Below are 57,671 nucleotides of genomic sequence, written 5' to 3' on the forward strand. Positions count from 1 at the left end.
CCGTTTACGGGGGAGAGCCTGCCCCGTACTTGATACGGGGGCTGGGGTGGGGGCGGGCCAGCAGTACGAGCATGCGCTAAAGTGCCAACTGTTCGAACACAGGAGATTTCCGCATGCGTATCGCCATGATGCTGTTGCTGGCATTGTTGTTCAGCGGTTGCGCCAGCCTGTCCAATCGCGATCCGCTGAATGTCGATGTCGCCGGGGTCGAATCATTGCCTGGCGAAGGCATGGAAATGCGCTTCGCGGTCAAGCTGCGGGTGCAGAATCCCAATGACATTGCCATCGACTACGACGGCGCGGCCTTGCAGCTGGATCTCAACGGCCGCCAGGTCGCCACGGGCGTCAGCGACCAGACCGGCACGGTGCCGCGCTTTGGCGAGACCGTGGTGACAATTCCGGTCACCGTGTCGGGTCTGAACCTGTTCAAGCAATTCCTGGGCATGGCGCAGAAACCGCCGACCAGGCTGGACTACCGTGTCCGCGGAAAACTGTCAGGCGGCATGTTCGGCACCCGCCGTTTCAGTGGCGAAGGCAGCCTGGATCTGAGCGATCCGCAAGCCTTGTAACGACCGCTGCCGCTGCCGCGCTGCAGCGAGTTACTCACATTCGGGGTTTCTTTTCGTGACCGCTGCCCGGGTTCCACGCATTCGACTGCGCATCTGCTTTGCATTGCCACGGTCGCGCGTATAACCGGGACAACAGGGATCACCCGCCTGGCGAGATACCGATTGACGGCATCCGCGTTGCAGGCAGAAAGAAAAGGAGCAAGCTGATGATGCTGTGGTCACGACTGGGCATTGGTATTTCGTTGTCGCTGTTTGCCACCAGCAGCTGGGGGCAGGCGGCGCCGCTGCAGGCCAAGCAACTGGCGGGGCCGCCGCAGGAAATGGCCTCGATGCAAGCCGCCGATGCCAGTGCCGGCATGCAGTTTTCGCGCAGCGCATTGTTGCCGATTGAGTTTGATGCGGCTGGCAACTGGCAGGGTAGTCTTCCAGTCGAGAACGACCGGCTGCAATTCGTGCTGATCAGCCAGAAGGCATCGCGTGCGGCTTCGCTGGTTTCGCCGAGCGGGCAAACACTGGACTCCGCCACCCTGGCCGGCAATAGGCAGGCGGTGGCACTGGATGCCAGCATGCCCGGTGTCAGCGGCCAACGTTACCAGTTCAACCAGGCCGCGAGCGGCGATTGGCAGGTGCAGTTGCAAGGAGAGCCGGGCCAGCGCGGCTTTGTCCTGGTCGAAGGTGACGAAGCCATCGCCCTGGGCAGCTACCAGGCTCATCATGATCGTAAACTCGGCCAGTCGTTCGTGGTGCGCAGCCTGCTCGAAGACGCCAACAGTGACTACTCCAGCACGCGACTTGGCACGCGGATGGACCGCGCCATCCTGCGAGTGACCGACGAGGCTGGCACTGAAACCGAGTACCTCATGCATGACGACGGTCGCCACGACGACGGCGCCGCCAACGACGGCGTCTATGCCGCAGCGTTCCGTCCGGGCAGCGCTGGCGTGTACAGCGCCCAGGTCATTGCCCATGGGCGCGATGGCGAGGGCAATCCGTTGATTCGTACCACCGCGCATCTGATACCGGTGCTGGACTCGGCTCTTGCGCTGGCGAAAGGAACCGCCAGCATGCAGGCCACCAGCGACAACCGGCTGGCCCTGTCGCTGCCGCTGGCGGCGCGTGATCCCGGCAAGCACTATCGCGTGTTGGCGGAAGTGTGGGGTGCCAACGATGTGGCGGTTGCCTGGGTTGGCGGCATGGTCCTGCCGGAGGACGGGCGTCTCGACATCGGTTTCGATCCGCGCTGGATCAAGCGCAGTGGTGCACGTGCACCATTTGAACTACGCAATCTGCGGATCGAGGACCCCGACCATTTCGTGACCCTTGCGAGTGCCACGCGACTGCCGTTGACGATCAGCAAATCGGTCGCGCGCAGCACCGCAAGCCTCAAGCATGTGCAAAGCGGCGAGCTGGATGAGGCAATGTTGTATGGACCGCGACCGACCCAGCTACAACGACTCCAGAGCGATGTCGGCATCAATGCCACCGGCAGGGGTTTGATGCTGGTTCACGGCTACTGCTCCAGCGCGGTCTGGCCGACCGGCGATTTCACCGGCGAGATCGTGTTCAAGGATCATCAGAAGAATCGCAGCCACGACGCCTTTGCCCGTTTGATCCGCAGCCAGGGCGACGCGGCCCGCAATTCCTATGGCATCGTCGCCCATAGCCAGGGCGGTGCTGCTGCCTTGCATCTGGCCGCTTACTACTGGAGTGGCCTGGATCGTGCTTCCGGTGGCCGCTTGATCCAATCGGTCGGGACCCCTTACCAGGGCACGCCATTGGCTGGCAATCTGGCCGCCATCGGCAATGTGTTCGGGGTTGGCTGCGGAAAGAACACCAACCTGACCACCAGCGGTGCCGCCAGCTGGTTGGCTGGGATCAGCAATAGTCAGCGGGCCAAGGTTAATTACTACACCACCTCCGAAGCCGACAGAAGTATCTTCAACGACTACTGCCACTTGGCGACCGATGCGCTGTTGTCGAACCCGGAAGACGGCACCACCGAGAAATCACGCGGCCAGTTGCCCGGTGCGGTCAATCGAGGTCACAAGACCGGTTGGTGCCATACCACCGGCATGCGCGATACCGCGCAGTACCGCGACAGCAGTCGCAACGCGACGATGGACAGCAACGCCGCGCGCTGAGCGTGGCGCCACGTGGAGCGCAGCTTGCAGCGCTTCTGCCATGGCGCAAACAGCCGGGACGTGGCTATTGGCTGGGACAGCGGAGCAAGCTCCGCTCTACGGAAGATGTGGGCGCGACATCGTAGAGCGCAGCTTGCTGCGCTTCCGCCATGGCGCACGCGGCTGGGATGTGGCTATTGCCTGGGACAGCGGAGCAAGCTCCGCTCTACGAAAGATGTGGGCGCTACGTCGTAGAGCGCAGCTTGCTGCGCTTCCGCCATGGCGCACGCGGCTGGGAGGTGGCTATTGGCTGGGAAAGCGGAGCAAGCTCCGCTCTACGAAAGATGTGGGCGCAACCTCGTAGAGCGCAGCTTGCTGCGCTTCAGCCATGGTGCGCACAGCCCGGATGTGGCTATTGCCCTGGGGTAGCGGAGCAAGCTCCGCTCTACGGAGGACGTGGGCGCTACGTCGTAGAGCGCAGCTTGCTGCGCTTCCGCCATGGCGCGCACTGCCGGGATGTGGCTATTGTCTTGGGACAGCGGAGCCAGCTCCGCTCTACGCTGGGGGATGATCGCTCGGCAACGGCGGTGCCGCGGTCGGTTGCCCCAGCGGGTCCAGGGCAATCATCACGAAGTGGCCGCGGGTGCACAGCTTGCGTTCGCCGTTGAGCAGATCTTCGGTGATCACTTCCACGTCCACATGCATCGAACTGCGCCCGACCTTGACGATGCGGGCGACGATTTCGACCAGATCGCCCTTGTGGATCGGCTGGTTGAAGTCGACCTGTTCCGAGCGCGCGGTGACCACGGTGCTGCGCGCATAGCGCGAGGCCACGATGAAGGCGGCCATGTCCATCCATGCCAGAGCCTGGCCGCCGAACAGCGTGCCAAGGTGGTTGGTGTGATCGGGAAACACCATGTGCAGCAGCCGGACTTCGGTCAGGCGTGCCTGCGGCATGGCTTCGGGATGGGTGCTGGCTTCTGACATGGTCGACTCCTGGCAGTGGGGTGCCCTCCAGCGGCTAGTGAAACAGAAAAGCGCGGTTGCGTGCGTGCCGACCGCGACGGCTTGTCGAGCGTCACCGCTACTTGACGTTACCGGGGCCGGCGGGTAACTTGCGCATGCCGAAGGTTTCCATCTCTTCATGCAGATGAAGAGATGGGATTAAAAGGGAAGCCGGTGCGGACCATATGGTCCTATTCCGGCGCTGCCCCGCAGCGGTAATTGGAAACGACATCGCCACATGCACTGGTCCAGTGACCGGGAAGCGGCGACGTAGGCCACATGCACGCAGCATCCGCATGCCGTCCATAAGCCCGAAGACCTGCCCCGGCCGGGGGACCTGTACGTCCACCGTCGACCTGGAACTCCCGCGGGGGAGTGGCTGGAACCTGCCGATCATGCTGGCGCGTGGTCGTGCGCGTGACTGCCCCGACGCCGCGGTGTCCGGTTCGCCCGCGGGGGCGAAGGTCACTGCGGCATGGCGGGCTCTCGACAGCAGGCGCGCGTGTGCACGGCCCTTCGTTCCTCATCCGACACGCATGAGGATACGAGCATGACAATCAGCAACACCCGCAATGGCACCGTCGTCACCACCCTGGGATTTCCGCGCATCGGTGCACGCCGCGAACTGAAGCGCGCGCTGGAAGCCTATTGGCGCGACCAGCGCGATCCGGCCGCACTGCTGGCCAGCGCCAGGCAGCTGCGCCATCGGCACTGGCAGCTGCAACGCGACGCCGGCGCCAGCGTGGTACCCAGCAATGACTTCAGCCTGTATGACCACGTGCTGGACACCGCCTGCCTGTTCGATGCGATACCGCCGCGTTACCAGGCGCTGATGCAACAGGATCCGTTGGCAGGCTACTTCGCGATGGCGCGTGGCCACCAGCAGGACGGCGTCGACCTGCCTGCGCTGGAAATGACCAAGTGGTTCGATACCAACTACCACTATCTCGTGCCGGAGTTGACCGCGGACCAGACATTCCAGCTGCGGGGTGACAAGCCGGTCGCGGAGTTCCTTGAAGCCAAGGCGTTGGGGTTCCACTCGCGCCCGGTGTTACTGGGGCCGGTCAGCCTGCTCAAGTTGTCCAAGACCACCGATGGCAGCAATGCGCTGGACCTGCTGCCCCGGTTGTTGCCCGCCTATGCGCAACTTCTGCAGCAGTTGCAGCAGGCCGGTGCCGACTGGGTGCAACTGGATGAGCCCTGTCTGGTGCTGGACCTTGACGCGGCGAGCGCGGCTGCCTATCGCCTGGCCTATGCGCAGCTGGCCGCAGCGCCGCAGACAGCGCGGCCCCGGCTGTTGCTGGCCACGTATTTCGGCAAGCTCGACGACAACCTGCCATTGGCACTGTCGCTGCCGGTCGAGGGTATCCACCTCGATCTGGTACGTGGTCTGGAGCAGCTGGATGAAGCGCTGGCGCAATGGCCAGCAGGTCGCGTGCTGTCGGCGGGACTGATTGACGGCCGCAACGTCTGGCGCAGCCAGCTCGACCATGCGGTCACCGTGGCCCGCTATGCACGCGGCCATCTGCAACCGGCGCAGCTGTGGCTGGCGCCTTCCTGTTCGCTGTTGCACCTGCCGATCGATCTGGACCTGGAGCCGTCGTTGCCGGTGGACGTCCATTCCTGGCTGTCGTTCGCAAAGCAGAAGATCGAGGAACTGGCTGTCGTCGCGCAAGCCCTGGATCATCCTGCCGAGGCGGCAACGGCGCTGGCCGCTGCGCGTGACCGGATCGCATCACGCCGGCAATCGGCGCGGGTGCATCGTGCTGACGTGGCCCAACGGATGGCCGCATTGGACGCGGATGCCAGCCGTCGCGGTCTGCCCTATCCGCAACGCAAGCCACTGCAGCAGCAGCGCCTGCAGTTGCCGTTGTATCCCACCACCACCATCGGCTCGTTCCCGCAGACCCGCGACCTGCGGCAGGCCCGCGCCGCATACAGGGCAGGCAGGCTGGATGAGGCCGGTTACGAGGCCGTGCTGCTGGCGCTGACCGAATCCTGCGTGCGCCTGCAGGAGCAGATAGGCCTGGACGTACTGGTGCATGGGGAGTTCGAACGCAACGATATGGTCGAGTACTTCGGCGAGCAGCTGGACGGCTTCGCCTTCACCCGACTGGGTTGGGTACAAAGCTACGGATCGCGCTGCGTCAAACCGCCGATCATCTATGGTGACGTCGCACGCCCGGCGCCGATGACGGTACGCTGGGCGCGGCATGCGCAGTCGCTGACCGCAAAGCCGATGAAAGGAATGCTGACCGGGCCGCTGACGATGTTGCAGTGGTCGTTCGTGCGTGACGACCAGTCGCGCGCGGATACCTGCCGGCAGATTGCGTTGGCGCTGCGCGATGAGGTGCTGGATCTGGAACGCGCCGGCATTGAAATCATCCAGATTGACGAACCGGCGCTGCGCGAAGGGCTGCCGCTGCGACGCGTCGACTGGCAGGCCTATCTGGACTGGGCGGTGGACTGCTTCCGCATCAGTGCCGGCGGCGTCGCCGACAGCACCCAGATCCACACCCACATGTGCTATTCCGAGTTCAACGACATCATGCCCGCGGTGGCGGCGCTGGATGCCGACGTCATCTCGATCGAGACTTCGCGCTCGCGGATGGAGCTGCTTGATGCTTTCGTGCGTGACCGCTATCCCAACCAGATCGGCCCCGGGGTGTACGACATCCACTCGCCGCGCGTGCCGGAGGCCGGAGAAATGGCCGGCTTGTTGCGCAAAGCACGCCAGGTGCTGGGCGATGACCAGTTGTGGGTCAACCCCGACTGCGGTCTGAAAACCCGCGACTGGCCACAGGCCGAAGCGGCGCTACGCGCGCTGGTTCAAGCGGCACGAACGTTACGGGAGGAAGCACGCGCGGCGGCATGACGGCTGGCATTCACCGGCATCACGGCCAGGTGACGATGGTGAACCGGATGTGTGCGGCGGCGCTGGTCGTTCACCGCGCGCTGATCCGGCCATCGTCACCATGGCCACACATCCATCACCGGAGTCTCCCATGCATCGCATCTCCCTCAATCCCAGGTCAGGTCCGTTGCTGCTGGCAAGCGCATTGTCGCTGTCCCTGCTGGCGGCATCGTCATTCGCGCAGACAGCGGCCCCTGCCGACGCAATGAAGGAGCCGCAGGTGCGGCAGCTGCTGCAGGAAAAAGGCTATACCCGGATCGACGATCTGGATTTTGAAGACGGCATGTGGGAAACCGACGCCACCAGCGCCAACGGCAACCGGGTTGACCTGCATGTCAATCCGGCCGACGGCAGCATCACCGCTGATGATCTGGTTTCCAACCTGAGCGAGAACGACATCAAGGCCAGGCTGGCCACTGCTGGCTACTCAAAGGTCCATGATGTCGATTTCGACGACGGCATGTGGAAGGCCGAGGCCGAACGCGCCGATGGCAACGATGTCGAGATCCATCTGGACGCCAACAGCGGCGAGATCATCCATGTCGAGAACGATTGATCGGTGCCAGATCTGGTGATCGCCGGCAGGTCGCGACACCACGACCTGCCGCTTTCACAAGCGGGCAAGCGATACCGTCTGCTGCAGGACATGCTGCTGGCCAGGCGCCAGTGCCACCACGTCTTCGCCGGCGTTGGCCACTTCCACGCAGACGAAATCCCGCCACGACTCACCGGGCACGTCGACCATGGCCTGGGCCGCGTCGCGGCCCGGATTCCAGATCACCAGCGACTGGCTGCCCTCGCTGCGGATATCGACACGTCGACGCGCAACGGCATCGATCAGCTCGAAATGACTGCCGCTGGTCCGGTAGATGCGATCACTGCGTCCGGGATCACGCGGATCGTCCAGTTGCCAGGCACCGTGTTGCTGGTGGACCGCCTTGTCGTAATTGTCGGCGTAATCCAGATCTTCAACGCCCTGGATGCGCACGGTTTCGACGTCGGCGACACGGAAATAGCTGTGCAGCGCCTGGGTCAGCGCGAGCTCGGGCCGCTGGTCGTCACGGACGCCATCGCCGCCGGACGCAACCGCGCTGCTGCGGCTTTCATGGCTGGTGATCAGGCGCTGCCGCAGATGTCGGCCTACATGGATCTGCTGCTGCAAGCGCAGCGGCGTGCGGTGATCGGCGGGCAGTTCGATCTGCAGCATCACGCTGCCATCGGCGTCCTTGCTGATGCGGCTGAGCTGCCAGCGTTCGACCCGCGCATGACCGTGCTGCGGCGCATCCGCTGACTGGCCCTGGCGGGCGAAATATGGCCAGCAGATCGGTACGCCGCCGCGAATCGGCCTGGGTGCGCGCAGCGGCTGCGGCGACATCCACAAGACCTCTTCCTCGTCAGTCGGGTGCCACGACAGCAACTGGCCGCCAAACTGGCTGATGGCGGCAAATGCGTGCGCGGTCTGCACCTGCCAGACTGGAATGCCGGCGAACTCGGAGAATGAAATACCGCTGGGCAACTCGCTCATGGATTCGACTCGGGCTGGATGCTTGGCGTGCTGGTTGATGCCGGCGCTGATTGCAGTGCCTGCAATATGCTGAGTCCGGCGCGACCGTCGGCAGGCGTGATGCCAAGCCGTTGTTGTTCCTGCTGGATCGCACGGCGGGTGTTGCTGCCGACCATGCCATCGACTTCGCCGATGTCGTAGCCGCGTTCCAGCAACAGGGTCTGCAGCTGCCGCCGCTGTGCCCGCGACAGGCCGGGGTCATCGGTTGGCCAGGCGCTGATGATGCCGGGCTTGCCGCGCAACCGATCCGACAGCAGCGCGATCGCCAGTGCATAGCTCTCGGCGGCATTGTAGGAATAGATCGCGTCGTAATTGCGGGTCACCAGGAATGCCGGCCCCTGTACGCCGGTCGGCACCAGGATGGCGGCGTTGCCGTTGCCGGACAGGGCGCTGCCGTCGATGCCAGTAACGCCTTGCGCCGCCCACGCCGATATCGGTTTACGCGCCTTGCGCCCGGCCGCGGCGGCATTGAAACCCGCCGGCAACCTGACCTCGTAACCCCAGCTCTCACCGCTGCGCCAGCCGGCGCGCTTCAGGTAATTGGCGGTTGATGCCAGCGCGTCGGGAATGCTGGCAACCAGATCACGACGACCATCGCCATCCCCATCGACCGCGATGCGGGCATAGGTGGACGGCATGAACTGAGTGTGGCCGAAGGCGCCGGCCCAGGATCCGGTCAGGCCTTCGGCCTGGATATCGCCAGCCTGCAGCAGCTTGAGCGTGGCGATGAACTCGCCGCGGAAGAAATCCTGCCGGCGTCCGTTGCAGGACAGCGTCGACAGCGACACCAGCAACGGGCGCTTGCCGAAGATGCGGCCGTAGTTGCTTTCCACGCCCCAGACCGCGACCACGGTTGCGGCATCCACGCCGTAATCGCGCTCGACCTGATCCAGTACGTCGCGGTACTGCGCCAGCATCGCCTGGCCATCGGCCACGCGTTCGTCATCGACCAGAGCGGCCAGATAATCCCATAGCGGGGTGCTGAATTCCGGTTGCTTGTCCAGCAACTCCAGCACGCTCATGTCCGGCTGCAGATCGGCGGTGAAGCGGTTGAATGATTCGGCATTCACGCCCTGGGCGGCGGCCTGTGTCTGCAGCCGTGACAGGCACTGATCGAATGCCGGGTCGGCATGCGCGCCGGCCATGGCGGCCAGCGCCAGCAGCGGTGTCATCGAACGAAGCATCATGTCGTCTTCCATTGCGACCGGGGGGAGACGCTACTTTGCCGGGTTCGCCCGTTCAAGGCGAGTGAGCATCGGCAATGGGTCAGGCGGCGCTCAGTCGGGTGAGGTGGCTTGCATCAGCGCCAAACGAATGCACGTGGCATCAATAATGCTCGCCGTCGAGATAGAACCAGCGGCCATCGCGGCGCACGAAGTGGCTGAGTTCGTGTATGCGCACGGCGCGGCCGCCACCGATCCGGTAACGGGCGATGAATTCGACATCGGCACGGTCATCGCCGGTGACACGATGCTGCCTGATGGACAGGCCCAGCCAGGTGGTAGCGGGTGTGCTTGCGTCGAGATCGGCCGGGCAGGTGCCCGGATCCCAGGTCGCGCGCAGATAGTCGGTGTCAGCCAATACGTAGGCGCTGTAACGCGAACGCATCAGCTGTTCGGCATCGGCGGCGGCGCTGCCTGTGTGGCAAGGCCCGCAGCAATCGGCGTAGTGGCGACCACTGCCACACGGGCATGCCTTCGCTACCGCCACCGCCATCAGCGGCGGCTGCCGCCGGCTTCGATGAAGCGCAGGAACTCTGTGCGGGTACGCGCGTCCTCGCGGAACTCGCCCAGCATCTTCGAAGTCACCATGCTGACGCCACGCTTGTGCACGCCACGGGTGGTCATGCATTCGTGCGCACCCTCGACTACCACCGCGACGCCACGCGGCTGAAGCACGTCCTGGATGCACTGGGCGATCTGCGCGGTCATTTTTTCCTGCACCTGGAAGCGACGCGCATAGGCATCGACCACCCGCGCCAGCTTGCTGATGCCGACCACCTTGCCATCGGGCAGGTAGCCGACGTGGACCTTGCCGATGATCGGCGCCATGTGATGCTCGCAATGGCTTTCATATTCGATGTCGCGCAGCACGATCATCTCGTCGTAGCCGGCGACTTCCTCGAACGTGCGCTGCAGGTACTCGCGCGGATCGATCTGGTAGCCGCTGAACCAGTCGCGATACGCCTTGGCCACGCGCTTGGGGGTGTCCTGCAGGCCTTCGCGGGCGACATCCTCGCCGGCCCAGCGCAGCAGCACGCGCACGGCGTCTTCGGCCTGCTGCTGGGTGACGGCGGGGTCGACGGGAGATTTGCTGGAATCGGTCATGGGGGTGGGGCTTCCTTGACGGGTCGTTGATCGTAACCGATCACGCCTGCGCCACCGCCGGCCTTCAGTGCATGGCGTGGCCGAGTCCGGGCAGCAGGCCGCTGCCGGCCAGCCACATCCACACCGCCATCGCGATCATCATCAGGTTCTCGACCAGCGAGACGAAGCCCAACGGGACTTTGCTCGCGCCACCGACGCAGGCGCATTTGAGCTCGCGGCGGTCGATGTAGACCGCCTTGAACACCGATACCGCCCCGACCGTGCCGATGAACAACGCCAGCGGGATCGACAGCCAGTTGCCAACGCCGGCAATCATCAGGATGCCAGCGCTGCCTTCGGCAAGCGGGTACAGGTATGAATACGGCACCCAGCGCCGGGCCAGCAGATCGTAGTTGAGGAACATCGTCGCGAAGCGCTCGACATCCTGCAGCTTCAGCAGCGCCAGCACCGTCATGCTGAAACCGACAAACCAACCCAGCGCCTGCCATGTCCAGGGCGAACCGAAGGCGGCGTGGCTGGCCGCCAGCGCCATCAACGCGGCCATCGCGAACAGTGCGGCCACGGGGCGGTAGCTGCTGGCGTCGGGGTCGGCGACCGCTTTGCCGAGATGGCGGCGCAGATCGTCATGCCCGCCGATCCGGCGTCCGTCGATGAACACCTGTGGTGTGGTCGCAACGGCGTGCTCGCGCTTGAATGCGTCGGTGGCTTCGCGGGAGGTCAGCCAGCGATCGTCAACCACGAAGCCCTGGCTGCGCAGCAGATGCAGCGCTTTCAGTCCGTACGGGCAAACGTGTTTGTCCATGACCATGCGATAGAGGACCGCGGTCCGGGTCGGGCTGTCAGTGCTGCTGGCGGGTGCGGATCTGTGATTCATGTCGGTGCTCGCCTTGGCGGCTTGTGGCCGCAGGAAAGTCACAATAAGCTCCGTACCCCGGTACGGAGTCAAGCCATGGACCTCTCGATTGCCCGATTTGCCGAAGCCGGTGGCGTCGGCGTCGAAACCGTGCGTTTCTACCAGCGCAAAGGCTTGCTGCCCGTGCCGGCCAGAGCCGGCGGCATTCGTCGCTACGGCGAGTCGGACGTGCGCCAGCTGCGTTTCATCCGCATGGCCCAGCGGGCTGGCTTCAGCCTCGGCGAAATCGGCGAGCTGATTGCCCTGGACAGCGGCCAGGACCGGCGCCGGGTCCGTGAACTGGCGCAGGCGCGGCTGCTCAAGCTGGAGCAGCAGATCGCGGAGCTGCAGCAGGCCCGCGACAGCCTGCGCCAGCTGGCCGGGCAATGCGCCGATGGTGCGCCCGGGCCGTGCCCGATCCTGGCCGCGTTCGACGCCGGCGCGGCTTCGATGTGAGCCGGGGCATGCCTCCACGCTGCAACTGAACCTGCCTTGCCGTGCGAATTCCGACCGCCGGCTGGCAGCGCCCACTGATGTAAAATTGCCGCCCTTTGAGCGGTAGCGTGGCAAACGTGCAACAGCGGACACCGGTCGCCGGGCCGGCGTTCATTCGACAATTGGCTCAGCTGCTGCAGCTGGACGTACCCGGCTGCGCGCAGCCTTTGTCCGAGCGCCTGAGCCAGTGGTTTGACTGGAATCGGGCGGTAGCGCTGTCGCGCGCGCTGGACAATCCGGCCGTGGCCGCCGAGCCGGCGGCGACTACCAGTGGCTCGCCGGCCGATGAGTACCGCCGCCTGCGCGAAGGACTGGAGCGCTCGATCGCGCGCCTGGACGACCCCGCCAGCATTGTCATGCCACCTCCACGCAACCGCAGCGACGCGTCCGGCGGGAGAGCGGATTTCGAGCCCTTCCGCCAGCATTACCTGGGCCTGCAGCGCTCGATGCTGGCCGCCAGCGGTCGCCTGCGCGGCAGCCTGCGCGACCTGCTGGCCACCCGTGGCGCCGACAATGCCCGCCTGGCCGAACTGGACGCGGTCATGGAAATGACCATCAGCCCGCGTGAACAGACGTTGCTGGCCAGCGTGCCGATGCTGCTGGGCCAGCATTTCGCGCGCCTGCGGCAAGCCCATGTCGCGGCGTCGGTCAGCGACGCCGGCGAGCTGGCGGGCGTGGTGGCTGCGGTCGAGGCCGGCAGCGTGGCAAGCGACGGCGCGGAACCGCTGGCGCCCACCGCTCCGGTCACCGCTGACAGCGGGGCTGGTGCCGATGACGAGGTCTGGCTGGCCAGCTTCCGACGCCACATGCAGGACGTATTACGCGCCGAACTGGACGTTCGTTTCCAACCCATCGAAGGCCTGCTCGCAGCACTTCGTCATTCGCAGGCAATGCCGTCATGAACAAGAATCCCCTGATCCCCGCCCTGTTTTTCATCGGCCTGGTGCCGGCCTGCTGGATTGGTGCCGGTTACCTCGGCAACCACCCGCTGGGCGTACTGGTGGCCCTGCTGATCCTGGCCTGCTACCTGACCGGCGGCATCGAGCTGCATCGTTACCGCCAGGCCAGCGCGACCCTGGCGGTGGCGTTGGCCCAGCCGTATGCGGACGCCAGCCCGTTGGCATCTTGGCTGCAACCGCTGCATCCGGGCATCCGCAATGCGGTGCGGATGCGCATCGAGAACGAGCGCAGCGCGCTGCCGGCGCCGGCATTGACGCCGTATCTGGTCGGTCTGCTGGTGTTGCTGGGCATGCTCGGCACCCTGCTCGGCATGATGGCGACCCTGCGCGGCACCGGCCTGGCACTGGAAACGGCCACCGATCTGGAAGCCATCCGCGGTTCGCTGGCGGCGCCGGTGCAGGGGCTGGGCTTCACCTTCGGGACGTCGATCGCCGGTGTCGCCAGTTCGGCGATGCTCGGTCTGGTCTCGGCACTGTGCCGGCGCGAGCGGTTGCAGCTGGTGCAGCAGTTGGATACGGCGATTGCCGGACCGTTGCGGGCGCATTCGCTGTCGCACCAGCGCGAGCAGGCGTTTGAACTGCAGCAGCAACAGGCGGCCTTGCTGCCAGCACTGGTCGAACGGCTGGAAGCCATTGCCACCGGCATCGCCCGCCAGGGCGCGGACAACGGCGAGCAACTGGCCGCGCGCCAGCAGGAATTCCATCAGCGCACCGAGGCCGCGTACGTGAAGCTGGCCGAGGTCCTGCAGCAATCGTTGCAGGCCGGCGTCGAAAAAAGCGCGCGTGCGGTCGGCGATATCGTGCAGCCTGCAGTGCAGCAGACCCTGGATGGACTGGCCCGCGAAACCACCGCCATCCATGCCAGCGTCGGCGCAGCCGTGCAGCAGCAACTGGATGCCCTGTCGAACGGCTTCAGCCAGGCCAGCGAGGTCGCCGCCAGCAGCTGGCAAGCCGCATTGGCAGAGCAGCAGCGCAATCACCAGGCGCTGGCCGGTGAACTGCAACAGACCCTGCAGCAGTTCAGCACGGGCTTCAGCCAGCAATCGACCGAACTGCTGGCGGCGGTGTCGCAGCAGCTGGACAGCGGCGCACGCCAACTGGCCGAAGCTGGCGACACGTTGCTGGCGCAGCAGCGCCACGCCCATGCCGAACTGGCCGACGCGCATGCGCAGGCCCAGCAGGCGTCGGCGGCACGCTTCGGCGAATACGCGGCCAGCCTGGTCGAGGCCGTCGAACAGTCGCAGCTGCAGCTGCAGCAGGCACTGGCGGCGCAGGATGGACAACGGCTGGCAGCATGGTCGGATCAGCTGGCATCGACCAGCGCCACCCTGCGCGAAGACTGGCAGCAGGCCGGCAACCAGACCGCGCAACTGCAGCAGCAGATCTGCGATGCGCTGGCCAGCACCGCGCGCGACATCACCGCGCAGGCACAGCGCCATGCCAGCCAGACCATCGCCGAAATCTCGCAGCTGGTGCAAAGCGCTTCGGAAGCCCCGCGCGCGGCCGCCGAAGTGATCGCCGAGCTGCGCCAGCAGCTGTCGGACAGCATGGTCCGCGACACCGGCATGCTGGAAGAACGCAACCAGTTGATGGACACGCTGCAGACGTTGATGGGCGCGATCAACCACGCCTCGAGCGAACAGCGCACAGCCATCGATGCGCTGGTCGCCACTTCCGCGGATCTGCTGGAACGGGTCGGCAATCGATTCAGTGATCACATCGAAGGCGAGACCGGCAAGCTCGGCGAGATCGCCGCCCAGGTCGCGGTCGGCGCCAGCGAAGTCGCCAGCCTTGGCGAATCACTGGGCGCGTCGGTGCAGCTGTTCGGCCACAGCAACGAGCAGTTGTTGGCGCGCCTGCAGAGCATTGAAACCGCACTCGACAAATCGATGGCACGCAGTGACGAACAACTGGCCTATTACGTGGCCCAGGCGCGCGAAGTCATTGACCTCAACCTGCTGTCACAGCGCCAGATCATGGCCGATCTGCAGCAACTGGCAGGCCGCGATCCAGCGGCCGCCGACGCAGAAGCAGCATGAGTCTGGAGCACGAACTCGATGGCGCACTGGAACAGGACGGCGATGCCGGACTGGGCGCGCCGATCTGGGCCAGCTTCGCCGATCTGATGGCGGTATTGCTGGGTGCATTCGTGCTGATCCTGGTCGGCGTGATCGCGGTGCAGGCACAGCTCAGTAAACGCCTGGATCAGGAAATCCACCAGCGCAAGCTCGAACAACAACAACGAGAGTCGCTGCAACAGGCGCTGGCGGTGCCGCTGGCACAGGGCCGGGTGACCCTGGTCGATGGCCGCATCGGCATCAATGGCAGTGTGTTGTTCGCGCTCAACTCCGACCAGTTGCAGGACGAGGGCCGCGAGGTGATCAAAAGCCTGGCCGCGCCGTTGGCCGGCTACCTGCGATCGCGCCGGGAAATCCTGATGGTCAGCGGCTTCACCGACGACCGCCAGATTCGCCAGGGCAACCTGCAGTTCGATGACAACTGGGAACTGTCGGCACAACGCGCACTGACCGTTACCCGCACCCTGATTGCCGAAGGCGTGCCGGCTGACTCGGTGTTCGCCGCCGCGTTCGGTGCCCAGCAACCGGTCAGCTCCAACGCCGACGAAGCCGGCCGTGCCCGCAATCGCCGGGTCGAGATCGCGCCGATGCCACGGCCATCGAAATCCGTCGCCAGCGATGATGGACGGTAAACCGCGCGACAACGCGATGGAGTTGCGCAACACGCTGCAAGGCTGGTGCGTGCAGGGTGCCGGGCGCATGGACCCTGTGCGCTTCGGCCTGATCCAGGCGCTGGCCGGACGCATCGATCAACACCGCGGGCGGGCACGGCAACTGCTGCTGCAACGGCTGAGCGGTTTGATCGACACCTATGCCGCTGATCTGAAAGCCTGGCCGCGGAGCGATGCCACGACATCCGCAGCGATCACGGCGCTGCCCAGTCCGTTGCGCGAACTGCTCGACGAGCTGGCAGTCGCCGGCTCAGGGTCGTCAACGATGGCCGACGGGCAAGCTGCGTCGCCAGCGATCGCAGGTGAAGATCTGCCAGCCTTGCAGCAGGCGCGCCAGCAATGGACCCGGCTGCGCACCGACAGCCAGCTGCGCGCATCGCTGCAACCGCTGCCGAGCAACGCCGGACCGCTGAACTCGGCGGTGCTGGTCCATCGCGCGCTGAGCCTGATGCGCGATGTCTCGCCGGCCTACCTGCAGCACTTCATCCTGTATGCGGACACGCTGTCATCGCTGCAGCGCCTGCGTGATGAGTATCCAGCACTGGCCAGCGGCGCCCCGGCGGCGAGCGGCAAGATGACGGCCAGGCCGGCACGCAAGCGCAGTCGTAAACGCACCGGCTGAGTCGCAGCGGGCGGAACTGGCGTCCGCCAGCACTGCCGTCAGTTGAACGCCGGTCGCTGCCGCTTCAGTGCCCGCTGCCCAGGGTGGCACTGTCATCGCGATGGGTGCCGACGCGTTCGACCAGGGTTTCACTGGCGCTGTTGAGGCCGATCACTTCGACGCTGGCCCCGTGCGAGCGCAGCTTCAACACCACCCGGTCCAGTGCGCCGACGGCACTCAGATCCCAGAAGTGGGCATCGGTCAGATCGATGACAACCCTGGCCGGGGCGTGCAGGAAATCGAAGCTGTTGCCGAATTGCGTCGCCGAGGCGAAGAACACCTGCCCATGCACGCGGTAGACGCGGCTGCCATCGGCCAGATCTTCATCCTCGACCACCAGCATCGAGCTGACCCGGCGGGTGAACGACAGCGCCGTCAGCAGCACGCCGGTCAGCACGCCCTTGGCCAGATCGTGGGTGGCCACGGTCACCACCACCGTGCCGAGCATGATGATGCTGGCACTGGCCGGGTAACTCCTGAATTCGGCGAACGATTTCCAGTGGAACGTGCCGATGCTGACCATGATCATTACCGCCACCAGCGCTGCCATCGGAATCCGTCCCACCCATTCGGAGGCGTAGACCACCATCAGCAGCAACACCACGCCCGCGACCAGGCAGGACAGGCGACCGCGGCCGCCAGCGGTGACGTTGATCACCGACTGGCCGATCATCGCGCAACCGGCCATGCCGCCGAACAGGCCGGCGACGATGTTGGCGCTGCCCTGGCCGGCGCATTCGCGACGGCGATCAGTCGGTGTGTCGGTAGCGTCCTCGACAATCTGCGCGGTCATCAATGATTCCAGCAGCCCGACTACCGCCAGCGTCGCCGAGACCGGCAACAGGATGCGCAGGGTTTCCCAGGTCATGGGGATGTCGGGCAGCAGGAAATGCGGCAATTCGCTTGGCAGCTGGCCCATGTCGCTGACAGTGCGGATATCCAGCCCCAGCCAGATGCTGATCAGGGTCAGCACCACGATCGCGACCAGTGGCGACGGCACCGCGCGGGTCAGCAGCGGCAGCAGATAGATGATTGCCAGACCGGCGGCGCATACCGCATAGACCTGCCACGGCATGCCGGTCAGTTCCGGCAGCTGCGCCATGAAGATCAGGATCGCCAATGCGTTGACGAAGCCGGTCACCACCGAGCGCGAGACGAAGCGCATCAACATGTTCAACCGCAACGCACCGGCCACGATCTGCAGCACGCCTGCCAGGATGGTGGCGGCGAACAGGTACTGCAGGCCATGATCGCGGACCAGATCCACCATCACCAGCGCCATCGCTCCGGTGGCAGCCGAAATCATGCCCGGCCTGCCGCCGGCGATGGCGGTAACGACTGCGATGCAGAACGACGCGTACAGGCCGACCTTGGGATCGACACCGGCGATGATCGAAAACGCGATGGCTTCCGGGATCAGTGCCAGCGCGACCAGCACGCCGGACAGCAGATCACCACGGATATTGCCGAACCACTGCTCGCGCGCGGTATAGATGACGGACATGGAATGACTCCCGCGCGCCGTCGATGGCGCGCCAATGACAGGAAAAAACGGACGGACACACAGACCCTCCAGCCGCGACAGCGGCCGCTGGACAGCGGGTTGGGTCAGGGTGGAGTCATCAGCCGGAGGAGGGAAAACAGTGCGCGCATTCTATTGCGCTGTCGCAGCCGGTACAAGGCGCACGGCCGTTGCCATCCTGCAGATGCTCGCCAAGCTGCAGGCCGCTGATCAGCCGCAAGCCTGCAAGCGCCAGCCCAGCCCGGACAGACGACTGGCGTGGCGTGACAGCGCGGCTTCGAGTATTCCGGCGCTGGCGGCCAGATGCAGCTGCTGGCGGGCGCGGGTCAGGCCGGTGTAGATCAGCTCGCGCGAGAGCACGCGGTTGAAGCGCGCCGGCAATTGCAGCCAGACTTCGTCGAACTCCGAACCCTGCGACTTGTGCACGGTCATCGCGAACGCGCTTTCATGCGCTGGCAACGCCGCTGGATGGAAAGCGCGCGGTGCCGGTCCGGCGTCACCGGCAAACCAGGCCGCCAGCACGCCATCGGCATCGCGCAGGCAGATGCCGATATCGCCGTTGAACAGCCGATGCCGATAACTGTTTTCGGTGATCAGCAGCAGGCGGCCATGGAAATGCGCGTCGGTACCACTGCGTGGGTGGCCGGCGCTGCCGGATTGCAGCAGCTCCTCGATGCGTGCGTTGAGGCCACGCGCGCCCTGGGGCCCATCACGCACGGCGGTCAGCAGTCGCAATCGGTTGGCCTGGGCCAATGCCTGCGCCGGATCCCCGGCATCGGCCAGTGCCTGCCAGTGGGCCAGCAGCGACTCACGCCTGGCCAGCAGTGGATCGAGCACGTCTTCATGGAAATGGACGCCGGACAGGTCACCGCCACGCAACAACGACAACGCGTGCTCACAGTTGCCTTCGCGCACCGCGCCGGCCAATGCGGACAGCTGCAACGCCTGATGCTGACGGTAGCCTTTCTGCAGATGCACGTGGGCGCCGGCGAAACCACGGCCGACGTCCTCATCGCTGATCGCCGCCTTGCTGACCACTTGCCCGCCAAGCGCCTGCAGGTTGCCGGCATCGGTGCGGGACAGGTGACTGCCATCGCCGGCGGCGCGCAGGATGCCACTGAGCACGTCGCCGGCTTCCACCGATGGCAGCTGATCCGGATCGCCAAGCAGGATCAGGCGCGCACCGGTCGGCACCGCGTCGACCAGCTTGGCCATCATCGGCAGATCGATCATCGAGGCTTCGTCGACCACGACGATATCGAACGGCAGCGGATGATCGACGTCATGACGGAAGCGCGGCGAATCCGCCATCGTGCCCAGCAGCCGATGCAGGGTGGTACCGCTGGCCGGTAGCGCGGTAAACAGCGAGGGATCAACGCCCTTTGCCTGCAGGCCAGCCACCGCCGCACGCACGCTCTGGGCCATGCGCTCGGCGGCGCGGCCGGTCGGTGCGGCCAGTGCGATCCGCGGCGCTGGCTGCGCCTGCTGGCGTGCCTGCGCCAGCAACAGCACCAGCAGACGGGTGATGGTGGTGGTCTTGCCGGTGCCGGGGCCGCCGGTGATCAGCAGCAAATGCTGATTCAGCGCGGCGGCGGCGGCGCGCGCCTGGCGATTGGTTTCGAGGCTGCCGCCAGCGGCATCGCCGGGATCGGCGAACAACTGCGCGAACAGTGGCGCCAGCGCGGCCGCTTCGACATCGGCGCTGGCCTGTTGGCGGCCGATACGCTGCAGTTGCCGGGCCAGATCCCGCTCGTACTCACGGTAGCGGCGCAGGTATACCAGCGCGCCGGCCGATGAAGCCGGCTCCAGCACCAGCACCGCATCGGCGGCGGTTTCATCGTTGGCCTGATCCGGTCCGGGCGTCGCCACCCAGCGCGATGCCGCCAGTACCTGTGTCCATTCGTCAGCAGCGGGCCAGGGCAATGGTGCGTCGATCAATGCCTGCGGCCGCGCCGGATCGAAGCCGGCATGGCCCTGCGATACCGCCAGCGATGCCAGCGCCGCGGCCGCCAGCACCCAGTCGTGACTGTCCGGCTGCAGCCGCCGCAGGCTCTGCGCCAACGCATCGTCGAGCGTGCGCAACGCGCCGGCCTGGTTGAGTGCACGCAACAGGCTCATGCCGCCAGTCCTTCATCGGCCGCATGGCCAAACAATGTATCCAGCGCTTCCACCAGCTCCGGACTGAACCGCTGCGCATGGATACCGGGTGAGTCGTCGCGGCCGGCATCCAGGCCACGGCAGAATAGATAGCGGATGCCGCCGAAGTCGCGCGCGTAGTCATAGCCGGTGCCGAGCCGGAAACGCAGCCAGCGGTGCAGCGCCAGAGTGTAGATGAGTGCCTGCAGATCGTATTCGCTGTCGCTCATCGCCGCCGCCAGTGACGGATGGTCGTAGCGTGCCAGTCGATTGGATTTGTAATCGAGCACATACCAACGGTCGTCGACACGATAGGTCAAGTCGATCAGGCCGGTCATCAGTCCCTGCAGGCGGCGACGCAGGCCAAACCCGGAGCGCTGCAGGACCAGGCCGTGCCGGTGCAGCAACTGCAACAGCGCATCGACGCGGGTTGGCTGCAGGGCGAACTGGAATTCGATTTCGGCACGCCGGTCATCGGCCGCCACATCGCACAGGCGCACGCCTTCGGGCAGTGGCACGGTGAGGGTCTGGCCGACCAGTGCCGTGGTCAGCGCCACACCGTCTGTCAGTTCATCGACGGCGTAGCCTTCCTGGCGAAGCGCCTGCTCGATGAGCGCGGATTCGGCGGCGGGCGCGGAGTCTCCTGGCTGCCAGTCGCGCCAGGCGGAAAAGTCGGCGTCTTCCAGCGCCGCGTGCAGGGCCACGCCGAATCGGCTGCCGGAAAAACGCGGATCGAATACCGCTTCCACCGGGTCGATGTCGTCGCCGTGACTGGCGGGGCCTGGCTCGTCACCGCCACCGGGAGGCGGCACCGTCGCCGCACTGGACGGATCGCTCCCGGCCTCGGCATTGGCCAGTTGGGTAAAGCTGTAGACCCACCAGTCGCTGGACGACAGCCGGGTCGCGCGCCGCGCCGGTGGCACGCGCGCAGCGGACTCGGCGGGCAGGCGCGGCAAGCCATCGTCTGGCAATTGCCGATCCAGATATATCTCCGGTCTGGCAGCCAACGCGTAGACATTGCCGAGCAATGGCTGCAGTGGGCTGCCGTGCTGGTTGTAAAACGAGCCGTGGGCCAGCCAAAGTGCGTGTTCGGCGCGGGTCAGGCCGACATACAACAGGCGTGCATCTTCGGCCTGCTGTTCCTGCCTCCAGATGCGCTCGGCGTCGGACCAGCCGGCCTCCGGCAGATCCAGCTTCCAGTGCAGGCGCCGACCATCGTCGTGGTCGTGGGCCACACAGTGGCGGCCGGGGGAGCCAGGCTTGCGGCCAATACCGACGAAGGGCAGGAACACCAGCGGATACTCCAGGCCCTTGCTCTTGTGCAGGGTGATGATCTGGACCCGCTGCGCATCCGATTCCAGACGCAGCAACTGGGTCTCGTCATTGCGGTCGGCGCTGGCGATGCGCCGGCCGAGCCAATCGACCAGCCCCTGTAGTCCCAACGCCCGCGCCTGCGCGTGTTGCAGCAATTCAGCCAGTTGCAGGAAGTTGCTGATCCGGCGTTCGCCATCGGCCAGCGCCAGCAGCCGCGGAGCCTGCGCCGCGCACAGCTCGTTGACCAACGCCAGTGGCCCGCCGCGTTGCAGCCGTTCGCGCCAGCCCATCGCCTGTTGCTGCCAATGGCGATGGCGTGCGCTGCTGTCGGCGTCGGCAGCGCTCACGTCGCTGTCGCGATCCAGCGCGGCCACGGCGGCCGCATCTTCGCCGACCAGCACGGTCGCCAGTGCCGCCCGCAAGCGGCCGTCGTCGGCGCCGTGCAACAGCGACAGCAGCAGTGTGTGCAGCTCGCGCGCCTCGCTGGTTTCGAACAGGCTCTGCTTGCCGGCGGCGACCGCGGCAATGCCGACCTCGGCCAGCGCGCGCTGGATGCGGGTCGCTTCGTTGTGGCTGCGCACCAGCACGGCGATATCGCCAGGTCGCAGTGGCCGGCCGTTGATCAAGGCACGGCCGGCGCGGCCATCGCTGATCGCACGATGGATCGCGGCCACACAGGCGGCAGTGGCGAGCTCACGCGATCGATCGGCATTCCATGGTTTCGGGTTGCCCCTGGCATCAAGATCGGTGGGCACCGGCGCCTGCCACAGGGTCAGTGCCGGCGCGATCTGGCCGTCGCGCTGGTAATCGCCATCGACGCGTTTGTCACCGGCCTGGATAGGCTGGAAGTGGATGCGGTCATCGACGAAGGCGGCGTTGCCGGCCTGCTCATACAGTGCTGCGATGGCGGCCAGCAGCGACGGCCGTGAACGGAAGTTGTGGCTCAGCGCGGGTGTCGGCATGGCGCTGGCACGCGCGGCCAGATAGGTGTGCACGTCACCGCCACGGAAGCCGTAGATCGCCTGCTTCGGATCGCCAATCAGGAACAGAGCCGGCTCATCACTGGCAGGGCCGAACACCTGTTCGAATATCCGCCACTGCCGCAGGTCGGTGTCCTGGAATTCATCGACCAGCGCAATCCGGTACTGTTCGCGCAGGCGCCGTGCCAGCAACTGGCCTTGTTCGCCTTGCAGCGCATCGGACACCTCATCGATCAGATCATCGTAGGTCTGCACCCGGCGGCGGCGCTTGGTCCTCAGCAATTGCGTGCGGGCTTCATCGCGCAAACGGTGCAGCAGGCGTGCACGGCGGCGGGCACGGTAATCCTGCATGGCATCGTCAGCCGCGCACCAGTCGGCCAACGCATCGAACAGTGGCGAACGCGGAACCTTGTCCTGCATGTCTTCCTTGCAGAATCCGAGCAGACGCTCCGGCAGCAGTTTTTCCAGGTGCAGTTTTTTATCATCGCGCGGCCAGTAACGCGCAGCCCGGCCCGCGCGCAGTTCGGCGAAGGCTTTTTCGAAGCTGGGGCGTCTGGCTCGCCGGCCATCGAAGATCTTCTGCTGGAAAGCTTCTTCAATCAGCGCCATGGCGTCATCGCTGTGCTGCTCGATCGCCAGCAGCAGGGCGTCGGCGGCCATGGCCAGCTGAGGGGTGGGATCAGCCGGCAATGGTGCGGCCGGCGGCAGCAACACCGGCTCGCGCACCAGCGAGGACAGGTCAGCCGCCAGTTCCTGCGGGCCCTGTTTCCACAGCGCCAGCAGATCATCGACCGTATCCGGGTCACGGGCATGCGCACGCCACAGGTCGGTGGCGACTTCATCGCGCAGTTCGCGGTCATGGGCCAGCAACTCGGGCGGGTCGAAGGTCTGCCCGCTTTCCAGCGCGTGTTCGCGCAGCACCCGGGCGCAGAAGCCATGGATGGTGAAGATCGCGGCCAGATCGCTCTCGTCGACCGCCCGTCGCAGGCGATGCCGCAATGCCTCGCTGCTTTCGCCGGAGCTGGCCAGATGATTGGCCAGCAGTGCACGGGTCAGCGCGACTTCGGGCGAATCATCGCCAGCGACCTCGTTGGCGACCAAGTCCAGTGCCAGCTGCAGGCGTGCGCGGATCCGTTTGCGTAGTTCCTGGGTCGCGGCCTCGGTGAAGGTCACGGTCAGGATCTGCGCCAGTCGCAGATCACGTTCGACCACCAGCCGGGTGACCAGGGTGGCCAGGGTGAAGGTCTTGCCGGTGCCGGCCGAGGCCTCGACCAGATGCACGCCGGCCAGCGGCAAGCTCAGCCACGGATCGCGGGTCTGGCCGTCGATGTCGACCATGCTCATGCGGCGTCCTCGTTCGCGTCGTCATCGCCGGGCAACTGCAGTCCGGCAGGGTCGGATTGTTGCCAATGGCCGGTGGTCAGGGTGCTGAAGATCCCGTGCGACAGCCGGACGAACTCGCGCAGTGCCTCGAGCTCGGTAAATGGATCGCGGCCACGCAGGGCCAGCTGCGGGGCGGCGCCGGTGCCTTCACCCCATTGCTGATCACTGCCACGCCAGCGGGTCGCGGCGTCCTTGATCCCGCGCGCCGGATCAGCGGCACTGAAATAGGCCCAGCTGCTGTAGGGCATGAAGGGCAACGGCTGTTGCAGACCGTGCTCGCGCACCCGCAACAGCTCGCGCAAGGCTTCGCGTGCAGCGTCACGCGACAGCACCGGGCGCGTGTGCGGGCCGGGACCGGCATCGCCGCCGTCATGGAATTCGATCAGCGGCAAGTCGATACCGGCGGCTACGGCCAGCAACCAGTCAAGACCGTTGCGGATGCTGGAAGCACCGTTCGGCGCATCGAAGCGCAAACGCGCCAGTCCCTGCGGCCAGGCATCGGCCAACCGTCCGTGCAGACGCATGCCATCGATGTCGACCTCTACCGGCAACGACTGCGCGATCGCATCGCCACGCCACTGGCTGACCGCACGGGCGTAGGGCTGGATCTGTTCCAGCACGTCGGCCAGCGCGCGCCGGCCCAGTGGGCCGGAAGGCAGCCAGCCACGTGCGCGCAGCAGCGGGTACATCGCGTCGCGGTCGTGGCCTTCCAGCAAGCCATCGAATACCGCGCGTTGCAATTGCAGGCGCTCCAGTCCACGGCTGGGCAGCTGCAAGGGTTCGACATCGATGCCGGCATCTTCCACCTCGGCCAGGCGCATCCCCAGTCGTTGCTGCAGGAACTCGGCGCTAGGCGCCAGCAGGAACCGCCGCAGTGCATCGACCGGCAAGGTGCCGGCGTCATCGGCGGTCGATGCCAGTCGCGCACCGGCAGGCATCCACGCCGGCAGCCGCGTGCGCGCACCTGACAGGCTGTCCGCGGCTGCCTGCCAATCGCCGCGATAACTGAAGCGGCGTGGATCGCTGTCGCCGTCCTGGTCACCGAACGCCAGTGATGCGAACGGCTGCAACGGATGGCGCAGGATCAACGACTCGACCACCTCGGCACGTTGCCGTTGCCGGGCCGCGTCGTCATCGCCCAGGTGATAGGCGGCCGCGGCGTCCAGCAGCTCGCTGACCAGTGCCGATGGCTCACGCTCGCTGCCATCACGCGGGTCGGCGCCCAGCCAGCTGAGATAGAACACCTCCTGCGCCGATGAAAACAGCTGCAGGAACAGATAACGATCATCCTCGCGGGTCGAACGATCGCCATGGCGGCGCTGATCGCTGCCCAGTTCGGCGGTCAGGCGATTGAGACCGGCGGCCGGGTCCCGGCGCGGGAAATCGCCATCGTTCATTCCCAGCAGGCAGATGACCCGGAACGGCAGCAGCCGCATCGGCACCATCCGGGCAAAACTGACGCCGCCGGTGAGCAACGGCGCCCGGGTATCGGAGGCCGACAACAGATGGCCGAAATGCGCGCGCACGACCTCGGCCGGCACCGCCAGTCCGACCTCGGCGGCATCGGCCTGGCGGGCGAAGTCATCGATCAGCCGCCGCAGCCGATCCAGCGCTCGTTGCGCGGCAGCGGCTGCCGGTGGCCGTGGCAGCAGTGCATCGAGCAGCGCCAGCAGCCGTTCGCGCCACTGCGCCGGAGTCATTGCTTCGGCCAGCAGGCGTTCGTGCCGGGCCAGCACCCGCAGCAGGCGCAGCAGCCGATCCAGTGCATCGAGGGCCGCGCCTTCCAGCTCCGGCCACGGCGCCAGCGTCTGTCCAGCCGCGCTGGTGATCGCCACGTCGCTGCCGGTGGCATGGCCCAGCAGCAACCGATCGAGCGCGAACTGCCAGGTGTAGGCGTCATCCTCGGGCGCACCCTGGCGTGCGCGATGACTGGCATCCAGGCCCCAGCGCGCACCAGCGGCATGCAGCCAGCCATGCAGGCGCTCGAATGCCGCCGCGTCGAGGCCGGCGGCCTGGGCCAACGGCGGGCTGGCCAGCAGGTCAAGGATTTCCTCCAGCCCGAAGCGGGTGACCGGCAATTCCAGCAGGCGCAGGAACACTTCCGCCAACGGTTCACCGGTCAACGGGCTGGCATCGGCCATCGCATAGGGGATGGGACCACCGGAGCTGGCATCGTCCTGCCCGTGGCCGCCGAACACGGCCGGCAGATAGGCGGCATAGGGATCGATATCCGGCGCCAGCACGGCGATTTCACGCGGCTGCAGCGGTGGATCGAAACGGCGCCCTTCCGGCGATTCCGGATCCAGCAGTGCGCGCAGGCGGTCATGCAGGACCTGCAGTTCGCGCAGGCGGGTATGGCAGGCGTGTGCCTGCAGGCTGGGATCATCTCGATTGACCGCCGCCAGGCGTGGCCCGGAGGGGCGGGCGCGGCGATGGAACAGATCCGCCTGCAGACGATGCAGCAGGCTGTCACCGAGGCCACCTTCGGCCAGGGTCGGCGAGGTATCCAGTTCCGGATCGACGTAGGCGGCGATCTCGCCGGAGGGATGCACCACTTCGTAGCTGCCGAGCAAGGCCATGAAATCGCGACCGGCTCCGCCCCAGGCACGCAGCAGCGGGTTTTCATCGCCGGCGCTGGCAAACGGATCGTCGTCGCCGGCACGCAAGCGCGCGCCGAGGCGCTGCAGATCACCCCAGTACGACCGGGTCGGGGTCGGCAGATAGAAGTGCAGGGTGCCGACCCGGGCCTGGCTGGCCATGATCCGCAGCACGTCCGGCGACACGTTGAGGGTGGCAAAGGCGAACAGCCGTGGCGGCAAGCCCGCCGGCAGCGCGTCGCCGTCACTGAAGCGGGCCAGGTAATCCTGGATCCGGCGCGCACGATGGCTGCGGCCGCCGGCCACCGCCCGCCACAGGATCGCCTGCGGGTCGTGACGGTCGGCGCCCGCCTCCCAGCGCAGCAGCCAGTCACGGCGCCAGGCCTGGTACTTCTCGAACACCGCCGCCAGCTCGCCGGCCAGCGCCCATGGCTTCAGCGGATCCTCGCCGCGCAGGTGCTGGTGCAGGGCCGCCAGCGGCGGTTGCGCCAGCAGGACATCATCGGTCAGTGCCGCGTACAGGCGCCAATGCAGCGCCATCGCGTCCAGTTCGCCGTCGCCGGGGCCGAGGTTGGCGTCCAGCGCCATGCGCACGAACTCGCCCGGGGTCAGGAACTGCAGATTGGCGGCGACCCCGTAACGATGCGCCAGCGTGGCCTGCAGCCAGCGCCGCATCGCGACCTGCGGAATCAGCACCGTGTCCGGTACCAGCAGCGACTGGCCGGGCGCCGGCAGCCGCAGCTCGCGGGCCAGCAGTTCCGCCAACATGTCCAGCGCATTGGAATGATAGAGACGGAAGTCAGGGAAGGCGGACGGCATCCGGGCATGATGCAGCAACGCCGTCTCGTTTGCCGAGACTGCAATGGCGGGGCGGGTACCGGATCGGCAACGTCGTGGTCATCGATGCAAGCCAATAATCAAACTGTGTAGTACGGTTATGTTCAGCGACGGGTGGTGAAGCTAGCCCGTTGTATTTCCGTTAATCAGGGGTTTGCCCAGCATGTCGGTGTCGGACACAAACGCGGTAACGCTGGACGGCCTGCGATTGGATCGCGGCGGCCGCAGCATCCTGCGCGACATCCATCTGCAGGTACCGACCGGCAGCATCACCGCCGTGCTCGGACCCAGCGGCAGTGGCAAGTCGACCCTGTTGGCCGCGCTGACCGGCGAACTGCCGGCGAGCGCGGGCAGCGTGCGGGTGCTGGGACAGGCGGTGCCACGTCGCAGCCGGGCCCTGCTGGAGATGCGCAAGAGCATCGGCGTGCTGCTGCAGGGCAACGGCCTGCTGACCGATCTCAGCGTCGCCGACAATGTCGCCTTGCCGTTGCGCACCCATACCCGCCTGCCCGAGATCCTGGTGCGCCGGCTGGTCGATTTCAAATTGAATGCGGTCGGCCTGCGCGCGGTCGCCGATGCCTATCCGCGCGAGCTGTCCGGTGGCATGGCCAGGCGTGTGGCGCTGGCGCGCGCGCTGGCGCTGGATCCGCCGCTGATGATCTACGACGAGCCATTGACCGGACTGGATCCGATTGCCAGCGGCGTGATCATGAGCTTGATCCAGCGCCTCAACGACACCCTCGGCCTGACCAGCGTCATCGTCAGCCACCACGTGCATGAAACCCTGCCGATCTGCGATCAGGCGGTGGTGATTGCCAACGGCGGACTGGTGTTTGCCGGTACCCCGCAGCAGTTGCAGGCCAGTGACGATCCGCTGGTCCGGCAATTCCTGGGTGGCGAGCCGGATGGCCCGATCGGGTTTGATGCGCAGGCACGGACGGAGGCGGCCTGATGGCATTCGTCGAAGCTACCCGATCACTGGGCCGGGCCGGCCTGTTCACCCTGTCGGTGCTGCGCTCGTCGCTGCCGACCCGTGACTTCTTTGCCGAGCTGGTGCGCGAGATCTACAAGATCGGCGCGCGCTCGCTGCCGATCATCGCCGTTGGCGGCGCCTTCGTTGGCCTGGTGCTGACCCTGCAGGGCTACCGCACCCTGACCACCTTTGGTGCCACCGATGCGCTGTCGACGCTGCTCGGCCTGTCGCTGTACCGCGAACTGGCGCCGGTGCTGACTGCCCTGCTGTTCATCGGCCGCGCCGGCAGTTCGATCGCCGCCGAACTGGGGCTGATGCGCGCCACCGACCAGATCAAGGCGCTGGAACTGATGGCCATCGACCCGATCGCCAAGGCGGTCGCGCCGCGCTTCTGGGCGGCGGTGCTGACGGTGCCGTTGCTGACCGGGATTTTCTGCAGCCTGGCGATCAGCGCCAGCTATTTCGAGGCCGTGCACGTACTGGGCCTGGACAATGGCGTGTTCTGGTCGGCGCTGTCGGGCAGCGTCGATTTTGCCGACGACTTCCTGGTCGCGTTCCTGAAATCGGCGGTATTCGGCGGCACCTGCGCGCTGGTCGCCGCCTACGTCGGTTTTCATGCCGAGCCGACCATCGAGGGCACCTCCGTGGCCACCACCCGCGCGGTGGTGAATGCCTCGTTGCTGGTGCTGATGTTCAATTTCGTGCTTTCCGCACTGCTGTTCCAATGAGTAACTGATATGGCTATCCGTGGACCTAGACTCGAATTCGCCGTCGGTGCATTTCTGCTGCTGGCGCTGGCCTCGCTGATGGTGCTGGCATTTGCCTCCACCAACCGCAAGTTCGGCTTTGGCAGCGACAGTTATGAGCTGAAGGCGCGTTTCACCAACCTCGGCCAGCTGCGCAAGCAGGCGCCGGTCAAGATTGGCGGCGTGGTGATCGGCCAGGTGGGCGACATTCAGCTGGATCCGGTGAAGTTCGACTCCGTGGTCACCCTCGACATCAATGACAGCTACAAGGATCTGCCGGCCGATACCTCGGCGGGCATCTTCACCAGCGGTCTGCTGGGCGAGAACTATGTCGGCCTGTCGCCCGGCGGTGACCCGGAAGTGCTCAAGGACGGCGACGAGATCGCCTTCACCCAGCCGGCGGTGGATCTGCTGCAGCTGGTCGGCAAGTACGTCTTCAGTGGTGGCGGCAAACCGGCCGATGCGCCGCCGCCCCCTTCCGCTCCCGTAGAGGAAACCCCGAACCCATGAAACGCAAACTGATTACCGTGTTGTTGCGCTCGGCGATGCTGGCGGCCGCTCCGGCCGTGCTGGTCTCCGGACTGCTGGTTGCCGATGCACAGGCGCAGGCCGCCGCCTCGTCGGCCAGCCAGGTGGTGTTGAGCAGCAGCACCCGCGTGCTGACCACGCTTGAACAGCGCCGGCCCGAGTTCAAGAGCAACCCGGACGCGCTGCACCAGTACGTCGCCAGCGAGTTCAACACCATCTTCGACCGCGACTACGCGGCGCGCCTGGTGCTGGGCATCCATGGCCGCGGCGCTTCCGACGCCGACGTCAAACTGTTCGCCGACGCGCTGGCCGAGAGCCTGATGAGCCGTTACGGCTCGGCGCTGCTGGACTTCGACACCAAACTCAAGGTCCGGGTCAAGTCGGAAACCGCGCTGCCCGGCGGCCGCGGCGTGCGGGTCGGCAGCGAACTGATCCGCAGCACCGGTGACCCGGTGCCGGTCGATTACCTGATGCGCCAGGTCGGCGGCCAGTGGAAACTGTTCGACGTCATGGTCGAAGGGGTGTCGTTCGTGCAGACCTTCCGCACCCAGTTCGATGCGCCGCTGCGGCAGAAGTCGATTGCCCAGGTGGCCGCGGACCTGCGTAGCGGCAAGATGCAGGTGGGCGGTGGCCAGTAACACGCCGGCCCCGGCGACGCTGGCCCGCGATGGCGATGCGCTGGTGTTTACCGGCGCGCTGGACCGGCAGGCCGCGACCCGGCTGTGGGCGCAGCTGCTCGACGCGGCCGGCGGCGCCAGCGTGCAACGCATTGTCCTGAGCCAGGTGACTACCGTCGACAGCGCCGGGCTGGCATTGTTGGCGGAGCTGCTCGCGCGTCTGCGCGCTGCCGGGGTGTCGCCGCAACTGCAGGGCGAACCCCCGGGACTGGCAGAATTGCGCAGCGCCTATCGTTTGACTCCGGAATTGGAATTTCCCGCGTGATCCCCCCCTGCATGGCCAAGGAAGCGGTATGACGTTGTTGCGGATGGTCGCCCTGTTGTTGTCGGCGGCCCTGCTGGGCGCGTGCGCCAGCACCCCGGCGCCGGCTGGCATGGCCACCGCGTCGGAAGCGGAAATCGTCGAAGGCAACGCCACGACCGGCGCTGCCGCGCCAGCTATCGATGTCGCGCCCGCAGCCGCCGAAGCACCGGCGGCGACGGCCACCGGGACAGCGCCGGCTGAAGATGCCTCGGTGATGGCCAGCCAGGTCACCACCGCTGCCGACGCCGACGCCGACGCCGGCGCCGTGGCCGCGACCGACGCCTCACCGGCGGTCAGCGCCGAAGAAGATTTCGCCGCGATCTACGGCGACGCCAGCTACAACCCGGTCGCCGACCCGTCGCTGCCGGAGCCGGTGCGCAGCCCGGCAACCTACGATCCGTGGGAAAAGTACAACCGCAAGATCCACACCTTCAACAACGCCATCGATCACGCGGTCGCGCGACCGCTGGCGCGTGCCTATGTCGCCGTGGTGCCGCGGCCGGTGCGGCTGGGTGTCACCAACTTCTTCGACAACCTCGGCCAGCCGGTGGCGATGCTCAACTACCTGCTGCAAGGCCAGCCGAAACTGGCCAGCCAGGCGTTGGCCAGGTTCCTGCTGAACTCCACGCTGGGCATCGGCGGCCTGTTTGACCCAGCGAGCGACGCCAAGCTGCCGCGTGGTCATGAAGACTTCGGCCAGACCCTGGGCGTGTGGGGCTGGAAGAACTCGCGCTACGTCGAATTGCCGCTGTTCGGCCCGCGCACGGTGCGCGACGTGCTTGGTTTCGTCGGCGACGCGCCGGTCGGCATTGTCCGCCAGATCGAGAACGACAAGGTCCGCATCTTCACCCAGGGCCTGAACCTGGTCGACACCCGTTCGCAACTGCTGTCGCTGGACAGCCTGCGCGATGGCGCGGTCGATGACTACCAGCTGGTCCGCGATTCCTGGCTGCAGCGCCGCGCCTACCAGATCGAGAGCGCCCGTCGCCGTGGCCAGGAAGAAGACAGCGGGCTGCCGGATTATCTGCTCGACGACGTCAACAACCCGACCGTGCCGGTCGATGCGATGCCGATGCCGGACATTTCCGGCGGCGGTTGAGGCGGTTGAGGCGATCGCAGGCGAGCCGCCTGCGCCGTGACCAACAAACCCGGCGACAGGCCTGATCAGTCCTGCGTCGGCGCAATCGGCGGCAGGTGCGGCGGGACTTTGTTCCTGAGCAGGCGGATCAGATCCGGATCCATGAACCCGAACTCATCCGGTATGTGCAGGCAGACCAGCTTCGCCTTGCCCAGATGGGGTCTGAATTTCGACGACAGTCTGGATCGATGGACCGGTTCCATCACGAAGATGACATGCGCCCACCGCAGCAGCTCGGGCGTGACTGGATTCTCGGCGTTGTGGTTGAGGCCGGCCGATGAAGCCTCCACGCCCGGCCATTCGGCGAACAGCTGTTCGGCGGTCGGGCTGCGCAGCCGGTTCTGGCTGCAGATGAAGAGCACATGGCGCATGTCCGCTTGGATGCGCGGGTTACTGGCTGGCCGCGGTGTCGTCGCTGTCCAGCAGTCCCGCTACCGGCTCGCTGGGCAGTGACTCGACCTCGCGCAGGCTGCGTTCGATTGCGCGGGTACGCACGCCGGTGCTTTCGATCTGCTTGCTGGCCTGGTCCAGCTTGCCTTTCACCGACTCCAGCACATCGCCGAACTTGCCGAATTCGGTCTTGGCCTTGCCCAGCACCCGCCACACTTCGGCCGAGCGGCGCTCGATGGCGACCGTGCGGAAACCCACCTGCAGGCTGGTCAGCAGCGCCAGCAAGGTAGTCGGCCCGGCGATGGTGATGCGCTGGTCGCGCTGCAACGACTCGAACAGGCCGGGCCGCCGCAGCACTTCCGCATACAGGCCTTCGGTGGGCAGGAACATCACCGCGAACTCGGTGGTATGCGGTGCCGAGACGTACTTCTGGATTTCCCGTGCCTGCGCCCGCACCACCCGTTCCAGTGCGTCGCTGGCCAGCCGCGCGGCATCGGCGTCGGCGCGTTCCTGCGCATCCAGCAGCCGCTCGTAATCCTCGCGCGGAAACTTGGCGTCAATCGGCAGCCAGATGACGTTGCCGTCGCTGGAGCCGGGGAACCTGACCGCGAATTCGACCCGCCGGTTGCTGCCGGGCACGGTCTCGACGTTGCTGGCGTACTGGTCCGGCGCGAACACCTGCTCGAGCAGGCCGGCCAGCTGCACTTCGCCAAACACGCCGCGCGACTTGACGTTGTTGAGCACCCGCTGCAGACCGCCGACATCGGCGGCCAGCTTGTTCATGTCGCCCAGGCCCTGGTGCACCTGGGCCAGCATCTGGGTGACGTTGCCGAAGCTCTCGGTCAGGCGGGTTTCCAGGGTCGCATGCAGTTTTTCGTCGACGGTCTGGCGCATCTGTTCGAGCTTGGCGCTGTTGTCGGCCTGCAGTTCCTTCAGCCGTGCCTCGAGCGTGCTGCGCATTTCGCCGATGCGCTGCTCGTTGCGCTGGATCAGCTCGTTCAGGCGCTGGCCCAGGCCTTCGGCAAACCGCGTCTGCGATTCGGCGCTTTCGCTGCGGCCCTTGCGGGCATCTTCGGTCAATGCCTCGCGCAACAGGTCCAGGCGCTGGTCGGTGCGGGTGCCGAGGTCGGCCAGGTTGCGGCCAAAGCCCTCGATGCGCAGTTCCTGCTGGCTGGACAGGCTGTCCAGCTGCTGGCGCAACTCGCCACGGCCCTCGCGCTGTTGCTCGCGCAAGGCCTGCTCAAGCTGGCCGCGCAAGGCCTCCAGCCCGGCCTGCGGCCGGCGCGACAGCAGGATCAGCAGCAACACCACGGCCACCACCAGCAACAGCAGCACCAGGCCCAACAGGAATGGAAGATAGGTCATCGGCCTAGTTTAACCACCGCGATCTCAGTGACGGCGACCGGCCGCGGAAACGACGGATGAAATGTGAATGTCCGCTTTGTGCCGGTTTTGTCGAATGTCCTTGAGCCCACGTTTTTTTCGAGAAAAGCCGAGATGCACTATCCTCGATCACCTGCTTCACCGCGACCACTCCGGCGCCGGCCTGCGCCGGGCTGAGCCGGCGCCTCCAGCCCCCGGGCAGGGGCTCAGGGAACTGCCAGCCGGCGCGGCGTGAAGCCACTGCTCCACGTGCCACTGTTTTGCCACACAACGATCAAGGAAGAAGACCATGAACCAGCTCCCCGGCCCGGGTGCACGCCCATGATCCAGTTCAGCGATATGGAAACCTACGTCGCCGTGGTCGAGTCGACCAGCTTCACGATTGCGGCCAAACGCCTGGCGACGACCAAATCTGTGGTCAGCCGCCGGATCAGCGACATGGAGCGGCAACTCGGCGCGCAGCTGCTGGACCGCTCATCGCGCAGCGTGCGCGCGACCGACGTCGGTGCCGCCTACTACGGCAAGTGCGTGCGGATACTGGAGGAAGTCGAGGCCGCCAATGACTTTGTCAGCTGTTTCAACGACCAGATCGTCGGCCGCCTGCGCATTGCCATTCCGGAGATGTTCGGCAACGAGCTGGTGTATCCGCTGCTGACCCGGTTTTCGGCGGCGTTCCCCGACGTGGTGCCGGACATCCATGTCGACGACGAATCGGTCAATCTGACCGAGACCCACTTCGACGTCGCCATCCGCATCGGCAAGCTGGCCGACTCCAACCTGATTGCCAAGCACCTGATGCATTTCCGTCGCTTCCTGTGTGCCAGCCCGGGCTACCTGGCCGAGCATGGCAAACCGACGAGCGCCGACGAGCTGTCGCAGCACGATGGCTTGATCGACGGCATGTCCGGGCGCCAAGACTGGATGCTGACCATTGACGGCCATCCACACCCGTGTCCGGTCCGCGAGCGCCTGCGCAGCAACAGCACCGCGCAGTTGCTGGAAGCAGCCTGCGCCGGGCTGGGCATCTGGCTGGCGCCGAGCATCAGCGCATCGCAGGCGATCGCCAATGGCCGCCTGCAGGTCCTGCTGCCGCAACTGGCACCGGAACCGACGCCGATGTTCGCGGTGTATCCGAAAGGCCGGCGCAGCTCGCGCAAGGTCCAGGCGTTCCTGTCGTTCCTCAGCGCCAACCTCGCGCGCTTTACCGCCGAGGCCAACGAAGCATTCGTCCACAGCGCATGAGCGTGGTCGCGGGCTGGATGCGACTGCGGATGCGCGGCGGCGGCGTCGCGCGGACTGCCGCTGGTTAATCCGTTCACGCAATCCTGAAGGTGAATTGAGTTACGGTAACCACTCCGATGGACGGCTGACGGCCCGTCCGCGCCATAGGCCAGCCCGCCGGGCCATCCGCCCGGCCAGCCAACCAAGGAGTCGAGCACGTGGTCAGAGACAGCCTGTTCACCCTTTCCCGACGCGATCTGCTGAAGACCGGCGCCGCTTCGGCCACCCTGATGAGCGTGCCGCTGGCGGCCAGCGCGCAGGACACCGCGACCACGCCGGCGCCGGTGATGGCCGAGGTCAGCCTGGAGGTCAACGGCAAACAGCAGCACCTGACCCTGGATACCCGCACCAGCCTGCTCGATGCGCTGCGCGAGCACCTGCACCTGACCGGGACCAAGAAGGGCTGCGACCACGGCCAGTGCGGCGCCTGCACGATCCTGCTCGACGGCCGTCGCATCAATGCCTGCCTGACCCTGGCGGTGATGCACCAGGGGGCGCGCATCACCACCATCGAAGGGCTGGGCACGCCCGACAAGCTGCATCCGATGCAGGCGGCGTTCGTCAAGCATGATGGCTACCAGTGCGGTTACTGCACCCCGGGCCAGATCTGCTCGGCGGTGGCGATGCTGGAAGAAGTGAAGGACGGCATCCCCAGTCTGGTCAGCGAGGATCTGCAGGCGCGGCCGAGCCTGGACAATGACGAAATCCGCGAGCGCATGAGCGGCAACATCTGCCGGTGCGGTGCCTATTCCAACATCGTCGATGCCATCACCGACGTGGCCGGGAGCCGCGCATGAAGGCCTTCAGCTACGAACGCGCGGACAGCCCGGCTGAGGCCGCCGCCGCCGCCGCGCGCACGCCCGGCGCCAGATTCATTGCCGGCGGCACCAACCTGCTGGACCTGATGAAGCTGGAAATCGAAACCCCGGCGCATCTGATCGACGTCAATGGCCTGGGCCTGGACAGCATCGACAAGACCGACGACGGTGGCCTGCGCATCGGTGCGCTGGTACGCAATACCGACCTGGCTGCCGACAAACGCGTGCGTCGCGACTATGCGGTGCTGAGCCGGGCACTGCTGGCGGGCGCCTCGGGCCAGCTGCGCAACAAGGCCACCACCGCCGGCAACCTGCTGCAACGGACCCGTTGCCCGTATTTCTACGACACCGACCAGCCCTGCAACAAACGCCTGCCGGGCAGCGGCTGTGGCGCGCTGCAGGGATTCAGCCGGCAGCTGGCGGTGATCGGCGGCAGCCAGGCCTGCATCGCCACCCACCCCAGTGACATGGCGGTGGCGATGCGCGCGCTGGACGCCAGCGTCGAAACCGTAGGCGCCGATGGCCGGCAGCGGCGTATCGCGCTGGCTGATTTCTATCGCGAACCCGGCACCACCCCGCATCTGGAAACCGTTCTGGAAAAAGGCGAACTGATTACCGCGGTGACCCTGCCGGAACCGCTCGGCGGTACCCATGTCTACCGCAAGGTGCGTGATCGCGCCTCGTATGCGTTCGCACTTGTCTCGGTCGCCGCGGTGATCCAGCGCGACGGCAGTGGCCGGCTGGCGATGGGCGGGGTGGCGCACAAGCCGTGGCGGCTGCAGGCGGCGGACCTGGCGTTGCCGCAAGGCGCCAAAGCGGCGACGGATGCATTGCTGGCCGGCGCCACGCCGACAGATGACAACGCTTTCAAACTACCGCTGGCGCAACGCAACGTGAGTGCGGTGCTGGCCCAGGCCAAGGGGTGATGCGATGAAATTCGACACGCCAGCGCAGCAGAACCCGATTGACCAGCTCAAGGTCATCGGCAAGCCGACCGACCGCATCGATGGCCCGCGCAAGACCACCGGCACCGCGACCTACGCCTACGAACACCACCAGCAACTGGCAGACGCGGCCTACGGCCATGTAGTCGGGGCCGGCATCGCCAAGGGCAGGATCATCGCCATGGACACCGACGCCGCACGTCGCGCGCCCGGGGTACTGGCGGTGGTCACCGCCGCCAATGCCGGCAAACTGACCAAGGGTGATTTCAACACCGCGCAGCTGCTGGGCGGACCGCAGATCCAGCACTACCACCAGGCCATCGCGCTGGTGGTGGCCGAGTCCTTCGAACAGGCGCGCGCGGCGGCCGGCCTGATCAAGGTGCAGTACCAGCGTGAGCATGGCGCCTATGACCTGGCCCAGGCCAGGGCGGGCGCCAGCGTACCCAAGGACGGCGAACCGGACACCGCGGTCGGTGATTTCGCCGCCGCCTTCGCCGCCGCGCCGGTACAACTGGATGCCACCTACCACACCCCGGACCAGTCGCACGCGATGATGGAGCCGCATGCATCGATCGCCCGCTGGGACGGCGACCAGCTGACCCTGTACACCTCCAACCAGATGATCAACTGGGGCCGCGGCGATGTCGCCAAGACCCTGGGCATCGCCAGGGAAAACGTGCGCCTGCTGTCACCGTTCATTGGCGGTGGCTTCGGTGGCAAATTGTTCGTCCGCGCCGACGCGATACTGGCGGCGCTGGGCGCGCGCGCGGCTGGCCGGCCGGTCAAGGTGGCGCTGCAGCGCCCGCTGATCGCCAACAACACCACCCATCGTCCAGCCACCCTGCAGCGCGTCCGTATCGGCACCGGCAAGGATGGCCGCATCACCGCCATTGGCCATGAGTCGTGGTCCGGTGATCTGCCTGGTGGTGGACCGGAGGTGGCGGTGCAGCAGACCCGCCTGCTGTATGCCGGTGCCAATCGCATGACCCGCATGCGGCTGGCGGTGCTGGATCTGCCCGAAGGCAACGCGATGCGGGCCCCGGGCGAGGCGCCGGGGATGATGGCGCTGGAGATCGCGATGGACGAACTTGCCGAGAAGCTCGGCATGGATCCGGTCGAGCTGCGCATCCTCAACGACACCCAGGTCGATCCGGAACACCCGCAGCGGCCCTTCAGCCAGCGCCAGTTCGTGCAATGCCTGCGCGAAGGCGCCAAGCGTTTCGGCTGGGATGCGCGCAGCTCGCAGCCGGCACAGGTGCGCGACGGCCGCTGGCTGGTCGGCATGGGCATGGCCTCGGGCTTCCGCAACAACCTGACCATGAAGTCCGCCGCCCGCGTGCGCCTGGACCGCCAAGGCAAGCTCATCGTCGAAACCGACATGACCGATATCGGCACCGGCAGCTACACCATCATTGCCCAGACCGCGGCCGAGATGCTGGGCGTGCCGCTGCAGGACGTGGACGTACGGCTAGGTGATTCGGCGTTCCCGGTCTCGGCCGGCTCGGGCGGCCAGTGGGGCGCCAACAGTTCCACTGCCGGGGTCTATGCCGCCTGCGTCAAACTGCGCGAGCAGGTGGCGGAAAAAGCCGGCATCGCGGTCAGCGACGCGCAATTCAGCGATGGCCACGTGCATGCCGGCGATCGCCGGGTCGCGCTCGGCGAACTCGCCGCCGACGGCGAACTGGTCGCGGAGGACGCGATTGAATTCGGCGATCTGGGCAAGAAAGCCCAGCAGTCGACGTTCGCCGGCCACTTCGTCGAAGTCGGCGTCGATGCCTATACCGGCGAAACCCGGGTCCGGCGGATGCTGGCGGTGTGCGCGGCCGGGCGCATCCTCAATCCCAAATCGGCCCGCAGCCAGGTCATCGGCGCGATGACGATGGCGGTCGGCGCAGCGCTGTCCGAGGAACTGGTGATCGACAAGCGGCTGGGTTTTTTCGTCAATCACGACCTGGCCGGTTACGAGGTGCCGGTGCATGCCGACATCCCGCACCAGGAGGTGGTGTTCCTGGATGAAACCGACCCGCAGTCCTCGCCGATGAAGGCCAAGGGAGTCGGCGAACTCGGTATCTGCGGGGTCGCCGCCGCGGTTGCCAACGCCATCTACAACGCCAGCGGCGTGCGCGTGCGCGATTACCCGATCACGCTGGACAAGCTGCTGGACGGGTTGCCGCAGGTGGTGTGAAGCCCGGGCGTGGCCTCGCACACGCAGCCACGCCACGGTAGCCCGGCCGGCGGCTGAGCCCCCGCAAGCGGCTGTTTGCACTCACATTCCGCGTTGCAGCACGCTTTTTGCACGGGGGCTGGGTAAAGTGCGGGTTCTCGCACAACCGGATCGCCCAGCCCGTGCCAGTCGCCCGTTCACTCCGTCGCCATTTTTTTTGCCGGCAAAATGGTAGCGCTAACTTTTTTTCCGGCTTGAGGCTTCAACGATGACGCTGGTGGCTGGCATCGATGCCGGGACGCAGAGCGTCAAGGTTGTCGTCTACGACGCGCAGTCATGCCAGCTGCGGGCCACCGCCAGCGCGGCGCTGGAACTGATCAGTGGTGACGACGGCAGCCGCGAGCAGCATCCGCAAGCATGGATGGACGCGGTCGAGCAGTGCTTCGCCCGGATCGATCCGCAACTGCGGCAGGGCATCGCCGCGCTGGCGGTTTCCGGCCAGCAGCATGGGCTGGTGGCGCTGGATGCCGACGGCAACGTGCTGGCCCCGGCCAAACTGTGGTGCGACACCAGCAGCAGCGCCGAGTGCGAGGAAATCATGCAGGCGCTGGGTGGTGCGCAGGGCTGTATCGAGGCCGCTGGCAATCCAATCCTGGCCGGCTATACCGCCTCCAAGATCCGCTGGACCCGCAAGCATCGGCCCCAAGCCTATGCGGCGCTGGCGACCATCCTGCTGCCACACGACTACCTCAACTTCCGTCTCACCGGCGAACGCTTCATGGAGTACGGCGACGCCTCCGGCACCGGCTGGCTGGACGTGCGTAGCCGGCAATGGTCGGCACCATTGCTGAAGGCGATTGATCCGGATCGGGATCTGAGCCAGTGCCTGCCGCCGCTGGTGTCAAACGACAGCAGTTTCGCGATCCTGCCGGCGATGGCCGACCGCCTCGGCCTGTCGCATGCGGTGCGCATCGCGGTCGGTGGTGGCGACAACATGATGGCCGCGATCGGCACCGGCGCAGTCGTGCCGGGACGGCTGGCGATGAGTCTGGGCACCTCGGGCACGCTGTTCGCCTACGCCGACCAACCGGTGGTCGACGAGCACGGTGCCTGGGCCGCGTTCTGTTCCTCGTCCGGCGGCTGGTTGCCGCTGATCTGTACGATGAACTGCACCGTGGCCACCGAGACCGTCGCCAGCACGCTGGGTTTCAGCAGTCGCGATGGCGATCCGATGATCACCTCGACCACGCCCGGTGCCGATGGCCTGACCATGCTGCCGTTCTTCAATGGCGAGCGCACGCCTGACCTGCCCGAGGCGAAGGCGTCGCTGCATGGCATGGACATGCGCAACATGAGTCCCGCGCACCTGTACCGGGCGGCGATGGAAGGCGCGACCTTCAGCCTCAGGTTCGGCTATGACGCCTTCGTTGCCGCCGGCATGCAGTTCGATCGCATCCTGCTGACCGGTGGTGGCGCCAACAGCCCGGCCTGGCGGCAGATGGTGGCCGATGTGTTCGGCCTGCCGGTGCAGGTACCGCAGCAGACCGAGGGTGCCGCGTTTGGCGCCGCGCTTCAGGCGCTGTGGTCGCTGCAGGCGACCGCGGCCGGCGCCGACAGTCTGGTCGAGGTGGTCAACCGCCACGTCCACCACGATCCGGCGCAGGCACACCTGCCCGATGCCAGCCGCAGGACCGCCTACCAGCAATCCTACAAGCGCTATCTGAAACATCTGCATGACACCCACGGGGTCGGCGGCGACCGCTGAGCCATCCATCCAACTCCCCCACGATATTGAACAGAGGAACCCCATGAGCAAGCACTATTTCGTCGGCGCCAAGGAATATTTTCCCGGCATCGGCCAGATCAAATTCGAAGGCCGCGAGTCCGACAATCCGCTGGCGTTCAAGGTCTATGACGCCGACAAGCTGATTGGCGGCAAGAGCATGCGCGAGCATCTGCGTTTCGCGGTTTGCTACTGGCACACCTTCTGCAACGCCGGCCACGACCCGTTCGGGCCGGGCACGCGCCAGTTCCCGTGGCAGGGCGACACCGCCATGGCCGGTGCCGAAGCCAAGCTGGATGCGGCGTTTGAATTGTTCAGCAAACTCGGCGTGCCGTACTGGTGCTTCCACGACATCGACCTGGCCCCGGATGCCGATGACATCGGCGAATACCAGAGCAACCTCAGCCACATGGTCGCGCTGGCCAAGCAGCGCCAGGCCGACACCGGCATGAAACTACTGTGGGGTACCGCCAACCTGTTCACCCATCCGCGTTACATGAATGGTGCATCGACCAACCCCGACTTCAACGTCGTCGCGCGCGCGGCGGTGCAGGTCAAGGCGGCGCTGGATGCGACCGTCGAGCTGGGGGGTGAGCATTACGTGTTCTGGGGTGGCCGCGAAGGCTACGCCAGCCTGCACAACACCGACATGAAGCGCGAGCTGGAGCATTTCGCCCGCTTCCTGACCATGGCCCGCGACTACGGTCGCAGCATCGGCCTGAAGGGCAACTTCCTGATCGAGCCCAAGCCGATGGAGCCGATGAAGCACCAGTACGATTTCGACAGCGCCACGGTCGCCGGCTTCCTGCGCCAGCACGGCCTGGAAAAAGACTTCAAGCTCAACATCGAAGCCAACCACGCGACCCTGTCCGGACACACCTTCGAACATGATCTGCAGGTGGCCTCCGACCACGGCCTGCTCGGCAGCATCGACGCCAACCGCGGCAACGCGCAGAACGGCTGGGATACCGATCAGTTCCCGACCGACCTGTACGACACCGTCGGCGCGATGATGGTGGTGCTGCGCCAGGGCGGGCTGGAAGGCGGCCTCAATTTCGATGCCAAGGTGCGTCGCGAATCCACCGATCTGGAAGATCTGTTCATTGCCCACATCGGCGGCATGGACGCGTTCGCGCGCGGACTGGAAGTCGCCCATTCGCTGTTGAACGACTCGCCGTGGGAGCGGTGGCGCAAGCAGCGCTATGCCAGCTTCGACAGCGGCGCCGGCCGCGATTTCGAAGCCGGCAAGCTGAGCCTGGAAGATCTGCAGGCCATCGCTGGCAAACAGGGTGAGCCGACCCAGACCAGCGGCAAGCAGGAGCGCTACGAAAACCTGCTCAACCAGTACCTGCTGCGTTGAGCCGATGACGCCCGGACGGTCTTGCAAGCTGATTGATTGCATGCCGTCCGGGCGCATGCCATGCAGAAGTGGCCGCAGGCCCCGGCCGTTGCCGCGGGCTGCCGGGTTACTTGCGCCGCGGCGGTGGTGCCACCGAATCGCGGGCGATCAGCCGGTGTGGCATCACATGGTCGGACAACACCCGGGTGTTGGCGTCCTTGCGCCGGATCCCGCGCAGCAGGATGTCGATGGCGGCGTTGGCCATCGACGCGATCGGCTGGTGGATGGTGGTCAGTTCCGGCCACACCGTGGTCGCCGCCGAAGTGTCATCGAAGCCGACCACCGACAGATCCCGTGGCACGTCCAGGCCCTGGCGATGGGCCACCGAAATCGCCGCTGCGGCCATGTCGTCGTTGCTGGCGAAAATCGCACTGGGCGGATGCCGCAAACCCAGCAACTTGCTGGCTGCCTCGAGGCCACCGCGATAGGTGTAGTCACCCTGTTGCACCAGGGTTGGATCGAGGGCGATGCCGGCATCGTCGAGCGCGGCCAGGAATCCTTCGAAACGACGCGCGCTGGCACTGAGGTCGGTGCGGCCCTTGATGCAGCCGATGCGGGTATGGCCCTGGGCGATCAGGTGTTCGGCGATTTCCTTGCCGGCACGGAAATCGTCGATGCGCACGCAGGAGATGTCGTCACGGAAATGGCCGGAGGCGATCGCCACCACCGGCACCCCGGCGCGGACCAGCTCGTTGACCGCGGTGCGCGACTCGCACAGCGGCGGCGGCAGGATCACACCGTCTACGCGCTTGGCCAGCGCCCGCGCGCTCTTGCGCTCGTTGTCGGCATCCAGATCGTCCCAGTAATCGACGACCAGCTGGACCGCGGTACGCGATGCCACCCGCAACAGGCCTACCAGCAGTTCACGCAGGTAGGCACCGCTGGGGTTGGTGTAGATCAGGGCGATGCGGGTGTGCTGCGCCGCCGCCAGCGAGCTGGCCGCCAGGTTGGGCGTGTAGTTGAGCTCGCGGACCGCTTCCAGCACCCGCTCGCGGGTACTGTCACGGACTTTGCCCTGGCCATTCATGACCCGCGACACGGTCATCGGCGAGACCCCGGCGTGGGCGGCGACTTCGTCGATGGTAACGCCACTGCTCTTGCGTCTGACGGCTTTGCGGGGCTTGTTCAAAACCGGCTTTTCCAAGACATGTTCCTTCAATCGGTGGCGGGCATCCGGCGCGGGCAGGGAATCCCCGGCGGCTGCGGCGAACGGCCGCACTGTCAGCAACGGCCGGGCCGTGCATATGGATGAGCCGATGTTACCGGTAACTTTCCGGCGCCGCGATAGCCGCCCCGGCCGCGGTCAACGCTGGCTGGCAAGCGGCCTGCTGATGCTGTCGCTGCTGCTGGGGGTATTGCCGGTGGCGCTGGCCGAGGACGGCTACGAGCTGTGGCTGCGCTATCGACCGTTGCCGGCGGCCCAGGCCGATGCGCTGCGCCAGCAGTCCCGGCAGCTGGTGGTGGCCGATGCCTCGACCACCGGCCAGCACACCCGTGATGAACTGCTGCGCGCATTGCAGGCGATGACCGGTAGTGCGCCAGCGCTGGCCAGCCGTGCCAGCCAGGCCGGGGCGTTACTGGTCGGCACCCCGGCGACGCTGCCGCAGCTGCGCGCGTTGCAGCCGCAGCTTGGCGGACTGGGTGAGGAGGGTTATCTGATCCGGCGCCAGCCCATCGATGGGCGCGCTGCCACCGTGATCGCGGCCAACAGCGATATCGGCGCGCTGTACGGCGCCTTCCACCTGCTGCGCTTGCTGCAGACCGGGCAAGCGCTGCCGGCGGACGGCATCCGTGAAGCACCGCGGGTCAAGCTGCGGATGCTGGATCACTGGGACAATCTGGACGGCTATGTCGAACGCGGCTACGCCGGGGCTTCGATCTGGGACTGGCACAAGCTGCCCGATTACGTCGACCCGCGGATCAGCGATTACGCCCGCGCCAACGCCTCGATCGGCATCAATGGCAGCGTCCTCAACAACGTCAATTCCAACGCCGTCAGCCTGACCGCGCCTTATCTGGCCAAGGCCGCGGCGCTGGCCGACGTGCTGCGGCCGTGGGGCATCCGCGTCTACCTGAGCGCCCGTTTCAGTGCGCCGGTGGAAATCGGCGGGCTGAGCACCGCCGACCCGCTGGATGCCGGGGTGCAGCGCTGGTGGCGCGACAAGGCCGACGAGATCTATCGGCTGATTCCCGACTTCGGTGGCTTCCTGGTCAAGGCCAACTCCGAAGGCCAGCCCGGTCCACAGGACTACGGTCGCAGCCACGCCGACGGCGCCAACCTGCTGGCCGATGCGTTGCAGCCACACGCCGGCGTGGTGATGTGGCGGGCGTTCGTGTATTCGCATGAGCAGCCCGACGATCGCGCCAGGCAGGCCTACGATGAGTTCGTGCCGCTGGATGGCCGTTTCCGTGACAACGTGTTGCTGCAGGTCAAGAACGGCGCCATCGACTTCCAGCCACGCGAGCCGTTCCATCCGCTGTTCGGCGCGATGCCGAAGACACCGCTGATGATGGAGTTCCAGATCACCAAGGAATACCTGGGTTTCGCCACCCACTTGGTGTATCTGGGACCGCTGTACCAGGAGACCCTGCAAAGCGACACCTTGGCCCACGGCCCGGGCTCGACCGTGGCCAGCATCGTCGAAGGCCGGCTCGACAATCACGCGCTCAGCGGCATCGCCGGGGTCGCCAACATCGGCGCCGATCGCAACTGGACTGGCTCGCAGTTCGATCAGGCCAACTGGTATGTGTTCGGACGCATGGCCTGGAATCCGCGGCTGGACGCGGCCGACATCGCCCGCGACTGGGTGCGGATGACGTTCACCCCGGATCCGGCCTTCGTCGCGCCGGTGGTCCAGATGATGATGGGTTCGCGCGAAGCGGCGGTCGACTACATGACCCCGCTCGGCCTGCATCACCTGATGGGCCGTGGCCATCACTACGGGCCGGCGCCGTGGGTAGAGGGCGGCTCGCGCGCTGACTGGACCTCGGTCTATTACCACCGCGCCGACGCCGACGGCATCGGCTTTGATCGCAGCGCCAGCGGCAGCAACGCGGTAGCCCAGTACGCGCCGCCACTGGCGGCCGAATTTGCCGATCCGCGGCGGGTGCCCGAACAGTACCTGCTGTGGTTCCACCACGTGCGCTGGGATCGGCCGATGGCCTCGGGACGCACGTTATGGGACGAACTGGTACATCACTACAGCCGTGGCGTGGAGTACGTGCGCGACATGCGCCGGACCTGGGCCGGGCTGGACGGCCACATCGATGCCGAGCGCCAGCAGCAGGTCGCGGCGTTCCTGGCGATACAGGAGAAGGAAGCGCAATGGTGGCGCGATGCCAGCATCGCCTATTTCCAGACGTTTTCCGGCCTGCCATTGGCCGCTGGCGAGGCCGCGCCAGCCCATCCGCTGCAGTACTACCAGCAACTGTCTTTTCCCTACGCTCCCGGAGATGGTAAATGAGCACAGCCTGTCATCGGCATTGGCCGCAGCGCGCGGCACTGGCCACGGTATTGTCGATGCTGGCATTACCGGTGCTGGCGCAGTCGCACCAGCCGGACGCCGGCAACCGCGTGCTGGATGCGCTGTTCCAGGACCATGCGGTGCTGCAGCGTGATGCGCCGATTCCGATCTGGGGCCGGGCCACGCCAGGCGACAGCGTGGTGATCGAATTCGATGGCCGCCGCAGTCGCAGTCGTGCCGATGCCAGTGGCCATTGGCAGGCCGAACTGCAGGCCCATCGTGCCGGTGGTCCGTACCAGCTCAGCGCCAGCACCGGCAGCGGCCAGCAACAGACCGTGCGTGATCTGCTGGTTGGCGATGTCTGGCTGTGCTCGGGCCAGTCCAATATGGAACTGCAGGTGCAGCGCACGCTCGATTCGCGTTCGGAAATCGCCGGCGCCAGCGACGATGGCATCCGCCTGCTGACCGTGCCACAGGTCGGCGCCGCCAGTCCGCAGGCCGGCTTCGGCAAAGCGGTGGCATGGCAGACGCTGTCGCCGGACAGCGTGCGCGACTTTTCCGCCGCCTGTTATTACTTCGCCCGCGAGCTGCGCAAGACGGTGCCGGTGCCGATGGGATTGATCAATGCCGCCTGGGGCGGATCGCGGATCCAGGCCTGGATGAGCGAAGCCGCGCTGCGCCAATCCGCCAGCTACGACCGCGAGCTGGACGTACTCGATACGTACGCCCGCGATCCGGCCCTGGCGGTGCGCCAGTGGGGCACGCTGTGGCAGGACTGGTGGTCGCAGCAATCGACGACCACGCCGTGGGCCGCGACCGGCAACGGCAAGTGGACCGCCGCGCCACGACAACTGACCGCCTGGGAAAGCTGGGGGGTGCCGGCGCTGGCCGACTTCAACGGCATGCTCTGGTATCGCACCCGGGTCAGGCTGACCGCGCCGCAGGCCGCGCAACCGGCACGTCTGCTGCTGGGCAATGTCGACGAGGTCGACCAGAGCTGGGTCAACGGACAATCGGTCGGTAGCAGCTATGGCGCCGACGAGCCGCGCAGCTATGCGTTGCCAGCCGGGTTGCTGCAGGCCGGAGACAACCTGATCGTGGTCAACGCGCTGGACACATACCGGGATGGCGGCATGGTCGGCCCGGCCGAAAGCCGCGCGCTGCTGTTCGCCGACGGCAGCCGGGTGGCACTGGACGAGGCTGGCTGGCAGTACCAGATCGTGCCGCCTGCCTATGGCACACCGCCACGTGCGCCGTGGCAGACCGCCGCCGGCTTGTCGACCCTGTACAACGGCATGATCGCGCCACTGGGCCGCTACGGTCTGCGCGGCATGCTCTGGTACCAGGGCGAATCCAATACCGCCGAAGCACAGCGCTACGCGCAGCTGCTGCCATTGCTGCGGGATGACTGGCGGCGGCAGTTCGGTGGCGAGCGTGCCTGGCTGATCGTGCAGCTGGCCAACTTCGGCAACGTGCCGACCACGCCAGTGGAAAGCGAATGGTCGCAATTGCGCGAAGTGCAACGGCAGGTCGCCAACGCCGACCCGCACAGCGCGCTGGCGGTGGCCATCGACATTGGCGAGAGCAGCGATATCCATCCGGCCAACAAGCAGGAGCTCGGCCGCCGGCTGGCCCGTGCCGCGCGCCATGTGGCGTACGACGAAGCGTTGCCGGCATCCGGTCCGGTACCGGTCAGCGCGCAGCGCCAGGACGATGCGGTGGTGGTGACATTCAGCGACATCACCGGCGCGCTGGTCGCGCGCGGTGCCGATCAGCCGATTGGTTTCCAACTGTGCGGCGAGGCTGCCGGCAGTTGCCACTACGCCGACGCCCGCATCGATGGCCGCCAGGTGCAACTGCGAGCCAGCGGCTCCGCGCAGGCGACGCCGACACGGGTCCGTTACTGCTGGGGCGACAGCCCGGTCTGCACGTTGTACGACGGTGCGCCGTTGCCGGCCGGACCGTTCGAACTGCCCATCAGCCATTGACGACTTCGAGAGCCGCCCGCATGAGCCACGTCGAGAGCGAAGCTGGAACCCCGGACCGATGGCACGCGCAGGCGTCCACGCGGGACCGCGAGATCGTCGCCGCCAGCGTCATCGTCAGCTGCCCGGGGCGCAATTTCGTGACCCTGAAAATCCAGACCCGCGGCGGTGTGCATGGGCTCGGTGATGCGACCCTCAACGGCCGCGAACTGGCGGTGGCGGCCTATCTGCGCGAACACGTGGCGCCGAACCTGATTGGCCGCGACGCCGGCCGCATCGAGGACATCTGGCAGTTCCTGTATCGCGGTGCCTACTGGCGGCGCGGACCGGTGACGATGACCGCGATTGCGGCGGTCGATGTCGCCCTCTGGGACATCCTCGGCAAGCTGGCCGGCATGCCGTTGTACCAGTTGCTCGGTGGCCGCTCACGCGACGGCGCGCTGGTCTACGCACATGCCAATGGCCGCGACATCAGCGAAGCCAGCGACGAGGTCGGCAAGTACATCGAACAGGGATTCCTTGCGGTCCGCGCCCAGTGCGGGGTGCCGGGGATCAACAAAGCCTATGGCATCTCCACCGCCGGCAAACCCTACGAACCAGCCGAAAGCGAACTGCCGGCGGAAACGGTCTGGAACACCCCGCGCTATCTGGAAACCGCGCCGAAGCTGTTCGAACGGGTGCGCGCCGATCACGGCAACCAGGTCGAGCTGCTGCATGACGTGCACCACCGGCTGACCCCGATAGAAGCGGCCAGGCTGGCGCGCGATCTGGAACCGTACCGGTTGTTCTGGCTGGAAGACGCGACCCCGGCCGACAACCAGAAGTGCTTTGAACTGATCCGCCAGCATTCAGTCACCCCGTTGGCGGTGGGCGAGGTGTTCAATTCGATCTGGGACTGCAAACACCTGATCGAACAGCAGCTGATCGATTACATCCGCACCACCATCGTCCATGGCGGTGGCATCAGCCACATCCGCCGGCTGGCCGATTTCGCCGCGCTGTACCAGGTCCGCACCGGTTTCCACGGCGCCACCGACCTGTCACCGGTATGCATGGGTGCGGCGCTGCATTTCGATACCTGGGTGCCCAATTTCGGCATCCAGGAATACATGTTCCACAGCGAGCTGGCCAACGAAGTGTTTCCGCATGACTACCACTTCCGCGACGGCCGCCTGCACGTGGGCGACACGCCCGGCCACGGCGTGGACATCGACGAACAACTGGCCGCGCGCTTTCCGTACCTGCCCCGGCAGTTGCCGGTGGCGAGGCTGGAAGACGGCGCGATGTGGGATTGGTAGGACGACAACAAGGGGAAGGGGACGACAATGAAGACGATCAAGAACATCGGTAGCCGATTGACGATGCTGGCCGCGTTGCTGGCGCCCTGGCCGCTGCTGGCCGCCGAGCCGGTATTGTTCGATTGGTTCCAGTACCACGGCGACGACGCGGTGTTCGCAACGCCGCTGCCGGACGGCAGTTATCGCAATCCGGTGCTGGCCGGCTTCCATCCGGATCCCAGCATCACCCGTGCCGGCGACCGCTTCTATCTGGTCAATTCCAGCTTCGCCTATTTTCCCGGCATCCCGGTATTCGAGAGCCAGGATCTGGTCCACTGGAAGCAGATCGGCAACGTCATCGACCGCCCTTCGCAACTGGATTTCGATGGACTGGGGCTGTCGCGCGGCGTGTTCGCGCCGGCCATCGAATACCACGACGGGGTGTTCTACGTGGTCAACACGGCGGTCGACAGCGGCGGCAACTTCCTGGCCACCGCCAGCAACCCGGCTGGACCGTGGTCGGATCCGATCTGGCTGCCGACCATCGACGGCATCGACCCGTCGCTGTTCTTCGATGATGATGGCCGCGTCTATCTGCTGAACAACGATCTGCCCGAGGAAAAGCCGCGCTACGACGGCCACCGCGCGATCTGGCTGCAGGCCTTCGACCTGGAGAAGAAGCAGCCGTTCGGCCCGCGCAAGGTACTGATCGACGGCGGTGTCGATCCGTCAACCAACCCGATCTGGATCGAAGGCCCGCACCTGCTCAAGCGTGATGGCTGGTATTACCTCAACTGTGCCGAAGGCGGCACCGGACCGCAGCACTCGCAGGTCATCCTGCGCAGTCGCGATGTCTGGGGGCCGTACACGCCCTCGCCGCACAATCCGATCCTGACCCAGCGCGATCTGCCCGACGATCGGCCGCAGCCGATCACCAACGCTGGTCATGCGGATCTGGTGCAAGGACTGGATGGCCAGTGGTGGGCGACGTTCCTGGCCAGCCGCAACTACGGCGGCGTGCATTACAACACCGGTCGCGAAACCTTCCTGCTGCCGGTCGAGTGGAAAGACGGGTGGCCGATGATCCTGCCGCCGCAGACCGCCATCCCCTACGTCGCCAAGGCACCGACGTTCATGCATGGCAAGGCGGCGCAGGCGCCGCTGAGCGGCAACTTCAGCTGGCGCGACGAGTTTGATGGACCCACGCTCGGCCCTGAGTGGATGTACGTGCGGGTGCCGAAGCAGGCGTGGGTGGATCTCGACTCGCATCGCGGCCAGCTGGCGATCCGGCCGTTGGCGGAAAACCTCGACAGCCTGCGCAATCCATCGCTGCTGGTACGCCGGCAACAGCACATGCGCTTCGAGGCCAGCACCGCGATGCAGGTGCCGACCGAGGCCGGCACTGAAGCCGGCATCGTCGCTTTCCAGAACGAAGACCACTGGCTGTTCATGGGCGTGCGTCGCCACGACGGACAGCTGCAACTGTTCCTGCGTCGCCGTGACGGCGGCGGCGAACGCGAAGTGGCATCGCGGATCCTGCCGGCCATCGGCCAACTGCAGTTGAAGATCACCGGCGATCAGGGCGACTACGGTTTTGCCTACGACGCCGGCGCCGGCTGGCAATGGCTGCAGCAACACGAAGACGGCAGCATCCTCAGCACCGACGTGGCCGGCGGTTTCGTCGGCGCGGTGCTGGGCCCCTACGCACGTATCGCACCGCAGGAATAATGGAGAGTCAATCGATGAAACAGACCCACTACCGCCGTCCGCTGCACACGGCCCTGCTTTCCTGCCTGCTGGCGTGCGCGACCGCTGCCAGCCTGGCGGCCGAACCGGCATTGCCCTACCAGGACACGCGGCTGGATTTCGAAACCCGTGCCGCGGATCTGGTGTCGCGGATGACCTTGGACGAGAAAGGCGCGCAGATGCAGAACGACGCGCCGGCGATTCCGCGCCTGGACGTACCCGCCTATGACTGGTGGAACGAAGCACTGCACGGGGTGGCGCGTGCCGGCGGGGCGACGGTGTTCCCGCAGGCGATTGGCATGGCCGCTTCGTTCGACGTGCCGCTGATGGGCGAGGTCGCCAACGCGATCAGCGACGAAGCACGCGCCAAGCATGAAATCTTCGCCGCCCGTGGCGAACGCGGGCGCTACCAGGGCCTGACGTTCTGGTCGCCGAACATCAACATCTTCCGTGATCCGCGCTGGGGCCGCGGCCAGGAAACCTATGGCGAGGACCCCTACCTGACCGGTCGCATGGGGGTGGCGTTCGTACGCGGCCTGCAAGGCGATGATCCCAGGTACCGCAAGCTCGATGCGACCGCCAAGCATTTCGCGGTGCACAGCGGACCGGAAGCCGATCGCCACCACTTCGATGCCCGACCGAGCGCACGCGACTTTCACGAAACCTATCTGCCGGCGTTCGAGACGCTGGTACGCGAGGGCCAGGTCGCGGCGGTGATGGGTGCCTATAACCGCGTCTATGGGGAATCGGCCAGTGCCAGCCAGTTGCTGTTGAAGGACATCCTGCGCCGCGACTGGGGCTTCAAGGGTTACGTGATGTCCGACTGCTGGGCCGTCCGTGACATCTGGGAAAATCACAAGCTGGTGGCCACCCCGGAAGAAGCCGCCGCGCTGGCGGTCAAGAACGGCACCGAGCTCAACTGCGGCAGCACCTACGCCCAGTACGTACCGGTGGCGGTACGCAAGGGCCTGCTGTCCGAGGCCGAAGTCGACGATGCTTTGACCCGCTTGTTCACCGCACGGATGCGCCTGGGCATGTTCGATCCGCCGGCGCAGGTGCATTGGACCCGAATTCCCGCCAGCGTCGTGCAGTCGGCCGAACACGATGCGCTGGCGCGACGGATGGCGCAGGAATCGATCGTGCTGCTGAAGAACGACGGCCTGTTGCCGCTGTCCCGGCAGACCGGCACGATCGCGGTGATTGGCCCGACCGCTGACGATCCGATGGCGCTGCTCGGCAACTACTACGGTACGCCAGCCGCGCCGGTGACCATCGTCCAGGGCATCCGCGAGGCCGTGCCGCAGGCACGCGTCCTGTATGCACGCGGCACCGATCTGGTGCCCGGCCGTGACGATCCCGATGCGACGCCGCTGATTGAACCGCGTTACCTGCAGACTTCGGCAAAGGATGGCGAACGCGGCCTGCGCGGCGAGTACTTCGCCAATCGCGATCTGTCCGGCAAGCCGGTGCTGGTGCGCACCGATGCCCAGGTTGGTTTCCGCTGGGATCGCAATTCGCCGACCGACAACCTGATGATGCGCGGCGAAGCCGGACCGGGCGAGGGCGTGCCGGCCGACGGTTTCAGCATCCGCTGGAGCGGACAGCTGCTGCCGCCGGTGACTGGCGAGTACCAGCTGGAGGCCGCCGCCGACGATGGCATGCGCGTCTACCTTGACGGCAAGCTGATCATCGATGCCTGGGAAAACGTCGACCGGATGCGTGCCGAGCATGCCAGCGTGCAGCTGGAAGCCGGTCGTGCCTACGACATCAGGCTCGAGTACTACGACAACGAACGCGATGCCGGCGTGCGCCTGGCCTGGCGCATGCCCGGTGCCAAATCGACCTTGCAGGAAGCCATGGACGCGGCGGCACAAGCCGACGTGGTGGTGTTTGTCGGCGGCCTGACCGGCGATGTCGAAGGCGAGGAGATGAAGGTCGATTATCCCGGCTTTGCCGGCGGTGATCGCACCGATATCCGGCTGCCGCAGACCCAGCGCGACCTGCTGCAGAAACTGCAGGCCACCGGCAAGCCGGTGGTGATGGTGCTGACCACCGGCTCGGCGCTGGCAGTGGACTGGGCCAAGCAGCATCTGCCGGCGATCCTGGTCGCCTGGTATCCCGGCCAGCGTGGTGGCAGCGCGGTCGCCGACGTGTTGTTCGGCGATGCCAACCCGGCCGGACGGCTGCCGGTGACGTTCTACAAGGAAGACGAAAAGCTGCCGGCGTTCGATGACTACTCGATGCAGGGCCGCACCTATCGCTACTTCGAAGGCCAGCCGCTGTATCCGTTCGGCCACGGCCTGTCCTACACCAGGTTTGGCTACGACGGGCTGGCCCTGCAGCGTGCTGGCAACAGCGCCGCCGATCCGATCACGGTCAGCATGACCCTGAGCAACCAGGGCCAGCGTGCCGGTGATGAAGTAGTGCAGCTGTACCTGCGTCCGGTCAGTGCCAGGCACGCGCGCGATCGCAAGACCCTGCGCGGCTTCCAGCGCATCCATCTGCAACCGGGGCAGTCACAGGAGGTCAGCTTCAAATTCACCCCGGCCAGGGATCTGACCTGGTACGACGAGCAGAAACAGGCGTATGCGGTGGACCCGGGCCAGTACGAAGTACAGGTCGGTGCCTCCAGCGAGGACATCCGCCTGCGCCAGATCTTCAGCATGGATGCCGACTGAGTGCGCAAGCCGGGATGAGTGAGGACCACGCGCCGTTGCCACGGCTTGACCACAGCCGGCTGCCGACCCTGGCCGCCGGCATCGGCCGGCCGGGCTACGATCCAGCCGCGGTGCGCGTCGGCATCGTGCACATCGGTGTGGGCGCTTTCCATCGCGCCCATCAGGCTGTCTACATCGATGATGTGCTGGCCATCGATCCACGCTGGGGCATCTGCGGTGTATCGCTGCACAGCGGCGCGGTACGCGACGCGCTGGCAGCGCAGGATGGCTTGTACACGCTGGCGTTGCTGCAGCACCCGCCGGCGCTGCGGGTGATTGGCGCCGTGCGTGAACTGTTGTGCGCCCGCGATCAGGGCGATCAGGTGCTGCAGCGGATGGCCGACCCCGCGATCCGCATCGTCAGCCTGACCATCACCGAGAAGGGCTATTGCCTGGCCGGCGAGGAGCTGGACACGACGCATCCAGACATCGTCCACGATCAGGCCTCGCCGATGCGGCCGCGCAGTGCCATCGGCCTGCTGGTGGCGGCACTGGCCCTGCGCCGCCAGCGTGGCGTGGCCGCATTCACCGCGCTGAGCTGCGACAACCTGGCCGACAACGGTGGCAAGCTGCGGCGTGCGGTGCTGCAGTTCGCCGGGCTTGTCGACCCGGCCCTCGCGGACTGGATCCGGGTGCAGGCCAGCTTTCCATGCAGCATGGTCGACAGCATCACCCCGGCCACCGATGAAGCGACCCGGGAACGGGTGGCCGCTGCGCTGGGCTGCATCGATGCCTGGCCGGTGCAGCGCGAGCCATACACGCAATGGGTGGTTGAAGACGACTTCCGTCATGGTCGCCCGGCGCTGGAACAGGTAGGGGTGACGATGAGTGCCGACATCGCCGCCCATGACCAGGCCAAGTTGCGTCTGCTCAATGGCGCCCATTCCAGCCTGGCTTATATCGGTCTGTTGCGCGGCCACCAGACCGTGGCCGGGGCGATGGACGACCCGGCGCTGGCCGCGTTCGTCGAACGGCTGATGCGCCGGCACATCGCGCCGACGCTGCGGATGCCGCCAGCCTTCGACAGCGACGGCTACATCAGCGCGATCCTGCAACGCTTCGCCAACCCGGCGATCCAGCACCAGCTGTCGCAGATTGCCTGGGATGGATCACAGAAGCTGCCGGTGCGCCTGCTGGGCACGCTGGCCGATCGCCTGGCTGACGCTCACGACATCGACGCGTTGAGCCTGCCGATCGTGGCGTGGATGCGCTTCGTCCAGCGCCAGGCCAACAACGGCGTGGCGTTGGTCGATCCGATCAGCGACGCGCTGACCGCCATCGGCCTGCGCTGCAACGGCGAGCCGGCCCATGATCTGGGCCTGTTCCTGGGTCTGGATGCGATGTTTGCCGGACTGGCGACGGAGCCGTGTTTCGCCGCCGCCCTGCTGCGCGCCGATGCGCGGCTGCAACGCGGTGATTTTCCGGACTGACCGCGCCGGGTCCACGGCCGCGTATCAGGGCGCTGGAAACCCGAGCGCCCGGGGGGTGACCCGGATCCGCGCCAGCAGGCTCTTCGAAGTCAGGTACAACATCCGGCCGTCGTTGCCGAAGGCGCAGTTGGAAATCGGCCCGCCGGTTTCGATGCGACCCAGCCGCTGGCCGTCTGCATCCATCACCAGCACTCCGCCGGGGGCGCTGGCAAACAGCAGGCCATTGGGCGCGACTTTCATTCCGTCCGGCAAGCCGGGTGCGCCCTGTGCGACCAGATCCGCGGCGTTTGCGAATTCACGCCTGGCCAGCACGCTGCCGTCGGCCGCCAGCGTGTAGGCCATCCATACCGGCCGCTGCGGGTCGGAGTTGGACACGTACAACGTGTTCTGGTCCGGTGACAGCGCGATACCGTTCGGGAAAAGCAGCTCATCTTCCAGCAGGTGCACGCTGCCGTCGCGATCCAGCCGGTAGACGCCGCTGTAGGCCAGCTCCCTGGCCGGCGAATCGTTGATGCCTTTCAGCCCATAGGCGGGATCGGTGAAGAAGATGCTGTCGCCGCGGACCACCAGATCATTGGGACTGTTGAAGCGCTTGCCCTGGTAGTCGCTGACCAGCAGCGTGCGTTTGCCGCTGGCCGGATCCACCCGCACGATCGCCCGGCTGCCGGAATCGGCGATCAGCCACTGGCCATCGGCCTGCAGCCAGATACCGTTGGCGCCGGCTTCGCGCAGCGTCGAAAAGTCATTGCCCTGGTAGCCGGACGGTTTCATCAACACCGCCACGGTGTTGTCGGCGGACCAGCGATACAGCGTGTTTTCGGGAACATCGGTAAACAACAGCTGCTGATTGCCGGCATCCCAGGCGGGCCCTTCCGCCCAGTTGAAACCCTGCGCCAACTGCTCGACCACCGCATCGGCCGGGACTATCTGCTCGAAGCGGGCGTCCCAGCGGCGGGTGCCACCGATAACGCGGTGGTCGCTGGATGCGGTCACTGCCGGCGCCGGTGGCACGCTGGCCGGCGGCGAGGCCGAGCAGGCCGCCAGCATGCTGGCCAGGGTTGCCAGCAGCAGCCGGCCAGCGATGAGGTTTGATTTCGGGTGAGGCAATGGCGCGGCAGTCATGAAGTACTCGTGCAGGAGTGGCGAGGAGGGCAATCGATGGTGCCGCGGCGGTCGTACGGCTACAGCCGATAGGCCTGTTTCGGCAGCCGGTAGGCAAGATCCACGGCCAGTTCGTAGGCTTCGTCTTCGTCCAGCCGATGCTCGGCAACCAGCTTGGCCAGGAACGCGCAGTCGATGCGGCGGGCGACGTCATGGCGGGCGGGGATCGACAGGAACGCGCGGGTATCGTCATTGAAGCCGACGGTATTGTAGAAGCCGGCGCTGGCCAGGGTCTGTTCGCGGAAGCGCCACATTCCCTCCGGACTGTCGTGGAACCACCACGCCGGCCCCAGCCGCAGGCACGGATAATGCCCGGCCAGTGGCGCCAGCTCGCGGGCGTAAGTGCTCTCGTCCAGGGTGAACAGGACCAGGCTGAAGTCCGGTTCGTTGCCAAACCGATCCAGCAATGGCTTGAGCGCCTGCACGTAGCCGGTGCGCAGCGGGATGTCGGCACCCTTGTCGCGACCGAAACGATGGAACAGCTGGCGGTTGTGGTTGCGCAGGCAGCCGGGATGGATCTGCATCACCAGGCCGTCATCCAGGCTCATCGCCGCCATTTCGGTCAGCATCTGGGCGCGGAACAGCTCGGCATCGCCAGCGTCGAAATTACCGCTGACGATGCGGGCGAACAGCGCCCGCGCCCGCTCGCGGCCGAGGTCGGCGGTGGCCGCGCTGGGGTGGCCGTGATCGCTGGAGGTGGCGCCCATGCTGGCGAAGTAGGCGCGGCGCTGGCGATGGGCACGCAGATAGCCGTCCCAGTCGTACACGTCTTCGCCACTGATCCCGGCAAATGCCCGCAGTGCGGTGGCGAACTGCTCGTGCTCGGGATCAATCACCGGATCCGGGCGGTAGGCAGAGACGATGCGGCCGTCCCAGCCGCTGTCGCGGATGGCGCGATGGTGGCGCAGGTCATCCAGTGGCGATTCGGTGGTCGCAATCACTTCGATGTTGAAGCGCTTGAACAACGCACGTGGCAGGTATGCCGGTCGCTGCAGGGCCTCGCCGATGCTGTCGTAATAGTGATCGGCGCTGGCGGCGTTCAGGCGCATCCGCAGGCCGAACACCTCGTGGAAGACATGGTTCAACCACAACGACGACGGCGTACCGCGGAACAAATGGAAGTGCGCGGCAAACAGCCGCCATGCGGCGCGTGGATCGACCTCGGCGCGACTGCCGTCGGCGCGCGAAATGCCGAGCGCGTCGAGCGCGATGCCCTGGCTGTAGAGCATGCGGAACACATAGTGATCCGGCACCAGCAGCAGTTCGCTGGCATTGGCGAACGGCAGGTTGTCGGCAAACCATGCCGGGTCGGTATGGCCATGCGGACTGATGATCGGCAGCGTGGCGACCTGCGCATACAGTTGCCGTGCGATCGCGCGCTGGCTGGCTTCGGCCGGGAACAGCCGGTCCGGATGCAGGTGCAGGGGCTTTGCGGGTTTGCTCATTGCCTGTCTCTTGTCACGCGTCTTGATCGCTGGAAGTTGCCTGGCAACTACCGGGCCGCATGCTGCGGATGCTGCCGCAGATAGTCGCGCAACCAGGTCAGTGCAGGCCGATCGCTGCCGTCCGGGTTGACCAGATAAGCGCCCTGTTCGGTGCGCCAGCCGCCAAACTGGAAACCCCATACGGTGACCCCACGCACCGCCGGATGCTCCCATAACAACGGAAACACCCGCTGCATCGTCCGCAGTTGCGCGGCGTCGCCGGGACCATCGATGTCCAGCTCGGTCACGTACAGCGGCAGTCCGGCCCCGGCGAGCAGTTCCAGGTTGTCGCGCAGCACCTGGGTGGGAACATCATCGGTCAGCGAGAACGCATGCGCCTGGAAGCCGACGCCATCCAGCAGCTTCTCCTTGCGCAGCAGGTCGACAATGTGGCGATAGCGCCTGGCGTTATCGGGCTTGTCGATGATGTGGTAGTCGTTGATCAGCAGTTTCGCCCGTGGAAAGTGCTTCCGCGCCAGCCGGAACGATTCCAGGATCCAGTCCCAGCCGCTGGCACCGGCGCCGCCCAGCGCCTCGAGATAGTTGCCGCCGCCCTCATCGTCCTTGGACGGTGGATCATTGAGTGGCTCGTTGACCACTTCGACGAAGTCCAGATCCGGGTAGCGCTTGGCAACGGCGGCAAACCATTCCTCGATTTCCTCGCGCTGTTCGGCCGGTGGCAGCGTCTTGATCCACTCCGGCTGCTGGTTGCCCCACACCATCACGTGCATGTGGAACGGATAGCCGTGTGACCTGGCGAAACGATAGGCCATGTCCAGTCCGCCCCATTCCATCTTGTCGCGCACCGCTTCGACACTGCCCCATTTGCCGGCGTTTTCCGGGGTGACCTTGTTC

General features: G+C 66.3%; 43 protein-coding genes and 1 riboswitch (1 of these 44 running past the window's edge). Of the genes, 27 read left to right on the plus strand and 16 right to left on the minus strand.

All coding sequences use genetic code 11. The annotated features are described in order from the left end of the window. Positions 1-113: 113 nt before the first annotated feature. Together ABB29_RS12620 and ABB29_RS12625 are read left to right on the plus strand one after the other, a co-directional pair. Positions 114-569, plus strand: a complete 456-nt coding sequence (locus tag ABB29_RS12620; RefSeq protein ID WP_057659636.1) for an LEA/WHy family protein — start codon at positions 114-116, stop codon at positions 567-569. Between the two features lie 206 nt (positions 570-775). Beyond that, positions 776-2,710, plus strand: a complete 1,935-nt coding sequence (locus ABB29_RS12625; protein ID WP_057659638.1) for a choice-of-anchor X domain-containing protein — start codon at positions 776-778, stop codon at positions 2,708-2,710. Between the two features lie 534 nt (positions 2,711-3,244). Here ABB29_RS12625 and ABB29_RS12630 read toward each other — a convergent pair. Continuing rightward, entirely contained in the window at positions 3,245-3,676 is a 432-nt protein-coding gene (locus ABB29_RS12630) for an acyl-CoA thioesterase (RefSeq protein ID WP_057659639.1), read from the minus strand. A gap of 123 nt (positions 3,677-3,799) precedes the next feature. Next, a riboswitch (cobalamin riboswitch) is annotated at positions 3,800-4,035 on the plus strand. A gap of 209 nt (positions 4,036-4,244) precedes the next feature. On the opposite strand from ABB29_RS12630, the gene metE reads away from it, so the two are divergent. Beyond that, a complete protein-coding gene (gene metE, locus ABB29_RS12635; protein ID WP_057659641.1) occupies positions 4,245-6,569 on the plus strand; it encodes a 5-methyltetrahydropteroyltriglutamate--homocysteine S-methyltransferase in 2,325 nt (774 codons plus the stop codon). Positions 6,570-6,699: 130 nt separating this feature from the next. Continuing rightward, positions 6,700-7,164: a PepSY domain-containing protein gene (locus ABB29_RS12640; RefSeq protein ID WP_057659643.1), complete on the plus strand. Its 465-nt coding sequence runs from the start codon at positions 6,700-6,702 to the stop codon at positions 7,162-7,164. A gap of 54 nt (positions 7,165-7,218) precedes the next feature. Here the strand turns inward: ABB29_RS12640 and ABB29_RS12645 are convergent, their stop codons facing one another. The 5 genes from ABB29_RS12645 to ABB29_RS12665 all read right to left on the minus strand — a co-directional run bounded on the left by ABB29_RS12645 (position 7,219) and on the right by ABB29_RS12665 (position 11,373). Next, complete coding sequence (locus ABB29_RS12645) at positions 7,219-8,133, minus strand: D-hexose-6-phosphate mutarotase (RefSeq protein ID WP_057659646.1); 915 nt, start codon at positions 8,131-8,133, stop codon at positions 7,219-7,221. Continuing rightward, positions 8,130-9,359 (minus strand): lytic murein transglycosylase, encoded by a 1,230-nt coding sequence (locus tag ABB29_RS12650; protein ID WP_057659648.1) that lies wholly within the window; start codon positions 9,357-9,359, stop codon positions 8,130-8,132. Before ABB29_RS12650 ends, ABB29_RS12645 begins: the two co-directional genes overlap by 4 nt. A 139-nt stretch (positions 9,360-9,498) precedes the next feature. Beyond that, on the minus strand, positions 9,499-9,888 hold the full coding sequence (locus ABB29_RS12655) for a YchJ family protein (RefSeq protein ID WP_057659650.1): 390 nt from the start codon (positions 9,886-9,888) through the stop codon (positions 9,499-9,501). Beyond that, positions 9,888-10,499, minus strand: a complete 612-nt coding sequence (gene folE, locus ABB29_RS12660) for a GTP cyclohydrolase I FolE (protein WP_057659652.1) — start codon at positions 10,497-10,499, stop codon at positions 9,888-9,890. Before folE ends, ABB29_RS12655 begins: the two co-directional genes overlap by 1 nt. A 64-nt stretch (positions 10,500-10,563) precedes the next feature. Further along, positions 10,564-11,373, minus strand: a complete 810-nt coding sequence (locus ABB29_RS12665; RefSeq protein ID WP_057659729.1) for a MauE/DoxX family redox-associated membrane protein — start codon at positions 11,371-11,373, stop codon at positions 10,564-10,566. Positions 11,374-11,448: 75 nt separating this feature from the next. On the opposite strand from ABB29_RS12665, the gene ABB29_RS12670 reads away from it, so the two are divergent. From ABB29_RS12670 to ABB29_RS12690, 5 genes are all read left to right on the plus strand, one after another. Next, positions 11,449-11,847 carry a MerR family transcriptional regulator gene (locus tag ABB29_RS12670; protein WP_057659654.1) on the plus strand — a complete coding sequence of 133 codons (399 nt, stop codon included), beginning with the start codon at positions 11,449-11,451 and terminating at the stop codon, positions 11,845-11,847. 95 nt (positions 11,848-11,942) lie between these two features. Beyond that, positions 11,943-12,788, plus strand: a complete 846-nt coding sequence (locus ABB29_RS12675; protein WP_157062640.1) for a DUF3348 domain-containing protein — start codon at positions 11,943-11,945, stop codon at positions 12,786-12,788. Beyond that, complete coding sequence (locus ABB29_RS12680) at positions 12,785-14,884, plus strand: DUF802 domain-containing protein (RefSeq protein WP_057659656.1); 2,100 nt, start codon at positions 12,785-12,787, stop codon at positions 14,882-14,884. Before ABB29_RS12675 ends, ABB29_RS12680 begins: the two co-directional genes overlap by 4 nt. Beyond that, positions 14,881-15,555 carry an OmpA family protein gene (locus ABB29_RS12685; protein ID WP_057659659.1) on the plus strand — a complete coding sequence of 225 codons (675 nt, stop codon included), beginning with the start codon at positions 14,881-14,883 and terminating at the stop codon, positions 15,553-15,555. The genes ABB29_RS12680 and ABB29_RS12685 overlap by 4 nt, the downstream gene beginning before the upstream one ends. Further along, positions 15,545-16,216 carry a DUF2894 domain-containing protein gene (locus ABB29_RS12690; RefSeq protein ID WP_057659661.1) on the plus strand — a complete coding sequence of 224 codons (672 nt, stop codon included), beginning with the start codon at positions 15,545-15,547 and terminating at the stop codon, positions 16,214-16,216. The genes ABB29_RS12685 and ABB29_RS12690 overlap by 11 nt, the downstream gene beginning before the upstream one ends. Before the next feature lie 64 nt (positions 16,217-16,280). On the opposite strand, the gene ABB29_RS12695 is transcribed toward ABB29_RS12690, so the two are convergent. The 4 genes from ABB29_RS12695 to recC form a co-directional block, all read right to left on the minus strand. Next, positions 16,281-17,759, minus strand: coding sequence for a SulP family inorganic anion transporter (locus ABB29_RS12695; RefSeq protein WP_057659663.1), 1,479 nt, complete (start codon positions 17,757-17,759; stop codon positions 16,281-16,283). Positions 17,760-17,987: 228 nt separating this feature from the next. Beyond that, the gene (gene recD / locus ABB29_RS12700; RefSeq protein WP_057659665.1) at positions 17,988-19,895 is read right to left on the minus strand and encodes an exodeoxyribonuclease V subunit alpha; all 1,908 of its coding nucleotides are present in this window, start codon (positions 19,893-19,895) and stop codon (positions 17,988-17,990) included. Further along, the gene (gene recB, locus ABB29_RS12705) at positions 19,892-23,551 is read right to left on the minus strand and encodes an exodeoxyribonuclease V subunit beta (RefSeq protein ID WP_057659667.1); all 3,660 of its coding nucleotides are present in this window, start codon (positions 23,549-23,551) and stop codon (positions 19,892-19,894) included. Before recB ends, recD begins: the two co-directional genes overlap by 4 nt. Next, a complete protein-coding gene (gene recC, locus ABB29_RS12710) occupies positions 23,548-27,006 on the minus strand; it encodes an exodeoxyribonuclease V subunit gamma (RefSeq protein ID WP_083487884.1) in 3,459 nt (1,152 codons plus the stop codon). Before recC ends, recB begins: the two co-directional genes overlap by 4 nt. Positions 27,007-27,187: 181 nt before the next feature. Here recC and ABB29_RS12715 point away from each other — a divergent pair, with 181 nt between their 5' ends. From ABB29_RS12715 to ABB29_RS12740, 6 genes are read left to right on the plus strand one after another with little or no spacing between them, the layout of a single operon-like run. After that, positions 27,188-27,976 carry an ABC transporter ATP-binding protein gene (locus ABB29_RS12715; protein WP_057659669.1) on the plus strand — a complete coding sequence of 263 codons (789 nt, stop codon included), beginning with the start codon at positions 27,188-27,190 and terminating at the stop codon, positions 27,974-27,976. Continuing rightward, positions 27,976-28,725, plus strand: coding sequence for an MlaE family lipid ABC transporter permease subunit (locus ABB29_RS12720; protein WP_057659670.1), 750 nt, complete (start codon positions 27,976-27,978; stop codon positions 28,723-28,725). The genes ABB29_RS12715 and ABB29_RS12720 overlap by 1 nt, the downstream gene beginning before the upstream one ends. Before the next feature lie 9 nt (positions 28,726-28,734). Continuing rightward, the gene (gene mlaD, locus ABB29_RS12725; protein ID WP_057659673.1) at positions 28,735-29,253 is read left to right on the plus strand and encodes an outer membrane lipid asymmetry maintenance protein MlaD; all 519 of its coding nucleotides are present in this window, start codon (positions 28,735-28,737) and stop codon (positions 29,251-29,253) included. After that, positions 29,250-29,909 carry an MlaC/ttg2D family ABC transporter substrate-binding protein gene (locus ABB29_RS12730; RefSeq protein WP_057659675.1) on the plus strand — a complete coding sequence of 220 codons (660 nt, stop codon included), beginning with the start codon at positions 29,250-29,252 and terminating at the stop codon, positions 29,907-29,909. Before mlaD ends, ABB29_RS12730 begins: the two co-directional genes overlap by 4 nt. After that, positions 29,899-30,213 carry an STAS domain-containing protein gene (locus ABB29_RS12735; RefSeq protein ID WP_057659676.1) on the plus strand — a complete coding sequence of 105 codons (315 nt, stop codon included), beginning with the start codon at positions 29,899-29,901 and terminating at the stop codon, positions 30,211-30,213. Before ABB29_RS12730 ends, ABB29_RS12735 begins: the two co-directional genes overlap by 11 nt. A 28-nt stretch (positions 30,214-30,241) precedes the next feature. After that, positions 30,242-31,351: an MlaA family lipoprotein gene (locus tag ABB29_RS12740; protein WP_057659678.1), complete on the plus strand. Its 1,110-nt coding sequence runs from the start codon at positions 30,242-30,244 to the stop codon at positions 31,349-31,351. A 65-nt stretch (positions 31,352-31,416) separates the two neighbouring features. Here the strand turns inward: ABB29_RS12740 and ABB29_RS12745 are convergent, their stop codons facing one another. After that, a complete protein-coding gene (locus ABB29_RS12745) occupies positions 31,417-31,761 on the minus strand; it encodes a low molecular weight protein tyrosine phosphatase family protein (RefSeq protein ID WP_057659680.1) in 345 nt (114 codons plus the stop codon). A gap of 19 nt (positions 31,762-31,780) precedes the next feature. Continuing rightward, positions 31,781-33,145 (minus strand): DNA recombination protein RmuC, encoded by a 1,365-nt coding sequence (locus tag ABB29_RS12750; RefSeq protein ID WP_057659683.1) that lies wholly within the window; start codon positions 33,143-33,145, stop codon positions 31,781-31,783. Positions 33,146-33,484: 339 nt separating this feature from the next. On the opposite strand from ABB29_RS12750, the gene ABB29_RS12755 reads away from it, so the two are divergent. The 6 genes from ABB29_RS12755 to xylA all read left to right on the plus strand — a co-directional run bounded on the left by ABB29_RS12755 (position 33,485) and on the right by xylA (position 41,513). After that, positions 33,485-34,405, plus strand: coding sequence for a LysR family transcriptional regulator (locus ABB29_RS12755; protein WP_057659685.1), 921 nt, complete (start codon positions 33,485-33,487; stop codon positions 34,403-34,405). A 197-nt stretch (positions 34,406-34,602) separates the two neighbouring features. Continuing rightward, on the plus strand, positions 34,603-35,241 hold the full coding sequence (paoA, locus tag ABB29_RS12760) for an aldehyde dehydrogenase iron-sulfur subunit PaoA (RefSeq protein WP_057659687.1): 639 nt from the start codon (positions 34,603-34,605) through the stop codon (positions 35,239-35,241). After that, positions 35,238-36,188 (plus strand): FAD binding domain-containing protein, encoded by a 951-nt coding sequence (locus ABB29_RS12765; protein ID WP_057659689.1) that lies wholly within the window; start codon positions 35,238-35,240, stop codon positions 36,186-36,188. Before paoA ends, ABB29_RS12765 begins: the two co-directional genes overlap by 4 nt. 4 nt (positions 36,189-36,192) lie before the next feature. Beyond that, positions 36,193-38,391 (plus strand): aldehyde oxidoreductase molybdenum-binding subunit PaoC, encoded by a 2,199-nt coding sequence (gene paoC, locus ABB29_RS12770; protein WP_057659691.1) that lies wholly within the window; start codon positions 36,193-36,195, stop codon positions 38,389-38,391. A 247-nt stretch (positions 38,392-38,638) separates the two neighbouring features. Then, positions 38,639-40,135, plus strand: a complete 1,497-nt coding sequence (gene xylB / locus ABB29_RS12775) for a xylulokinase (RefSeq protein WP_057659693.1) — start codon at positions 38,639-38,641, stop codon at positions 40,133-40,135. A 43-nt stretch (positions 40,136-40,178) separates the two neighbouring features. After that, positions 40,179-41,513 carry a xylose isomerase gene (gene xylA, locus ABB29_RS12780; RefSeq protein WP_057659696.1) on the plus strand — a complete coding sequence of 445 codons (1,335 nt, stop codon included), beginning with the start codon at positions 40,179-40,181 and terminating at the stop codon, positions 41,511-41,513. A 106-nt stretch (positions 41,514-41,619) separates the two neighbouring features. Here xylA and ABB29_RS12785 read toward each other — a convergent pair whose 3' ends face one another. Continuing rightward, the gene (locus tag ABB29_RS12785) at positions 41,620-42,681 is read right to left on the minus strand and encodes a LacI family DNA-binding transcriptional regulator (RefSeq protein WP_057659735.1); all 1,062 of its coding nucleotides are present in this window, start codon (positions 42,679-42,681) and stop codon (positions 41,620-41,622) included. 127 nt (positions 42,682-42,808) lie between these two features. Here ABB29_RS12785 and ABB29_RS12790 point away from each other — a divergent pair, with 127 nt between their 5' ends. From ABB29_RS12790 to ABB29_RS12815, 6 genes are all read left to right on the plus strand, one after another. Next, positions 42,809-45,016: an alpha-glucuronidase family glycosyl hydrolase gene (locus tag ABB29_RS12790; RefSeq protein WP_157062641.1), complete on the plus strand. Its 2,208-nt coding sequence runs from the start codon at positions 42,809-42,811 to the stop codon at positions 45,014-45,016. Further along, positions 45,013-47,004, plus strand: coding sequence for a sialate O-acetylesterase (locus ABB29_RS12795; protein ID WP_057659698.1), 1,992 nt, complete (start codon positions 45,013-45,015; stop codon positions 47,002-47,004). The genes ABB29_RS12790 and ABB29_RS12795 overlap by 4 nt, the downstream gene beginning before the upstream one ends. Before the next feature lie 20 nt (positions 47,005-47,024). Next, the gene (gene manD, locus ABB29_RS12800; protein ID WP_057659700.1) at positions 47,025-48,299 is read left to right on the plus strand and encodes a D-mannonate dehydratase ManD; all 1,275 of its coding nucleotides are present in this window, start codon (positions 47,025-47,027) and stop codon (positions 48,297-48,299) included. Positions 48,300-48,362: 63 nt separating this feature from the next. Next, on the plus strand, positions 48,363-50,006 hold the full coding sequence (locus ABB29_RS12805) for a glycoside hydrolase family 43 protein (RefSeq protein WP_245622632.1): 1,644 nt from the start codon (positions 48,363-48,365) through the stop codon (positions 50,004-50,006). A gap of 14 nt (positions 50,007-50,020) precedes the next feature. After that, positions 50,021-52,702: a glycoside hydrolase family 3 protein gene (locus tag ABB29_RS12810; RefSeq protein ID WP_245622630.1), complete on the plus strand. Its 2,682-nt coding sequence runs from the start codon at positions 50,021-50,023 to the stop codon at positions 52,700-52,702. A gap of 14 nt (positions 52,703-52,716) precedes the next feature. After that, on the plus strand, positions 52,717-54,171 hold the full coding sequence (locus ABB29_RS12815) for a mannitol dehydrogenase family protein (RefSeq protein ID WP_057659705.1): 1,455 nt from the start codon (positions 52,717-52,719) through the stop codon (positions 54,169-54,171). A 24-nt stretch (positions 54,172-54,195) separates the two neighbouring features. On the opposite strand, the gene ABB29_RS12820 is transcribed toward ABB29_RS12815, so the two are convergent. The 3 genes in view from ABB29_RS12820 to ABB29_RS12830 are tightly spaced (at most 59 nt apart) and all read right to left on the minus strand, a layout consistent with a single transcriptional unit that may run on beyond the window. Then, positions 54,196-55,293, minus strand: coding sequence for an SMP-30/gluconolactonase/LRE family protein (locus ABB29_RS12820; RefSeq protein ID WP_057659706.1), 1,098 nt, complete (start codon positions 55,291-55,293; stop codon positions 54,196-54,198). A gap of 59 nt (positions 55,294-55,352) precedes the next feature. Further along, the gene (gene uxaC / locus ABB29_RS12825; RefSeq protein ID WP_057659708.1) at positions 55,353-56,777 is read right to left on the minus strand and encodes a glucuronate isomerase; all 1,425 of its coding nucleotides are present in this window, start codon (positions 56,775-56,777) and stop codon (positions 55,353-55,355) included. Between the two features lie 47 nt (positions 56,778-56,824). Then, positions 56,825-57,671, minus strand: partial view of an endo-1,4-beta-xylanase gene (locus ABB29_RS12830; protein ID WP_057659710.1) — the 3' portion only. It continues 149 nt past the right edge of the window; 847 of the gene's 996 nt are visible here — the last part of the coding sequence; the start codon falls outside the window, past its right edge — the gene reads right to left on this strand; it ends in the stop codon at positions 56,825-56,827.

The sequence above is a fragment of the Pseudoxanthomonas dokdonensis genome (genome assembly GCF_001431405.1).
GTDB lineage: Bacteria > Pseudomonadota > Gammaproteobacteria > Xanthomonadales > Xanthomonadaceae > Pseudoxanthomonas_A > Pseudoxanthomonas_A dokdonensis.

Bases quoted from the DNA above. Each gene is read 5' to 3' on its own strand.
- recC (WP_083487884.1), bottom strand. From the start codon at position 27,006: ATGCCGTCCGCCTTCCCTGACTTCCGTCTCTATCATTCCAATGCGCTG.
- xylA (WP_057659696.1), top strand. From the start codon at position 40,179: ATGAGCAAGCACTATTTCGTCGGCGCCAAGGAATATTTTCCCGGCATC.
- ABB29_RS12630 (WP_057659639.1), bottom strand. From the start codon at position 3,676: ATGTCAGAAGCCAGCACCCATCCCGAAGCCATGCCGCAGGCACGCCTG.
- ABB29_RS12810 (WP_245622630.1), top strand. From the start codon at position 50,021: ATGAAACAGACCCACTACCGCCGTCCGCTGCACACGGCCCTGCTTTCC.
- ABB29_RS12640 (WP_057659643.1), top strand. From the start codon at position 6,700: ATGCATCGCATCTCCCTCAATCCCAGGTCAGGTCCGTTGCTGCTGGCA.
- ABB29_RS12745 (WP_057659680.1), bottom strand. From the start codon at position 31,761: ATGCGCCATGTGCTCTTCATCTGCAGCCAGAACCGGCTGCGCAGCCCG.
- ABB29_RS12805 (WP_245622632.1), top strand. From the start codon at position 48,363: ATGCTGGCCGCGTTGCTGGCGCCCTGGCCGCTGCTGGCCGCCGAGCCG.
- ABB29_RS12655 (WP_057659650.1), bottom strand. From the start codon at position 9,888: ATGGCGGTGGCGGTAGCGAAGGCATGCCCGTGTGGCAGTGGTCGCCAC.
- ABB29_RS12665 (WP_057659729.1), bottom strand. From the start codon at position 11,373: ATGAATCACAGATCCGCACCCGCCAGCAGCACTGACAGCCCGACCCGG.
- paoC (WP_057659691.1), top strand. From the start codon at position 36,193: ATGAAATTCGACACGCCAGCGCAGCAGAACCCGATTGACCAGCTCAAG.
- ABB29_RS12765 (WP_057659689.1), top strand. From the start codon at position 35,238: ATGAAGGCCTTCAGCTACGAACGCGCGGACAGCCCGGCTGAGGCCGCC.
- ABB29_RS12690 (WP_057659661.1), top strand. From the start codon at position 15,545: ATGGACGGTAAACCGCGCGACAACGCGATGGAGTTGCGCAACACGCTG.
- ABB29_RS12730 (WP_057659675.1), top strand. From the start codon at position 29,250: ATGAAACGCAAACTGATTACCGTGTTGTTGCGCTCGGCGATGCTGGCG.
- ABB29_RS12720 (WP_057659670.1), top strand. From the start codon at position 27,976: ATGGCATTCGTCGAAGCTACCCGATCACTGGGCCGGGCCGGCCTGTTC.
- ABB29_RS12670 (WP_057659654.1), top strand. From the start codon at position 11,449: ATGGACCTCTCGATTGCCCGATTTGCCGAAGCCGGTGGCGTCGGCGTC.
- xylB (WP_057659693.1), top strand. From the start codon at position 38,639: ATGACGCTGGTGGCTGGCATCGATGCCGGGACGCAGAGCGTCAAGGTT.
- folE (WP_057659652.1), bottom strand. From the start codon at position 10,499: ATGACCGATTCCAGCAAATCTCCCGTCGACCCCGCCGTCACCCAGCAG.
- ABB29_RS12625 (WP_057659638.1), top strand. From the start codon at position 776: ATGATGCTGTGGTCACGACTGGGCATTGGTATTTCGTTGTCGCTGTTT.
- recD (WP_057659665.1), bottom strand. From the start codon at position 19,895: ATGAGCCTGTTGCGTGCACTCAACCAGGCCGGCGCGTTGCGCACGCTC.
- mlaD (WP_057659673.1), top strand. From the start codon at position 28,735: ATGGCTATCCGTGGACCTAGACTCGAATTCGCCGTCGGTGCATTTCTG.
- ABB29_RS12620 (WP_057659636.1), top strand. From the start codon at position 114: ATGCGTATCGCCATGATGCTGTTGCTGGCATTGTTGTTCAGCGGTTGC.
- ABB29_RS12755 (WP_057659685.1), top strand. From the start codon at position 33,485: ATGATCCAGTTCAGCGATATGGAAACCTACGTCGCCGTGGTCGAGTCG.
- ABB29_RS12715 (WP_057659669.1), top strand. From the start codon at position 27,188: ATGTCGGTGTCGGACACAAACGCGGTAACGCTGGACGGCCTGCGATTG.
- ABB29_RS12645 (WP_057659646.1), bottom strand. From the start codon at position 8,133: ATGAGCGAGTTGCCCAGCGGTATTTCATTCTCCGAGTTCGCCGGCATT.
- ABB29_RS12680 (WP_057659656.1), top strand. From the start codon at position 12,785: ATGAACAAGAATCCCCTGATCCCCGCCCTGTTTTTCATCGGCCTGGTG.
- ABB29_RS12795 (WP_057659698.1), top strand. From the start codon at position 45,013: ATGAGCACAGCCTGTCATCGGCATTGGCCGCAGCGCGCGGCACTGGCC.
- ABB29_RS12695 (WP_057659663.1), bottom strand. From the start codon at position 17,759: ATGTCCGTCATCTATACCGCGCGCGAGCAGTGGTTCGGCAATATCCGT.
- ABB29_RS12685 (WP_057659659.1), top strand. From the start codon at position 14,881: ATGAGTCTGGAGCACGAACTCGATGGCGCACTGGAACAGGACGGCGAT.
- recB (WP_057659667.1), bottom strand. From the start codon at position 23,551: ATGAGCATGGTCGACATCGACGGCCAGACCCGCGATCCGTGGCTGAGC.
- ABB29_RS12815 (WP_057659705.1), top strand. From the start codon at position 52,717: ATGAGTGAGGACCACGCGCCGTTGCCACGGCTTGACCACAGCCGGCTG.
- ABB29_RS12750 (WP_057659683.1), bottom strand. From the start codon at position 33,145: ATGACCTATCTTCCATTCCTGTTGGGCCTGGTGCTGCTGTTGCTGGTG.
- uxaC (WP_057659708.1), bottom strand. From the start codon at position 56,777: ATGAGCAAACCCGCAAAGCCCCTGCACCTGCATCCGGACCGGCTGTTC.
- ABB29_RS12790 (WP_157062641.1), top strand. From the start codon at position 42,809: ATGTTACCGGTAACTTTCCGGCGCCGCGATAGCCGCCCCGGCCGCGGT.
- manD (WP_057659700.1), top strand. From the start codon at position 47,025: ATGAGCCACGTCGAGAGCGAAGCTGGAACCCCGGACCGATGGCACGCG.
- ABB29_RS12820 (WP_057659706.1), bottom strand. From the start codon at position 55,293: ATGACTGCCGCGCCATTGCCTCACCCGAAATCAAACCTCATCGCTGGC.
- ABB29_RS12740 (WP_057659678.1), top strand. From the start codon at position 30,242: ATGACGTTGTTGCGGATGGTCGCCCTGTTGTTGTCGGCGGCCCTGCTG.
- metE (WP_057659641.1), top strand. From the start codon at position 4,245: ATGACAATCAGCAACACCCGCAATGGCACCGTCGTCACCACCCTGGGA.
- ABB29_RS12650 (WP_057659648.1), bottom strand. From the start codon at position 9,359: ATGATGCTTCGTTCGATGACACCGCTGCTGGCGCTGGCCGCCATGGCC.